Consider the following 56,413-nt stretch of genomic DNA (forward strand, 5'->3'; position numbering starts at 1 on the left):
TGCGTGGCCGGCATCGCGCTGTTCGGCACCATCGCCAACAGCCTGGCGACGGCCCTGCGCGAGGAGTCCGACCGCGAGGCGGCGCTGGTGACCTTCCTTGTCACTGCCTCGGGCCTGTCGCTGGCCGGGATCGGCTCGGCGTTCTGGGGATTGGTGGCCGGCGGCATCTGTCTGGTGGCATTGCGGCCGCGCGCTCGCGGATGAGGTCGGCTCGCGTGGAGCCGGCCAGCGGCCGGCACTACCGCGGTGGGTTGCCTTGGAGCCGGCCAGCGGCCGGCACTACCGCGGTGGGTTGCCTTGGAGCCGGCCAGCGGCCGGCACTACCGCGGTGGGTTGCCTTGGAGCCGGCCAGCGGCCGGCACTACCGCGGTCGGGTTGCCTTGGAGCCGGCCAGCGGCCGGCACTACCGCGGTCGGGTTGCCTTGGAGCCGGCCAGCGGCCGGCACTACCGCGGTGGGTTGCCTTGGAGCCGGCCAGCGGCCGGCACTACGTCATAGCGGGGTTGCTTTGAGGGTCTGCTGCAGCACATGCCGCGCGCCGGGCGCCAGGGTGACCACATCCGGCCCGGCGTTGGCCGCTTCGAGGCAGACGTAATTGCGCCACCCGGCGCCGACGTCGGCCATCTTGGCCGCGCCCGCTTCGCCCGGGTTCCACGCCACCAGGGAACGGCTGCCCTGGGTAGTGATCTCGATGCTGCGCTTCAGGCCCGGGTCCTTCAGCACGTAGCGGCCGCTGGCCTGGGTATAGATGCGGTCGCTGCGGCCGGGGTCGCGCGGATCATTGAGCGACCAGTCGCCCTGCTGGGTGCGTGGGGTGGTGTAGTTCTCGAACTTGTCGAGGTAGCTCAGGCCGTCCAGCCCGGACACGGTGACCTGCATGGCGTCACTGACCCGGAAGTAGTTGTGCAGGGCCTGGGTGAAGGTGACCGGTTGACGGCCGGTGTTCTCGGTGGTCAGGCGCTGCTCGAGGGTGCGGCCGATCCGCACCTGCATGCTCAGGCGCAGGTCCAGGTTCTCCAGGGTCGGCGGCGCCAGGGTCAGCACCACCGTGCCATCGGCCTCGCGTTGCGCGCTCTGCAGCGTCCAGGGCACGTTGCGCACGAACCCATGCGACGGCACATCCGTGCCCTGCCCCTGGCGACCGAAGTACGGCCAGCACACCGGGCTGCCGCCGCGGATGGGGGTCGGCAGCGCCTGGGCGGTGGGCGACAGCCACATCACGTCCTGGCCGCCCTTGGGGACGAACGACAACAGCTGCCCACCGAACACGGAGATGGCGGCGCTGGCCAGCGGCGTTTCCACCTTCCACGCCGGGAAGCCCTGAACATTGACGATGCTGAGCCCGTCGAGCTTGGGCAGGGCGGCGGCGGGGGCGGCCGGCGACTGCACGTAGCGGGCATGGTTGGGCGGCAGGCTGAACACGGTGCTGACAGGCATGGCGGTCGACGTGATGGGAAGTGGAGGGGCGGTGCGCAGGGCGGTGAGGATGCGTTGGCCGGCGCGGCCGTCGGGGGTGGCCCAGCCCAGGCGCTGCTGCTCGATCTGGATGGCGCGCCGGGTGGCGGTGCCGACCATGCCGTCGGCAACGCCGATGTCATGACCACGGGCGAGCAGCAGGGTCTGCAGTTCACGTCGTTCGGTGCGGCCGATGCCAGGGTCGTCGGTGGGCCAGGCCGCGACGATGCCGGGGCCACCGCGCAGGCGGTCGGCCAGGGTGGCGATGGCCAGGGCATAGCTTTCGGCAGCGTTGTAGGCGTAGATCGCGTCGTAATTGCGGAACACCAGCCAGGCCGGGCCCTTGGCGCCGGTGGGCAGCAGCAGCGCCGCGTTGGCATCGGCCGGCAGCCCGGCAGGTGCAAGCGGCCCGCCGGCAACGGGGGCAATGCCCAGCGCGCGCCAGGCGGCCAGCGGCTTGCGCTGGGTGCGTCCAGCCAGGGCGGCGTTGAACCCCGGCGGGATCTTCACCTCGATGCCCCACGGTTGGCCGGTGCGCCAGCCGGCCTGCTTGAGATAGTTCGCGGTGGAAGCCAGTGCATCGGGAATGCTGGCGACCAGGTCGCGACGGCCATCGCCGTCGCCGTCCACCGCGATGCGCGCATAGGTGGAGGGCATGAACTGGGTATGGCCGAAGGCCCCGGCCCAGGAGCCGGTGAGGCCATCGGCACTGAGATCGCCGGCATCGAGCAGCTTCAGCAGTGCCAGCAGCTCATCACGGAAGAACGGCTGGCGGCGGCCGTTGCAGGACAGGGTGGCCAGTGACTGCAGCAGCGGCCGCTTGCCGAACACGCGGCCGTAGTCACTTTCCACGCCCCAGACGGCGACGATGGTGGCGGGATCGACACCGTATTGCGCTGAAACCGTGGCCAGCAGGTCGCGGTGCTGGGTCAGGCGGGTACGTCCATCGTCGACCCGCTGCGTATCCACGAGCGCGGCCAGGTAATCCCACAGCGGCGTGGTGAACTCCGGCTGCGCATCCAGCAGCGGGAGCACGCTCAGGTCAGGGGTGAGCCCGGTCGTAAGGCGGGTGAAACCCTCGGCACTGACGCCCTGCTTGAGCGCCTGCGGCTGCAACGTGCCCAGGCAGCGCTCAAAGTCGTCCTGCGGCGCGGCGGCCAGCGGGGCGCTGACCAGGCACAGCATGCCCAGCAGCCAGCCTGTTGAAGACCTCATTGGCGGAAATCCCTGCAGCCAAGTGGACCTGCATCATAGCGGCAAGCCGCGCGTTTCAGGCCCGCTGCAGCAGGCGCAGGCCGAACGCTGGATCGGCCACGTTCCACTGCGTTCGTACCCGCAGGCCCGCTTCAGCGGCCAGCGCGGCGAAGGTCGCATCGGTGTACTTGTGGCTGTATTCGACGGTCATCGCCTCGCCTTCGGCGACATCGAAGACGCGGCCGCCGACATGCACCCGCTGTGCGCGGCGACTGACCAGTTCGGTTTCGATACGCAGGCGCGGCACGCTGTAGCGGGCGCGGTGATCGAAGCCGTCGAGGTCGAAATCGCTGCCGATCTCGCGGTTGAGGCGGCGCAGCAGGTTGAGGGTGAACGCGGCGGTGACGCCGGCGGCGTCGTTGTACGCCGCTTCGATCAGCGCCGGGTCCTTGTGCAGGTCGATGCCGATCAGCGCCAGGCCGTTGGGGCCCATGGTCTGGCGCATGGCATCAAGCAGCGCGACGGCCTCGTCGTGCGCGAAGTTGCCGAGCGTGGACCCGGGGAAGAAGATCAGTCGACGCGCCGGCTCGCGTTGCGGTTCGGGCAGATCCACCGGGCGGGTGAAGTCGGCGCAGACCGGCAGCATTTCGATCTCCGGCAGCGCCTCGGCCAGCCGTGCGACGCTGTCGAGCAGGGCCGCACGCGAGATCTCGATCGGTGTATAGGCCACCGGGTCGGCCAGCGCATGCAGCAGGTGTTCGGTTTTGCGGCCACTGCCGCTGCCCAGCTCCACCACGTGCAGGCGCGGACCCACGGCGCGCGCGATGTCGGCCGAGACGGACTGCAGCAGCTGCAGTTCGGTGCGGGTCGGGTAGTACTCGGGCTGGCGCGTGATCTGCTCGAACAGGGCCGAGCCACGCGCGTCGTAGAAATACTTGGAGGGCAGCTGTTTTGGTGACTGCGACAGGCCCTGCAGGATGTCGGCGGTGATCCGCGCGCGATCGGGCTGCAGGTCGGTCAACGCGTCCAGGGCATCACTGACAGTACTCATGCGGCGTCCCTTGCCAGGCGCAGGCCGGCGAACTGCCAGCGCGCCGACGGTGCGAAGAAATTGCGGTAACTGGGGCGGATGTGGTCGGCCGGGGTGGCGCAGCTGCCGCCACGCAGCACCCACTGGCCACACATGAACTTGCCGTTGTATTCGCCCAGGTTGCCCTCGAACGTGCGGAAGCCCGGGTAGGCGCCGTACGCACTGCTGGTCCATTCCCAGACATCGCCGAACAGCTGCACGTGCGGCCCGGGGGTACCGTCGTCGTCCGGGGCAGCCGGGTGCAGACGGTCGCTGTCGGCGAAGTTGCCGCGCGGCGCCTGCCCGGCGGCGGCGGCCTCCCACTCGAACTCGGTGGGCAGCCGCGCCCCCGCCCAACGGGCGTAGGCGTCGGCCTCGAAGTAGCTGAGGTGGCATACCGGCGCGTCCGGGTCGAGTGCGCGCCAGCCGGCCAGGGTGAACTCACGCTCAAGCGCATCGTCCCAGTACAGCGGGTGCTGCCAGTGCTCCTGCTGGCACAGGGTCCAGCCCTCGCTCATCCAGTGGCCCGGCTCGGCATAGCCGCCGTCCTCGACGAACCGGCGGAATTCGGCATTGCTGACCGGTCGATGGGCCAGGGCATGGGCAGGCACCAGCACGCGGTGCACGGGCGACTCGTTGTCGTAGGCGAACTCGGCATGGGCGGGCCATGCAGGCGCCCCGATCTCGATGATCTGCTCGGGGCTGTGCACCCACGCCAGCGGCGACGCGAGACCGGGGCTGCGCACCAGGTCGTCGCGGTACGCCGGCTGCAGGGGGTTGCTCCACAGCGCATGTTTGATGTCGGTAAGCAGCAGCTCCTGGTGTTGCTGCTCATGGTGCAGGCCGAGCAGCAGTTGCCGCCGCGCCTGCTCGTCGAGCGCATCGGCCTGCAGCGCCGCGATCACGCGCTGGTCGACGTCGCTGCGGAACTGCAGCACCTCCTGCAGCGACGGACGCGAGAGCAGGCCACGCTGCGGTCGCGCATGGGCGGGGCCGATGCTCTGGTAGTAGCTGTTGAACAGGTAGTGCCAGTCGGCATTGAACGGTGCATAGCCGGGTTGGGTGGCCAGCACGAAGCGCTCGAAGAACCAGGTGGTATGGGCCAGGTGCCATTTGGCCGGGCTGGCGTCGGGCATGCTCTGCACCATGGCATCTTCAGCGCTGAGCGGCGCGGCCAGGGCCACGCTGCGTGCGCGCACCTGGGCATAGCGGGCGGCCAGTGCAACGGTTGCAGCACTGGCGGCGGATCGGGACGGGGTAGCGACGGCGTTCATCGCGATCAGGATCGGTGACCGCTGGTGAGCGCGACGTCATGGCCCGGCTCACATCCTGTTACATCGCTCAAGTTGAATAGGCACGTTGAACAGGCACGGGCCGCGGCTGCTGACCTGTCTGGGGGTCGGCCTGGCGCGCATTCCCAAGGATTCACGCCCGGCGCAGCAGATAGAGGCCAAAGGCGGGACCGGTGGCGCACCAATCGGCACAGATGCGCAGATTGGCCATTTCGGCCATCGTGGCGAATTCCGCTTCGCTGTATTTGTGGCTGTAGAACACGTTGATTGCCTGGCCGTTGTCGAACGCGAAGCGGTGCGCGCCAATACACACGTTCTGGGCACGCAGGCTGACCAGCTCACCCTCGATGCGCCGCGTTGATGCGTGGTAGCAGGCACGATGGGCGAACCCGTGAAGATCAAAGTCGCTGCCGAGCTCGCGGTTGAGGCGACGTAGCAGGTTGAGGCTGAGGGCGGCAACAGCGCCGGCGGCGTCGTTGTACGCCGCCTCGATCATCGCCGGTTCTTTGTGCAGGTCGACACCGATCAAGGCCATGCCGTCAGGTCCCATCGCATGGTGCATCAGCCGCATCAGGGCGACCGCGTCGCCGCGCATGAAGTTGCCCAGGGTTGCACCGGGGAAGAAGAGCAGCCGGCGCTGTGGTGCGCGTTGCGGCTTGGGCAGCGCCAACGGTTGGGTGAAGTCCGCACATAGCGGCAGCATCTCGACATCCGGCAAGGCCGCGCGCAAACGTAGGATGCTGCCCTGCAAAGCCGTGCGCGATATCTCCACGGGGGTGTAGGCCACCGGGTCGTCCAGCGCATTGAGCAACAGGGCGGTCTTGCGCCCATCGCCGCTGCCCAGTTCCACCATATGCAGGCGCGGCCCCACCCACCGGGCGATACTGGCGGCATGCGCGCGCAGCAGGGCAAGCTCAGTGCGGGTCGGGTAGTACTCCGGCTGATGGGTGATGTGTTCGAACAACGCCGAGCCTCGCCCGTCGTAGAGGTACTTGGAGGGCAGCCGCCGCGGATACTGCTCAAGACCGTGCAGGACGTCGGCGCGCATCTGCGTAAAGAGGGTCGACTGGGCGTCTTCGCCGTGCCGTCGTGTGTGAGGTTTGCGCATGCGGGGTCCTGACGAAGGGGCAGGCAGTTCAGGCACCCACCTGATGGCATGTCGGCGACATTCGCTCAGGAAACTAGCATCGCGCTGCTGGCTGGAACGACGATACGTTCCGGTGCCCCACCGCAGTGGCGTTGACACGAGCCATGGACTGTCGGCATCGGTCCTACATGCGCCGGAGGGCGCAACTGCGTGCGCGCGCACGGCCAGCAGCGCGTGCTGGCGGTACGCGGCGCCGGGAGGGTTCAGGGCAACGCGTCGAGATAGAACCAGCGGTCGTGCGCGCGGACGAAGCGACTGTGCTCCTGCATCTTTACCGCGCTGCCGCCACCGATCCGGTAGCGCGCGGTGAAACGCACCTGGGCGTGGTCGGCATCGCTGCGGATGTGCTCGTGCACGGTCAGGCCCAGCCAGCGGGTGCGCTGCCCGGCCGGCTCGCCCAGCGACAGGGTTTCCGGACGGGTGTCGGGATGCCAGCTGGCCAGCAGGTAGTCCGGCAGCTGCTTGACGTAGGCGCTGTAGCGCGAGCGCATCAGGGCCTCGGCATCGGGGGCGGGGTCGCCGGCGTGGTAGCGGCCGCAGCAGGTGATGTAAGCCGATGCAAGGCCGCAGGGACAGGGGTCAACAGGGGTCATGGGCACATTGTGCCCGGACGCACCGGCTTTATGGCAGGACCGCCTACGAAGGCCCGTAGCAATGCGTAGCGCCGGGCCGTGCCCGGTGACCGCGCGCCGCGCGGCCCAACCGCCCGGAGCCTGTGTACATACGACCACCGCCGTGCTTCCGGCGTTTAGCGTTGAACGAAGCCGTGCGTGGGGTGTCATGACCCTTGAGCGGAGAGCAGCCGACTAACAGTCGGCTCTACCCCGTCGGGCCTACCCAGTCGGCACTACCCCGTCGGCTCTACCCGTTACCGGTGGCCTGGGCGTATGCTGGCGCGCTTTCCGCCACGATGCGCTGCCGTGTTCGAGCTGGTTCCCCCTGAGCTGTTGTGGTTGGTGGCGATCGCCTTCATCGCCGGGCTGGTCGATGCGGCCGTGGGGGGCGGTGGGCTGGTGCAGCTGCCCGGGCTGTTCACGGTGCTGCCGCAGCACACGCCCGCCATGCTGTTTGGCACCAACAAGTTCAGTTCGATGTTCGGCACCGCGGCGGCGGCGTTCCGCTATGCGCGCAACGTGCGCTTCCCCTGGCGACCGGTGCTGTTCGCGGCAGCCACGGCGTTCGTGTTCTCGTTTGCCGGGGCCACGGCGGTGAGCCTGCTGCCCAAGGATGCGGTGCGGCCACTGGTGCTGGTGCTGCTGGTGGCGATGCTGGGCTACACGTTGTGGAAGAAGGACTTCGGTGCCCTGCACCGCCCCCGCGAAATCGGCCGCAGGGAGCTGGCCACGGCGCTGGCGATCGGCGCGGTGATCGGCTTCTACGACGGCTTCTTCGGGCCCGGCACGGGCAGCTTCCTGATCTTCCTGTTCGTGCGCTTCTTCGGGCTGGACTTCCTGCGCGCCTCGGCCGCGTCGAAAGTGGTGAACCTGGCCACCAACGTCGCCGCGATCTCGTTCTTCGTGCCGACCGGCAACATCCTGTGGCTGTTCGCCGTACCGATGGCGACGGCCAACATCATCGGTTCGGTGGTGGGCACCCGGCTGGCGCTGCGCGGGGGCACGCCGTTCATCCGCAAGCTGTTCGTGGGCCTGGTGGTGGTGCTGATCGCGCGGATGGGCTGGGATACCTTCGCCGGATAGCAGCGCGGGCCAGCCCGAAGGCTGACCCGTCCGTGGCTCAGCGCCGGGGCTTGGCCGGTTTCTTCGCCGCCTTGGGCGCGGCCTTCTTCACGGCTTTCTTCGCCGGCGCCTTGGTCGTGGCCTTGGTTGGGCGGGATGCCGGCACTGCTGCCGGTGCCTCCACATGCTCGGCCATGACGTCGGCATCCTCGTCACCCGGGGCGGCGATCACGCCGTTGGACGTTCCCTCCGGGGCCTCGATCAGGTCAGGCGCCGCGATCACCGTCGGTGCAGGTGCCGCCGCCGTCTCGCCGGCACGCGCACGCTCGGGCAGCTTCAACCGCCTGCCCTCGTCGTCATACTCGATCAGCAGCACGCCGGAGTCATGGCGGCCGCTGATCTCCACGAAGCAGGCGCCGCCAATGAACGGCTCCAGCGTCATCACCGACTTCAGCGGGGTGGCCACGACCATCTGGAAACCGAAGTTGTCGAAGATGTTCATGGCCAGCGCGGTGAACTCGTTGTCGGCCTTGTCGAAGGCCTCGTCGAGCACCACGGCGGCGTAGCTGGGCAGCTGGCCGTCGGCGCCACCGAGCTGGTAACGCAGCGCGGCGGCCAGGCAGGTGGTGGCCAGCTTCTGGCGCTGGCCGCCGGACTTGCCCGCGCCGCTCCGATAGATCTCGACCTGCTGGCGGGTGGCGGCATCGAGCTCGACGCCGACGAACTCCACGTGCAGGCGCACGTCCAGCACCAGTTCGCGCCAGCGCTTGTCCTCGCCTTCCTGGGAGCCCAGCTTGGCGACCAGTTCACGCAGGACGGCGAACTGCGCTTCGGCCAGCTCGCGCTGGTCGGTCTGCTGCTGGGACAGCACGTCGCGCAGGCGCTGGTGGAAGTCCAGCACCTCGGGCAGGCGGCGGTCGGTGAGTTCGATGGTCAGCAGCGTGCCGCGGTTGAACGGCACCTGTTCCAGCGAGGCATTGACCTCGTCCAGGCGCTGGGCGATGGACTTGCGCGCCTCGGCGGTATGGCGCTGCAGTGCGAGCAGGTTGTTCTTGCTCTGGCTCTGCAGCAGGTCGAAGAAGCGCGCCTCGTGCTGGGGCAGGCCGTCGTTCTCCAGCCGTTGCAGCCGGGCCAGGAAATCTTCGGCACTGGACAGGCTGACGGTGAAGTCGCCGCTGTCTTCCGGCCAGGCCTGGCAGTAGCGGCGGAAGCAGCCCAGCAGCAGGTTCTCCAAGCGGTTGTGTTCGGCCTGCGAGCTGCCGAGCTGTTCGTTGAGCGCGTTGCTGATCTGGCGGAAGTGGGCCTCCAGGTTCTCCAGGCTGAGCACGCCCAGGGCGGTCAGACGCTCGCCGAGGCCCTGCTGCTGCAGCGGAGTGACCACGCGCTTGGCCAAGGGCACGCACTGCTCGTGCAGGCGATCCAGGCGCTCGCGCTCACGGCCGAGCTGGCCGCGCTCCACACGCACGTCTTCATAGGTGCGCTTGGCCTGGATCACGTCGGCACGGGTCTTTTCGATCTGCTCGCCCAGCTTGCGCAGGTCGGCGTTGCCTTCGCGCAGGTCGTGCAGGGCCTGGGCGAGGTCGTCCAGGCGCTGCAGCGGCGCGGCCACGTCGATTTCGTCCCAGCCCAGCGTGCACAGCTGGTGGCACGCCAGGCGCGCCTTGCCGTCCAGCTCGCGCTGCGCACGCAGCGCGGCCACATCGCTGTCGCACGCGGCGATGCGCTGGGCCAGCTCGATCGCCTCGCGTTCGTACAGGTCCAGCTTGTCGCGGTTGTTGAACCCGAGCAGCCAGCGACGGCGGTCGCTGATGTTGTGGCGGTCGTCTTTTTCGAAGCGCTCGCCGGGATGCTTGATCTGGCCTTCCCTGGTGATGCCGCGGTCGGTATCGCGCAGGTGGCGCGCATCCACGCATTCGTAGTCGAAGCGCTTGGCCAGCTCGCGGCGCAGCCACGACGCGTAGCCGTGTTCGCGCAGGACCAGCTTGTTGAGCAGCGAACGCGCGCCGGGCTCGCGACCGTGCAGCGCGTCGTCGTTGCGGCGCACGCGGTAGTACACCAGGCGGGTGCCAAGGTGGGTCTGGTTGATCCAGTCCGAGACCTGGGCGTGGTGGCGTTCGTCGACCAGCAGCGACTGCGCGAAACCGTGCAGCACGCGTTCGATGGCGCCCTGCCACGCGGCATCTTCGTCGCGGACCTGCAGCAGTTCGCCCACGAACGGCAGAGCCGCCTCGGGAATGCCGGTATCGCTGCTCAGGCGCGCGCGCAGCTGCTGCATCGGTGCGGGAATGCTGGACGGGGTGCGCTTGAGCGCCTCCAGCTCCGAGCGCACCTCGGCGAAGCGCCGCTCGTCGTCGCGCTTGCCCCCCATGCGTTCGGCGATGGCCTCGTCCAGTGCCGCAGCGGCACGCTGGCCGTCATCCAGGCGGGTCTGCGCGCGGGCCAGCTGCTCGGCAAAGCCGTGCGCGGTCTCGGCCAGGGTTTCGCCGAGTTCGCGGCTGGCGTGGGTGGCCTGGCTGCGCTTGGCCAGGCGGCGGTCGCGTTCCTGGGCCACACGGCCCTGCTCGCGTTCCAGCTCCTCGATACGCTCGCCGCCCTGCTGCCGGCGCTGCGCCTCGAGCTCGGCCAGATGGCTTTCATGGTTGTCCAGCGCGCTGCGGCGCTGGCCTTCCTCGCCGGACAGGCCGCGGTCGCGGGTGTCCAGTTCGAGCAGGCGTGCCTCCAGCAGGGCCAGGCGGCGCTGCTCGCGCACGCCGTCGATGCCCAGCTTCATTTCGTCCAGGTCCGCGCGTTGACGGCGCAGCGCCTGCAGGTCGGCGTAGTGGCCACGTGCCGGCAGCAGGGTCTCGACCTGTCGGCGCGCGGTGACCACAGCCTGGTGGGCGCCATCGAGCTCGGCGAAATCGTCGACCAGACGCTCGGCGGCATCGAAGGTGCGCGGTGCATCGAGCATGAAGTCGCGCAGGAAGACGTTCAGATCGCCGAGGTTCTTGGCGGACTGGGTCTTGTGCAGCAGGCGCAGCGCCATCTCGTTCTCGATCCCGAGCACGTGGCGGAAGCGTTCGGCGTAGCTGGCGAAGCTGTCGAAGTGGTGCACATCGCCCAGGCGCTGCTTGAGCTTGCGCAGGTCCAGGTCGAAGCCGCCGAGATCGCGCGCGATGTCGATGCTGCGCTCGGCCACCATGTAGTGCTTGCGCACATCGGCCGCGGCGGCGCCGTTGCCGGCGATCCAGAACAGCCGCACCAGGCTGACGATGCGGCCGTCGTTGCTGCGGTACTCCAGCACCAGCGCGGTCCAGGTGGCGCCCTTGCGCAGGTACTGCGTGGCGATCTCGCCGGTACCGCTGTCCTGCTGGTCGGCCCAGGCGCCGCGCACGTAGGAGACCAGGTTGCGGTCGCGGCCGCTGCGTTCGGCTTCACGCGCGGCGGCGTTGAAGTCGACCAGCGTTGGCGGCACCAGCAACGCGGACATCGCATCGAGCAGGGTGGACTTGCCCGAGCCGGAGCGGCCGACGAACAGGAAGCCACGCTCGGCGATCGGCACTTCGGTCAGGCCGGAGAACGTGCCCCAGTTGTGGACCTGCAGGCGGCGCATGCGGAACTGCTGCGCGCGCGGGTCGGGCTGGTCGCCGGGGAACAGGGCGGGTGCGGGAATGTGGACGGTCATGGCAGGGCTAGCAATCCAGGCAGGGCAGCGGCGCGCAGGCGCGCTCAGGCGTCGAGGTCGGCCGGCGCTTCGCGCAGGCGGCGGTACACCTGCACCAGGGCGGCGACATCTTCGGCGGAGAACATCAGTTTCAGTGCCGGTGACACTTCATGACGCGCATCGTCACCGCCGAGGCGGGTGAGGATGTGGTTGTCCTTCATCTTCTGCACCGCACTGGCGACGCGACGGTTGAAGCCGGCGCGGTCGGTGGAGAGATGGCGCTCGTAGACGGCCAGCGCTTCGGCCAGTCCGCCGTCTTCAACGACCGCGCGCACGCCGCGGGCATCGGCTTCGGCCAGCTGCTGGCGCAGGTGCAGCAGCAGCACCGAATCGATGAAGGTCAGCGGCGAGGTACGCAGCAGCACCGGTGCGTCGATGTCTTCGGTGTCGGCCTGGCGGGTGAAGGCCACGCCACTTTCGCGGTCCAGCACCAGCTCCAGGAAGAGGTCGGCGAGCGCCGAGCGGATGGCCGCTTCGCTGCGGATCAGCGCGGGCCACAGCTTGGCGTGGCGCAGCTGGTCGATGCTGGGGCCGATCAGCAGCTGGCACAGCGCGCGGCGCCCATCCAGCGGGAGCCGCCCGGTGTCGCCCATGTAGAACACGTCATTGCTGCGCCGCGGCAGCGGCGTGACCACGACCGGCTCATCGTCATGCGCGTTCGCGCTGCCGTCGACCGCGGCGTCATTGGATTGTTCATGCCAGCTCATGGCGTTTCTCCTCGGTGAACCAGATCAGCGGAATGCGGGCGCGACGCCATTGGCCGTCGCCGCCGCGCCATTGCGCGATCTCCTGTTGATCGGTGGCGACCTCGCCGTGGCGGGTGCCGAGGGAGAGATAGCCGATGATGCTGCCCAGCCCCTGCGGGGCCTCGCGGTGTTCGAGCACCTGCGCGATCGACAGCCGCGGCTGCGCGCCGAGCAGGTCGTGCAGGTCGCGGCGCAGGGTGCGGAAGTCGATTTCCGAGGCGGCCACCAGGTCGCCGACGCTCTCCAGCGAGATCGCGGCGGTCTCGTTGCGCTGCACGCTGCCGTCGACGTGCGCCTGGCGCGGATCGTGCAGTTTCCATTGCGACAGCGAGCGCAGGCGGCTGGTGCTGAGCTGCAGGTCGTGGCCGATGGCACGCTGCGCCGGCACATGGTCGCGCAGCGACAGCGCCTCGCCCTGGGCCTGCTTGAGCAGCTGGTTGAGCCGGCGCTGCTCCAGGTAGCCACGGCTCTGCACGAAGCCGCGCAGGCTGCGGGCGAAATGCTGCAGCACGTCGTGGACCTGGCCACCGCGCTCGAGCATGGTGGTGGTGAAGCCGCGCAGGAAAGTGCGCTCGGTACGGTCGAGCTTGCGCGCGAAGCCACGGGCCAGCACGGTCTCCAGCGCGGCATCGAGCTGGGCGCTCTGCTCGGCGTCGTTGAGCAGCCGCCAGAACGCCTCGAAACTGCGCCCGGCGTCGCTGTCGCCGATCACGTCCACGCCTTCGAACAGCTTGGACAGCACGTCGCCGCGCTCGCCCTCGTCGTCGATGATGCGTTCGCGGAACTCGCGGTTGAGGCGTTCGAAGTCGTCGCGCACGCGGCGGAAGTCTTCGGTGAGCTCGTCGGCCAGTCCGATGATCTGGCGGGTCCGCTCCAGCGCGCGCTTGCCATCCAGCGACGACACCTTGCCGCCGCTGACGCGGGCGATCTCGGCATCGATGCGGTCGCGCTCGTCGCGCAACGCGGACAGGCGTGCATCCGGATTGGACTCGGTCAGCGCGGCCAGCTGCGAGAGCTGCTCGATCACCAGTGCCAGGCGGCTTTCGGTGGCGGCCGCGCGCGCCTGCTCCAGACTGTCGGCGAAGCGGATCGCCTGCGCGGCCTGGGTGGACAGTTCGTACTGCTCCTGGTCGGCGCCTTCCGGCAGGCGGCGTTCCAGCCAGCCCTGGGCCAGCCAGTGTGCGATGTACGCCTGCGCGGTGCGCGGCAGATCCCGCGCGAGCTCGTCGGCCTTGAGGTCATCCAGCGCGCGCTGCAGGCGTTCGTGCAGCACCCCGGTGGACAGGGTGCGCTCGTCCTGCATCAGCAGGCTCTGCAGCAGGCCGATGATCTCCGGCGCGTGGTCGGCCGCCAGCAGCTTCCACTGTGACTGCTCGCGCAGGTGGCGATAACGGGTAATGCGCTCGCGATGTTTCATGGTGCCCGGGGGTTCAGCGCTTGCCGCCCACTTCGATGAAGCGCAGGAACTCGGCACGGGTGCGGGCGTCTTCGCGGAAGCTGCCCAGCATCTTGGAGGTCACCATGCTCACGCCACGCTTGTGGATGCCGCGGGTGGTCATGCACTCATGCGCGCCTTCGACCACCACGCCCACGCCGACCGGCTGCAGCACGTCCTGGATGCACTGCGCGATCTGTGCGGTCATCTTTTCCTGGACCTGGAAGCGGCGGGCATAGGCTTCGACCACGCGGGCCAGCTTGCTGATGCCCACCACCTTGCCGGCCGGCAGGTAGCCGACGTGGACGCGGCCGATGATCGGCGCCATGTGGTGTTCGCAGTGGCTTTCGTACTCGATGTCGCGCAGCACGATCAGTTCGTCGTAGCCGGCCACTTCCTCGAAGGTGCGCTCCATGTAGGCGCGCGGATCATCGCGGTAGCCGCTGAACCAGTCGCCGTACGCTTCGGCAACGCGCCGCGGGGTGTCCAGCAGGCCTTCACGGGTGGGATCTTCACCGGCCCAGCGCAGCAGGGTGCGCACGGCCGATTCGGCATCGGCCTGGGTGACCGGGGTCGCGTCGTTGTCTTTCTTGCTCATTACATACAGCACCCGAAGGGGGGCAAGCATCGTACCCGACAGACCCCTCGGGCGTCCTCCGCCATCGGTGTCGGGCCCCGCCCGGTGCGGGTCCGTTGGGCCGCCGTTGGGCTGGGGGTATTGATAGGGTCGTAATTAGTAGTATCCTATCTATCTGCCATGAAACGCTCCCTCGACGAACACACCCAGCTGCAGATGCAGCTCAGCTCCGGCCTGCTCCACTCAGGGCGGCAATGGCAGCGCCTGGCCGACCAGGCCCTGGGCAGCTATGGCATTTCAGCCGCGTGCACCATGCCGCTGCTGCTGATCGGCCGCGCCGGCGGGGGCATCCGCCAGGTCACGCTGGCCCAGCAGCTGGGCATGGAAGGCCCTTCGCTGGTGCGCCTGCTGGACAAGCTGTCGGCCAGCGACCTGGTCCGCCGCGAATGCGACGCCAGCGACCGCCGTGCCAACCTGCTGTGGCTCACCGACAAGGGGGAGGCGCTGGTCAGCGAACTGGAAACCGCGCTGATCGCCCTGCGCCAGGACGTGTTCGGGGCGCTGAGCACCGATGAACTGCGCACCGTGCTGAAACTCTGGACGCTGCTGGCCGACGCGTCCGAACGCGTGACGTAAGCCCCTGCCCTGCCCGCCCTCCCGGTGTTGTCCTGCGACGCCGTGGCACCCCCCTTTCCGCTTCCCTGCGAACTTCCTGCCCGATGTACGGTGAATTCAGTCTCTATGGTGTGTTCGTCCCGACCCTGCTCGGGCTGATGCTGCTGGCCTACCTGCTCAACAGCGGGTTGCGCCTGGTCCTGCAGCGCACCGGCGCCTACCGCCACATCTGGCACCCCGCCCTGTTCAACCTGGCCACGTACGTGATCGTGCTTGGCGGGTTGTTTTCCCTGATGCGTTGGATGCAATCGTGAACAAGATCCTCAAGCACACCGTCCCGGTCGTCCTGACCGTGGTCGCCGTCATCGCCGCCCTGCTGGTGCTGCGCCACCTGTGGTCGTACTACATGGACGAGCCGTGGACGCGCGACGCGCACGTCAGCGCCGACGTGGTCCAGGTCGCCCCGGACGTGTCCGGGCTGGTCGAGGCGGTAAAGGTGGCCGACAACCAGCCGGTGACGCGCGGCGAAGTGTTGTTCGTGGTCGACCGCGCGCGTTACCAGATCGCGCTGCAGCAGGCCCAGGCCGCACTGGGCGAGCGCCGCGCCACGCTGGAGCAGCTGCGCCGCGAGATCGCGCGCGACCGCAGCCTGCAGGACCTGGTGGCCGCCGAAGATGCCGAAGTGCGCCGCGCCAAGCTGCAGGCCGCCCAGGCCTCGATGGCCACCGCGCAGGCGGCGGTGGACCTGGCCAAGCTCAACCTGGCCCGTACGGAGGTGCGCAGCCCCAGCGACGGCCACGTCAACGACCGCACCGTGCGCGCCGGCGACTACGTCACGGCCGGGCGCCCCGTGATGGCGGTGCTGGACACCGGCTCGTTCCGCGTCGATGGCTACTTCGAAGAGACCCGCCTGCGTGGCGTGCACGCCGGGCAGAAGGTGGACATCCGCCTGATGGGCGAAGCGCAGCCGCTGCAGGGCCATGTGCAGAGCATCGCCGCCGGCATCGAGGACCGTTACCGCAGTGAAGGCTCCAGCCTGCTGCCGAACGTGACCCCGGCGTTCGACTGGGTGCGGCTGGCCCAGCGCATCCCGGTGCGCATCCACATCGACACCGTCCCCAAGGGCGTGAACCTGATCGCCGGGCGTACCGCCACGGTCACCATCGAGCCGGACGCCGCCGCCCCCACGCCGGCGCAACCGGCACGGGCGGCGCTGTGAACCGCCCGGCGCTGCACCGCATCGGCGCCGCCCTGGCCCTGGCCGGCAGCCTGGCGGCGTGCCGCACGGTCGGTCCGGACTACGCGGTACCGGCCGGCGCGGCCTTCCAGCGCCCCGCCGCCAATGCCGCCTTCATCGACACCGCCAACCCGCAGGTGGCGCCCGGCGCCGAACTGCCGGCGCGCTGGTGGGAGCTGTACCAGGACGCCACGCTCAACGGGCTGGTGGAACAGGCGCTGCGCGACAACGTGGAACTGAAGGTGGCCGATGCCAACCTGCGCCGCGCCGCCGCCGTCTACGAGCAGGCGCTGGATGCCGGCGGGTTCGAGTACGAGGCCGAGGCCGGGGTGAGCCGCGCGCAGCTGTCGGCCGAGTCGTTCCTGCTGGATCACGAACTGCCGCCGATCAACCTGGCCGACGGCACGTTCGCGGTGTCCTACCAGTTCGACCTGTTCGGCAAGCTCAAGCGCGCCTCCGAGGCCGCACGCGCCGACGAGCAGGCGGTGGCTGCCGCCATGGACCTGGCGCGGGTTTCGCTGGTGGCCCAGGTGGCCGGCAGCTACGTGGAGATCTGCCACGCCAACCACGAACTGCACGTGGCCGAACATTCCCTGCAGCTGCAGCAGCGCAGCCGCGAAGTGACCCAGCGCCTGATCAATGCCGGGCGCGGCACGCCGCCGGAGCTGGCCCGCGCCAATGCCCAGGTGGCGATGCTGGAGGCGGCGCTGCCGCCACTGCGCGCGCAGCGCCAGGCCTCGGAATACCAGCTGGCCGCCCTGCTCGGCCGCACGCCGGGCCAGCTGCCCGACGGCGTGGATGCCTGCAGCCAGGCGCCGACCCTGGCCCAACCGCTGCCGGTGGGCGATGGCCGCGCGCTGCTGCAGCGCCGCCCCGACATCCGCCAGGCCGAACGCAGGCTGGCCGCCGCCACGGCCCGGATCGGCGTGGCGACCGCCGAGCTGTACCCGGACATCCGCCTGGGCGCTTCGCTCGGCGCGGCGGGCCTGCTCGCCGACATCGGCGAACCGCTGACCCAGCAATGGTCGTTCGGCCCGCTGATCTCCTGGACGCTGCCCTCCTCGGGCACCCATGCCCGCATCCACGCCACCGAGGCCGGGGCCGATGCCGCACTGGCCGAATTCGACCACAGCGTGCTGCAGGCCCTGCGCGAGACCCAGACCGCGCTGAGCCGCTACGCGCACGACCTGCAACGGCTGCAGTCGCTGCAGGAGGCGCAGGCGCAGGCCGCACTTGCCGCCGCGCAGAACCGCCGGCTGTACCAGGGTGGGCGCACTCCGTACCTGTCGAGCCTGGACGCGGACCGCACCCTGGTCTCGGCCGATGCCACCCTGGCCCAGCAGCAGGCGCAGGTCTCACGCGACCAGATCCAGCTGTTCCTGGTGCTCGGCGGGGGCTGGAACGCCGACGCGGTGGCCCAGGCGCCCGCTGTTGGTCGGCAGGACTGACCCATGCTGCTGCTCGACCGCCAGGCGTGGCTGTTCTCGGTGAAGACCTTCCTGGCCGCGCTCGCCGCGCTGTACATCGGACTGGCCGGCAACCTGTCGCGCCCGTACTGGGCGATGGCCACGGTCTACATCGTCACCCAGCCGATGCTGGGCCCGACCCGCGCCAAGGGCGTGTACCGCATCGTCGGCACGCTCATTGCGGGGGCGGCCACGCTGTGGATGCTGCCGCACCTGGTGGAGACCCCGCTGCTGTTGAGCGCGGCGATGTCGCTGTGGCTTTCGGCCTGTCTGTTCATTGCGCTGCTCAACCGTGGCCCGCGCGGCTATGCGTTCCTGCTGGCCGGCTACACCACCGCGTTCATCGGCTTCCCGGCGGTGACCTCGCCGGACACCATCTTCGACACGGTGGTGGCGCGCAGCGAGGAGATCATCCTCGGCACGGTGGTGGCGGTGCTGTTCGCCTCGCTGTTTTTCCCGACCTCGGCGCGGCCGATGCTCAATGCGCGGATCAGCAGCTGGATGGGCGATGCGGCGCAGTGGTGCCGGCAGATCCTGCTGCGCGGCCGCGCGCATGGCCCGCGCAACCGGCTGGCCGCCGACCTGGTGCAGTTCGAGGCACTGATCGAATTCCTGCGCCGCGACGATCCGCGCCATGCCGGCGCGGCGGTGTCGATGGAGCGGCTGCGCGAGCGCATGCTGCTGATGCTGCCGGTGCTGTCGTCCATTGCCGACCGGCTGGGTGCGCTGCGTGCCGGTGGCCGTGCGCTGCCGCCCGGGCTGGAAGCGCTGGTCGAGGACATCGCCGAGTGGCTGGAACGGCCGGGCCGCTCCACCGCCAGCGAGTACGCCACGCTGCGTGCACGCATCCTGGCCTTGAAGCCGGTCGTGGATGGCGAGCTGGATCACCTGCTGCTGGTCACCCTGCTGCTGCGGCTGGAGGAGCTGGTGGACCTGTGGCAGGACTGCGCCACCCTGCATGAGGCCATCGAACACGGCAGCGCGCCGCGCGACACCGCGCACTACCGGATCAACGCCAAGCGCCTGGGCGCTGCCCGCCACGTGGATTACGGCATGGCGCTGTTCTCCGCGGCCAGTGCCGGGGTGGCGTTGATGACCTACTGCGCGCTGTGGATCGGGCTGGGCTGGGAGGGCGGTGGCAACGGCGCGATGATGGCCGCGGTGGCCGCGGCGTTCTTCGCCGCGCAGGACGACCCGGCGCCGAGCATGCTGCAGTTCCTGCTGTGGGCGATCGTGGCCAGCCTGGTGGCGGCGGTGTACCTGTTCGGCGTATTCCCGGCGGTGCACGACTTCGGCAGCCTGGCTCTGGTACTGGCGGTGATCTTCCTGCCGCTGGGCCTGCTGCTGCACCGGCCGAAGACCGCGCTGATCGGGCTGCCGCTGACGGTCAACCTGGTGGCGCTGCTCAACGTGCAGAACACCTACAGCGCCAACATCCAGAGTTTCATCAACTCCTCGGTGGCGATGTTCATCGGGATCGGGTTTGCGGTGGTGATGACCCGGCTGTTCCGCTCGGTCGGTGCCGAGTGGACCGCCCGCCGGCTGGTACGCCAGGGCTGGACCACGCTGGCCGACGCCGCCGAGGGCCGTGGCCAGCAGGACCGCCAGCAGTTCGCCGCGCGCATGCTGGACCTGCTGGGCCTGCTGGCCCCGCGCCTGGCCGCCACCCCCGAGGGCAGCGACATCGCCTCGGTGGACATGCTCACTGAAGCGCGTATCGGTCTGAACATCCTGCAGCTGCGCCGGGCGCGGCATGGACTGCCGCCCGCCAGTTCGCAGGCCATCGACGCGATCCTGGCCGACGTGGCCACGCATTACCGCGCCCAGGTGGCCCAGCGCCGTCCGCTGCCCGCGCCGCCGGCATTGCAGGCGAAGCTGGATGCCTCGCTCACGCGCGTGCAGACGGTGGATGCCGGCAAGGCCCGCGACGAGGCATTGATGGGCGTGCTGGGGCTGCGCTACGGCCTGTTCCCCGAACGCGCGCCGGCCGGCGACGCGTTGGCGCCGGCCTCCCTGCCCGCCGCACCGTGAGCGACGGCGGCTAGCCGCCGCGTTGATTGATCGCGACAAGCGCGTGCAACCGCACGCGCGATGACAGGGAGGCGCCGTGGCTATACAGCAGGTGCACCCGGCACCGATGCGGTCCGTGGTGTTTTCCCACGGAGAACGCACATGCACGCCCCCGCCGTTCCGGTTGCCGCCGCTTCCCCCGCCAACGATCCGCTGCCGCCCCTGCACCCGGTGCACTGCCTGGGGCTTGCACTGCCGCGCATGCCGCAGCGACGCTGCGCACCGCGCCTGTTCCGGATGGAGCAGCTTGGCCTGCCGCCGGCCTTCCTCGACGTGCTGGCCGCGCAGGCCGACTCCCTGCCGTGGGATACCTGGGATGTGGCGCGACGGCGCCGGCAGATGCTGGAGCGCTACCGCAGCATCCTCGACGGCGGCCAGCGTCGCCTGCTGGATGCCTGCGCCGGCGACGCCACCGACCCGTCGTGGACAGCGCTGCTGGCGGCCCTGCCCTGCGTGCTGCGCGAGGCGCTGCTGCGGATCCGCCCGCACCGGCGGCGCAGCCTGCGCAAGTACCGGCTCCGCCGCCAGGCCACCCGCTGCTGGCAGCTGCAGCCCCTGGCCGATACCCGTTTCGAGCAGCCGGCCGTTGCCGGGCGCACCGCCGTGCGCCACTTCGCCGCGATCCCGACGGCACTGACCTACCACCCGGACATGCTGCGCTTTGTCGCCGGCATTGCCGAAACCATCCACGCCCAGTGCGGTGCCACCGCGCTGGAGATGGCGGTGCACCAGATGCTGACCCTGGCCGACGGTGACACGGCGGCCGATCCGGCACCGGAGGGACTGCACCAGGACGGCGCGGATTACATCGTGTCGGCGCTGGTGGTGCGACGCCGTGGCATCCAGGGCGGGCTGTCGCGGGTGCGTCGCGGTAGTGCCGGCGCCGTGCTGCTGGAGCACGCGCTGGAGGAAGGCGAAGGCATCTTCCAGCCCGATGCCGGATCGCCGCTGTGGCATGAGGTGTCACCGATCCGCGCGACCACCGCGGGCCAGTCCGGCCAGCGCATGATCCTGGGCATCGACGCCCACGTGCTGGCGGACGCGCCGGCATGAAGGCCCGTGTCACGCGGCCTGCAGCGGGCGGGGCAGGCGCACGGCGGCCCGCCCCATCGCCGTGGCGCGGGCGGATGCTGAAGCTGCTGCACCTGGTGGCCGAGCAGGCCCTGCCGCTGACCATTGCCGGGGTGTCGTTCGTGATCGCGCTCGACGCCTGGATGTCGGCACGCCCGGTGCTGTGGGAGCAGCAGCGCGCGCTGGCCTCGGTGTCGATCGCCACCGAACTGGAGCACCGCGCCGACGGCGGCGTGGACAGCCGCAGCACCATCACCATCACCAACGTCGGCGAGCTCAGTTTCGCGGTGCTGGATGTACAGATCGGCATGGCCGCCGAAGACGGCGTGCAGGCCGCGTGGCTGCAGAACTCGCTGCTGCGCGAGGCGACGGTGCCACTGCCCATCGGGCTGCGCCCGTTTAACCTGGAGCCCGCCCGCGACGGGGCCAGCGCGCGCTTCGCGTTCGACGACAGCCGCTCGGGCTGGCATGCGGTGGACCCCGGTCGCACCGTGGAGCTGGTCTTCGTGCAGCCGCTGCGCGGCCAGGGGCATCTGGATATCGGTGTGGAGGTCTTCGCCCAGCCGCTGCGGATGGCCGCACTCGCCGAGCAGATCACCACTGAACGGGTGATCGCCGGGCATCGCCGCCATGTGTTTCCCGAATCCGGCGAAGGCGAGGTGTCGGACCTGGGCGTCTTCCCGTACACCGCCTCCAGCGTGGTGGTGGTGCCCGCCGAACCGGCGCATGCACCGCGTCCGGCGCCGGCGGCGCGCCTGCGGGCGAAACGCCGGAACGAGCCGGCAACTCCCTGAAACACCGCGCCGCATCGCATCTTCGCCGCCGCCCTATACCTGTGCTGCGCAGCGCTGCCGCTGCGCGTTGCCACGGAGGCTGCATGCACACCCCTGATTCCCGTTCTCCGCCGCCCACCGACCCGGACGAGCGCGCTCGCGCTTACCGGCAACACTGCATCGCCGCCCTGCTGCGCGGCCTGGCGGTGCTGGTGGCCATGCTGCTGTCACTGCTGCTGGCCCTGTTCGCGCCCGCGCCGGCGGCACACGCCGGCGAGGCACCGCCGCGGGTGGTCGCGCTGCACGGCCACCTCGAGCTGGACTACACGCTGACCGTGCAGGTGGACCAGCTGGCGCAGTGGGCGATGGAGGGTGATCCCCGGGAGCTGGTGCCCTTCATCGACGGCCGTGCGATCACCGGCAACACGCCCGAGGCCATCGACCTGGTGCACGGGCGGCTCATGTTCCACCTGCGCATCAGCGACGACAACCGCGCGGTCTGGACGGACCTGCTCGGTGCGCCGGAAGGCCTGCGCCGCCCGGTGACCTTCAGTGTCGGGCCGGCCGATGGCTCGCCGTTCGATACCGCACTGACCGGTGGCCAGCGCGTGCAGCTGACGGTGATCTCGCCGGTGTACGGCGGCATCGCGCTGGCGCTGGTGGTGGTGACGCTGGTGGTGTTCGTGCAGCTGGCGCGCACCACCAGCATCATCCGCAAGCCCGGCCCCGGAGCGACCCAGCCGTACGACCTGGGCCGCTTCCAGATGGCGGTCTGGTTCTTCCTCATCTACCTGTCCTACACCGCGATCTGGCTGGTCACCGACGCCACCGACACCATCCACCCCTCGCTGCTGGCCCTGCTCGGCATCAGCGCGGGCACGGCGCTGAGCGAAGCGGTGATCGACGCCGGCGCGGCACCCGCGCAGGACGCGCGCGAAGGCGGCCTGCTGGCCGAACGCGAGCAGCTGGTGCCGCAGCTCGGCGCGCGGAGCCGGTGGCAGGACGCCGATGCCGACGTCGACGCACGCACCCGCCAGCAGGCGGCACGGCAGCGCGTGGCGCAGATCGACCAGCAGCTGCGCACGCTGCATGCGCAGGCACCGGAAGCGATATCGCAGGGCCTGCTGCATGACCTGTTGTCGGATGCACAGGGCTACCGCTTCGATCGCTTCCAGATCTTCGCCTTCACCCTGATCCTCGGCGTGATCTTCCTGTCCGATGTCTACAACAACCTCAGCATGCCCGAGCTCAGCCCGACCCTGCTCGGCCTGATGGGCCTCAGTTCCGGCACCTACATCGGCTTCAAGCTGCCCGACCGCCGCTGAACACCCCGCGCCGCGACGCGGCGTGGCGACCTCTCCTGGATGCGCCAGACCAACGAGGATCCGCAATGAACGCAATGACACTGAGCCCGCAGGGCGTGGAATGGCTCAAACATGTGGAGGGACAGCGGCTGCAGCCGTATGACGACCAGACCGGACGGCCGATCACCGCCTGGGTGCCCGGCGCCACCGTCGGCTATGGGCACCTGATTGGTCGCGGCGAGTGGGACCGGCTGGCGGGCGGCGTGAGCCTGGAACAGGCCGAACAGCTGCTGCGCCAGGACCTGGTGCCGTTCGAGCAGTCCGTCGCGCGCGGCATCACCGCCGCGGTGTCGCAATGCCAGTTCGATGCACTGGTCATCCTCTGCTACAACATCGGCGGCGGCAATTTCGCGCGGTCGTCGGTGGTCAAGATGATCAACAACCCGCGTGCGGTCACCACCTTCGCCAGCCTGGAGGCGGCGTGGATGGCGTGGACGCGTTCGCAGGGCAAGGTCATGAGGGGACTGGTGAACCGGCGTGCGGCAGAGTGGCGCATGTACAGCACCGGCGCCTACACGCATTGGTAAAACGAACGGCCCGCGCGTCCAGGACGGACGCGCGGGCCGCGGTTGCCGCGTGCTGCCTAGTGCTTCGCGCGCGCCAGCAGGCAGCCGGGTGCGCACTCGCCGTTGGCCGGATCGATGCGGACGGCGATGCCCTCACCGCGGGCCTGCACCACCAGCCAGCGGCCCACCAGGCGGTCGCAGATCGCGCCGCCATTGCCGGGCAGTACCGCGAACCACGCGCCATCGGCGGCGTTGCCTTCAAAGCGCAGCGGCAGGCGGCAGTTGCGCGGACTGGCGTAGACCAGGCTGCTGCCGGTGTCGCCGGGGTCACGACCGACCAGCTGCACCGCCATGTCCACGTCCGCGCCGTCGCTGGCCTGCACCGTGGTGATCCAGCGGCCTGCCAGCGTGGGGTTCAGCGTATCGGTGGCCAGCCCCTGCCCCACGCTCCACAGCGGCACGGTCACCTCGCGCCCACCGCTACGCAGCAGCAGGCGGGCCGGGGATGCAGCGGTGTCGAGCGTCATCCGCCCGGGGACCCACTGGTTGCAGTAGCGGCCACCGCTGCTGCCGGTGACGTCATAGCGGAGCGGGGCCGCCTCACTGTCGGTGGGGCGCGCCTCCAGCCGGCAGTGGCGCGGCTGGCCGAAGGCGATCTGCACGGTATCGCTGCCGGGCTGCGGCTGCAGGCGTACCGACGACGGACGCGCGTCAACGATGTCGGCGCCGGCCCATGGGGTGGGCGTGGCGGCATCGGGGTGGGCCTGGGCCTGCGCCAGCAGCGGCGCGAACAGGGCCAGCAGGCCCCAGCGGGAGGAAACGGGGTGGGTGCTCATGGCGTACTCCTGGGTGGAAAGGACACGCACGCCGGCCCTCGGCCGGGCGGACGCTCAGAAATAGCGGGTCATCAGGCCGATGGCCAACGCCACCAGCCACAGGCAGGCCAGCAGGCGCTGCCGGCGACGGCGACGGCGGGCGGCCGCCTGCGCACGGCGGCGGGCCAGCAGCGGCGCCATCCACTCCTGCACCTGGCGGGCATCGTCGCTGGACAGCAGCAGGCGCAGGCGCTCGGGTCGGGCCATGTCATCTCTCCTCGATCGCGTGGGGTTCCACGCTGAAGTGGCGCAGCAGCTGCCCGTCGAGCAGCAGCTCGCCGTGGACCGGCGTGCCGCCACGCAGGCAGATGGTGAGCAGGTGATCGGCCGGCTCCGTGCACGGGCACAGCGCCAGCGTTGGCGGCGCGCCGTCGGGACCGTCAAGTTCTTCCAGGCGGCAGTCGATCTGTACTTCAAGGCAGGTCGCCAGCACCCCGCGCGGGATGACCAGCTCGGCCAGCGGTACCGGGTGCGAGTGCCAGCACCCATCCACCAGCGTGCTTACCGCCAGTGTCTGGCCGCTGCCCAGCCGCGCCTGCAGCCGGGCCAGGTGCGCGCGCGCACCCTGTGTGCGGCCATGCACCAGCGCCGAGGCCAGGGTGTGGATGAGATCGTCAAGCCGGTGGTCGGCCATGGGCCCTGCTCCTGGGAGGCGTGCGCCTGGCCATGTCAGTCGGCCATCCAGACCGGGCGTCGCGGGAAGCCCACGTGGTAGGCCAGCCACTGCAGCACCACCTGGTGCTCACCGATCTGCAGGATGGTGAAACTGCGCTCGATGCCGAGGATGGAGCCCTTCGGCGTGTCGCTCAGGCAGCGGTTCAAGAGGTCCTGGGCCTGGGCCAGGTCGGCGTCGGTCAACATCTGGGTCGGGTTGTTGCTGCCGACGACGATGCGCTTCACGTACTTCACGTCATTGAGATCGAACATGCGGGTCTTCCCTGCGCTGGACATGCCGGAACCGCCGCGCCCGAGGGACGCGACGGGTCATTCCGCGGTGGTGCTGGACGGCACCCGTGTACCTGCCGATCAGGCCGGCACCGGCACCGGCGGCCCGATCTTCCGCGGCGCGGCGGCGGTCTGGAGGATGTCCAGCACGCGTGCCAGGCCTTCAGGCATGCCCTTGTCCTCGGCGTGCACGGCCACCGTGTACTTGGCCGAGTTGTCCGAGGTGCGGGTGTTCTCCTTGTGCGAGGCCACCGAACCCTGGATGTTCACCTTCGCCGAGAAGATGCCCCAGCCCACTTTCATTTCCGCCTGCATGCCGGCCGAGTAGTCCTGGCTTTCCTTGGCCGAGAACGACGACTTCACTTCCATCTCGAAGTTGATGTCCACGGTGTAGATGCTCAGGTTGGGCACCTTGACGATGGCCAGCAACGGCACCTCGAGTTCGACTTCTTCCTCGGAGAACGGTTGCGCGGCCTTGGTGGCCGGATCCAGGTTGTCGACCGGACGCTTGAAGCGGAACAACGCGGTGCGCGTACCGCCGACCGCATTCGGATCGGTGTTGGCCGGGTCGGTGGGCGGCAGGAAGCCGACCGAGCGGATGAAGCTGGCGGTGGCCTGGGCCAGTTTGATCTGCGAATCGCAGGCGGCAGTCAGTGGGCCGCCGATGAGGTCGCTCATCGGCAGTCCCTTGAACTGACTGGAGATGTTGACCAGTTCGTTGGACATTGCAGTTCACTCCAGAAGAGAGGTGGACAACGCCGGCCGCATCACGCGACCGGGTCGTTGCATGTGCTGCTGGATCACGTTGCTTTGATGGTCTTGAACACCCCCTGGCTCTGCGCCAGGTGGTTCATCAGCCGCGCCGCACCATCGGTCGGCTCGGTTCCTTCCACGCGCAGCTGCACGTGTACGTTGCCCACGCCCTTGCCGCGGCCGGTATCCAGTCCTACATGTCGCGCCGCCGGCCGCGGCGACTCCCAGGCGTCCGTCGCACCCGGCGCAGGTGGGTACGGATCCTCGGCGCCCAGTTCCGCCAGGTCCGCGTTGAAGCTGATCTCCACCTCCCGGATGCGCAGGTTGTTGGTGGAGACCAGCGGCAACAGCGGCGCGCGGTAGAGGTCCTCATCGCCGTCCTCGGCCTGCGGGTGCAGGGAGGGCATGCGGATGGTGACGCTCCTGGGTCGGTTGTCTTCGTCGAAGTAATCGCGCAGGTGGGAAATCTGGTGCATCTCGATGCTGTCCTGGGCCTCGATGACGGCCCCGGCCAGCGCTTCGATCAACGTGTGGAATGACATGGTTCCGCTCATCTCGCCCTCGCTCCGGTTCGTGGATACCTGCGATGCGCGAGAGGCGCAGATCGTTGGTCGTGGTCCACGTGTTCATTGATAGCCGCCGCCCCGTACCGGCGTACGGCGGGGTGTTGCGCGGTGTTATCCGCGCGTTGCACGGGGGGTGCGCGGCGGCGTGATCGCGGCGCACGCACCGCGCATGCTCGAGGGCGGCTCGCCGTAGTGGTGCCGGTAGGCGCGGCTGAAGCCGGACAGGCTGACAAACCCCACCGCATACGCCACCTCCGACACATTGCCCTCGCCTTCGCGCAGCAGGCGCTGCGCCAGCTGCAGGCGCACGGTGCGGATCAGTTCGCCCGGTGGATGGCCGATGCTGGCCACCAGCTTGCGGTGCAGGCTGGTGCGCGACATGTTCAATGCCGACGCCAACCGGTCCACCGAGAGGTCTTCGTCGTCGGCGTGATGTTCGATCCAGTCGCGCGCACGTTCCACCAGCCGCGTCGCCGCCGTGCCATGCGGACGGATCCGTGTGCGTGCCAGCAACGCGTCCCATGCCGTGTCCGCATCGACCTCCACGCATCCCTGACAACTGCAGTGGCCCATGCGCGAGAGCAGCGCCAGGCTCCATGCAAGCAACCGACCGTCGCCATCGTCTGTGCTTCCCGGTCCTCCCGCCACCTCATGCCGGTGACGGGCGGACAGCTCCAAACCGCGTTCCAGTACGTCCATAGCCGTGCCGCCTCCTTCTGCTGAAATGCCGCGCCGATGCACCCGCTTGCTCCCCGCCGACGCGCGACGGCGTTCAATCCCCGGTGAAGGGCGACAGCGTGGATTCCCCTACGGCGGAAAGGGTGGATAGCGTCGCCGCAGTGCTACGCGTACCGGTGTAACCGGAGCGGTGCGTGCAGATGTGGCGCCGCGTTGCAGATCCTTGTCGGATCGTTGCAGGGCGCTTTCGTATCGGCAGCGTGAGGGTGATACTGGATCGGCTGTGGCGCGCGGTGTACAGCGCCAGCCCATTAAGTGTGATGAATCTCACTCGAGAAGCGAGATGTAGCACACATCATGCCCGATACAGCCGCGTGAGCGGTATCCTGCCGCATGCATTTGCGCATGGGACAAGGTGATCCAAGATGAGTTACGACCTGATGGTGTTCGACCCCGCCGTGGCACCGCGCGATGCTGCCGCGTTCCTGGAGTGGTACGACGCGCAGACCGAATGGAACGAGACGCACGAGTACGACGATCCGGCCGTGTCCGGCCCGGCCCTGCAGGCGTGGTTCAGCGCGATCATCGAGCACTTCCCGCCGTTGAGCGGCCCGCTCGCCGATGACGAGGATGACCGGCCGCAGGTCACCGACTACAGCGTGGGCAACCACGTGATCTATGCGTCCTTCGCCGATGACGTGGCCGAGGAAGCGCATGGCCTGGTGCAGGTGCTCGCCAATGCCCACCAGCTGGGCTTCTTCGATGTCAGCGGTGACGGTGCGATCGTCTTCCCCGACGGCACCGTGCTGATTCCCGAGTAAGCCGCAGCCGACGCTAGAACAGCTGGCCCTGCGCAGGGGCCGGCTCTGCGGCTGCGTCCTCCGCGGCCGTATGGGGCGCCACCGCACTGCCGGCCAGGCGCACCGCCAGCCCGGACAACCGGCTGGCATGCCGCGCCAGCGCGGCCTGCAACACATCCGCACTGCCCAGCACATGCAGCGACTGCCGCGCGCGGGTCATGCCGGTGTAGATCAACTCACGCGAGAGCACGCGGTTGTCGCGACGCGGCAACTGCAGCCATACCGTATCGAACTCCGAACCCTGCGCCTTGTGCACGGTCATGGCGAACGCACTTTCATGTGCGGGCAAGGCACCGGGGTGGAAGCCGCGTGGTTGATCGGGCGTGTCACCGGCGAACCATGCCGTCACCGCCCCATTGCGGTCGGCCAGGCAGATGCCGATATCGCCGTTGAACAGGCGATGCCGGTAGCTGTTCTCCGTGACCAGCAGCAGCCGGCCATGGAAGTAGCCGGGTGCCATGCCCGGCCGCGGCACGCCGGCAAGCATCGCTTCGATGCGGGCGTTCAGGCCGCGCGCACCCTGCGGGCCCTCGCGCACGGCCGTGAGCAGGCGTACCCGGCCGGCCTCGGCCAGCGCCTGCGCGGGGTCCGACGCCGCGCCCAGCCCACGCCAGTGCGCCAGCAGCGGGTCGCGGTGCTGCTGCAGCGGATCACTCTGGTCTTCATGGAAATGCACACCGGCCAGGCGTCCGCCACGCAGCAGGGCCAGCGCGCTGTCGCCGTCACCGGCCCGCACGGCCTGCGCCAGCGGGGCCAGGTCGAGCGCGTCGGTCTGCCGATAGCCGCGCTGCAGCTGCACCCGCCGGCCGGCGAAGGCGCGCGCGGACGCACGGGGTTGCAGCACCGCAGGCGCCAACAGCGCCTGCAGGGCATGCGCATCGTCGGCCTGGGTGCCCAGGCCATCGCCACTGGCGCGCAGGATCGCACTGAGCACGTCGCCGGCTTCCACCGACGGCAGCTGGTCGGGATCGCCCAGCAGCACCAGCCGGGTACCAGCGGCCACCGCGTCGACCAGCTTGGTCATCAGCGGCAGGTCGATCATCGAGGCTTCGTCCACCACCACCACGTCGAAGGGCAGCGGGTTGTCGGCGTGGTGGCGGAAGCGGGGTGAATCGGGAATCACCCCGAGCAGGCGATGCAGGGTGGTGCCGGTGCTGGGCATGGCGTCGCACAGTGCCGGGGCGATGCCCAACAGGCGCAGCCGCTGCACGGCCAGGCGCAGACTCTCGGCCATGCGCTCGGCGGCCCGTCCGGTTGGCGCGGCCAGGGCCACCCGCGGCAGCGGCTGTTCGGCCTGTACCGCCTGCGCCGCGAGCAGCACCAGCAACCGCGCGATGGTGGTGGTCTTGCCGGTGCCCGGCCCGCCGGTCACCAGCACCAGCGGATGGCGCAGGGCGACGGCGGCGGCGCGCGCCTGGTGGTCGATGCCCTCGTGCGCCTGTGGGAACAACTGGGCGAACAAGGCCTGCAGCATCGCCGGATCGGGCTGGGCCAGCGCGTGCGTGGCGATGCGCTGCAGGCCCTCGGCCAGGCGGCGCTCGTACTCGCGGTAGCGGCGCAGGTAGAGCAGCCCGTTCTCGAGGACCAGCGGCGCATCGGCGGCCACGTCGGTCACTGCGTCCGGGCACGCCACCCACGGCGAGGCCTGCAGCTGCACCTGCCAGGCGTCGGCGGGCGGCCACTCGACCGGCATCTCGACCAGGCGCTGGGGCTGGGCCGGGTCCAGTCCTGCATGGCCCTGCGAGACGGCCAGCGAAGCCAGCGCCGCCGCGACCAGCACCGCATCGGGTGTGTCCGGTCGCAGCCGGCGCAGGCTCTGCGCCAGGGCATGGTCGAGGGTACGCAGCGCGCCGCTGCGGTGAAGGGTGGTGAGCAGACTCATGCGTGACCCCATGCCCGCGCGGCCATGCGCGCCTGCGCCACTTCGCCACCGGCGAACAGCGCATCCAGCGCGTCCACCAGCGCGGGGTCGAAGCGATGCGCGTACACGCCCGGGCTGTCGTCGCGTCGCGCATCCAGGCCACGGCAGAACAGGTAGCGGATACCGCCCATGTCGCGGGTGTAGTCGTAGACCGGGCCCAGCCGGAAGCGCAGCCAGCGGTGCAGCGCCACGGTGTAGATGAGCGCCTGCAGGTCGTATTCGCTGTGCTGCATGGCGCTGGCCAGCTGCGCCGCGTCGTAGCCGGGCAGGCGGTTGGATTTGTAGTCGAGCACGAACCAGCGATCGCCACGCACGTAGGTCAGATCGATCTTGCCGGTCATCAGCCCCTCGAGCCGGCGGCGGGTGCCGAAGCCACGGCGATCGCGGACCAGACCGTGTGCATGCAGCAGGTCGAGCAGTGCGGGCACCGCGGTGGGCTGCATCGCGAAGTGGAACTCGATTTCAGCGCGGCGTGCCGTGGCCGCCAGCGTGTACAGCGCGCCGCCTTCCGGCAACGGCACGGTGAGTGTCTGCCCGACCAGCGCGGTCAGCACCGCCACGCCGTCGTCCAGGTCCTCGTCGGCATAGCCTTCATCGCCCAACGCGGTGCGCAGGACCTGGGCCTGCTCGCCCGGTGCCGGTTGTCCAGCCTGCCAACCGGCCCACTGCGCGAAGTCGGTGTTTTCCAGCGCATCGTGCAGGACGTTGCCGAAGCGGCTGCCCATGAAGCGCGGATCGATCACCGCGTCGCCCGCCTGTGCCGCCGGCTCCAGTTCCGCGCCGGGCTCGGTGCCCACCGGCTCATCGGCGGCGGGCGCGGGCACCTCGGTCGCGGCAGCGTCGGTGTCGTGGCCCGCATCGGCGTGGGCCAGCTGGGTGAAGCTGTATACCCACCAGTCGTGCGGGACGCGGCGGGTCAGCGCGCGCACCGGCGGCAGTTCGCCTTCCTGCTCCAGCGCCAGCTGCGCGGGGCGCGGCGCCAGCGGACCGTCGACCACGGCGATGTCGGCATGCGCGCGCAGCGCCTCCAGGTCCGACAGCATCGGGGCCAACCGGGTCTTGGCCAGTCCGGCCAGGTCGCCGACAGCGATCCACACCGCGTGCTCGGCACGGGTCAGCCCGACATACAGCAGGCGCGCGTCTTCGGCACGCTGCTCCTGCGCGCTGCGCTCGCTGGCCGCGCTCCAGGCCTCGTCCTTGTCGAGTCGCCAATGCAGCTCGCGGCGCCCATTGGCGTACACGGTGCAGTGCGCGTCGCCGCTGCCGCCCCCGCTGTCGATCCCCACGAACGGCAGGAACACCAGCGGATATTCCAGGCCCTTGCTCTTGTGCAGGGTGATGATCTGCACCCGGCGTGCATCCGATTCCAGCCGCAGCAGCTGCTGTTCGTCATCCTGGTCGGCATGCGCCATCTGCACCTGCAGCCAGTCCAGCAGGCCGTGCATGCCCAGGGTATGCGCGGAGGCCTGTTGCAGCAGCTCGCCCAGCTGCAGGTAATTGGTCAGCCGGCGCTCGCCGTCGAGCAGGCCAAGCAGGCGTTCGGCATGCTCGGCGCACAGGTCGGCGATCACCGCGAACGGCCCGCCGCGCTGCCAGCGCTCGCGCCAGAGCAGCAGGCGCACCTGGAACCCGCGCTGTGCGTCACCCTCGCGCTCCATCGCATCGATGCCGTGTGCATCCTCGCCAAGCAGCACGGTGGACAGCGCGGCGCGCAGCCGTCCTTCGTCGGCCGGCTGCAGCAGCGCCAGCAGCAGCAGGCGCAGGTCATGCGCCTCGACGGTGGCGTACAGGCTCTGCTTGCCGGCGGCCACGGCCGGAATGCCGACCGCACCCAGCGCCTGCTGGATCCGCGTGGCTTCCCGGTGCGAGCGCACCAGCACGGCGATGTCGCCGGGCTGCACCGGCACGCCACGCAGCAGCGCGCGGCCGTCGCGGGCCTCGGCAAGCACCTGGTGGATCGCGGCCACGCAGGCATCGCTGGCCTGCTGCCGCGACGGGTCCACTTTGAAGGCGCCCCCGTCGGGGTTGTGCAGCACGCGCACGGTCAGCCCGGGAGCGGGCTGGCCATCGCGCAGGAAATCGGCATCCACCCGGGTGTTGCCGGGATGGACCGGTTCGAAGGCGATGTCCGCTTCGAGGAAGGCGGCCTCGCCCGCGTTGGCGTACAGCGCTTCGATGGCGTGAAGGACCGCGGGTCGGGAACGGAAGTTGCGGTCCAGCGCCGGTGCCACGTCCGCCTGCCGCTTGGCCTTCAGATAGGTATGGATGTCACCGCCGCGGAACCCGTAGATGGCCTGCTTGGGGTCGCCGATCAGGAACAGCGCCGGTGCCAGGCCGGCCTCCCGGGTCTGCTCCGAATCGCCGAAGACACGCTGGAAGATGCTCCACTGGCGGTCGTCGGTATCCTGGAATTCATCGACCAGCGCGATCCGGTACTGGGCGCGCAGCTGCTGCACCAGGGCCGCGCGGTGCGGGCCGTCGAGCGCATCGGCCACGCCGTCGATCAGATCGTCGTAGGTCTGGACGCGGCCGATCCGCTTGAGTTCGGCCAATCGCGCACGCGCCTGTTCGCGCAGCCCGTGCAGGAAGGCGATGGCCTGCGCGCGCTGCCACTGGGCTACCGTATCGGCCGTGGCCAGGTACACCGCCAGCGCATGCTGCACGGGCGACTGCGGGGTCTTGCCGGCATGCGCCTTGTTGGTGCGCGCGGTGAGCGGCTCCACGCCCAGCCGGCGCAACCGCTCCAGCTCCGGCACCAGCGCGTCGGCCGGCGCGTCGCCGGCGGCCCAGCGATGCAGCAGCACGGCAAGCGGCTCCAGCCAGGCCAGCTTGTAACTGTTGCCGTTGAGCACCTTGTTCTCCACGGCGGCGCAGACCTGCCCCAGGAAGGCCTCGCCGTGCTCGCGGTAATCACGGGCGAACTGGCGTGCCGCCGCCTCATGCGCCGGGCGCGGATCATCCTCCTGGCCGCGCGGCACGTCGGGCAGCAGCGGCAGCGGTTTCACCAGCGTGGCGAGGTCGGCGGCCAGCGCCTCGGGGCTGGACCACAGCAGGGTGAGTGCGTCGACCGTTGCGGCGTCGCTGGCATGCACCCGCCACAGGTCGGCGGCCAGCGCGTCCAGCAGTTCGCGTTCGCTGGGCAGCAGGGTGGGCGGATCGAAGGTATGCCCGCTCTCCAGAGCATGTTCGCGCAGCACCCGGGTGCAGAAGCCATGGATGGTGAAGATCGAGGCCAGGTCGATTTCATCGGCGGCGGTCTGCAGCCGGCGGGCGAGGGCCGCGGGCCGTTCAAGGCCACGCGCAAGCTCGCGCTGCAGGATGGCCAGGGTCAGCGTCACCTCGGGGGCGTCGTCGTCGGTTGGCGCGCGCTCGACCAGCCGCGCCGCCAGCGCGAGCCGCTCGCGGATGCGCTTGCGCAGTTCCTGTGTGGCGGCGTCGGTGAAGGTCACCGCCAGGATCTGCCCGATGCGCCAGCCCTTCTCTACCACCAGGCGGGTGAACAGCGTGGCCAGGGTGAAGGTCTTGCCGGTGCCGGCGCTGGCCTCGATCAGGCGTACGCCGTCCAGCGGCAGGTCAAGGTACGGGTCTGCGGGCAGGGGAAGGCCGTTCATTGCATGTCTCCTTCCTTGGGGAAGCCCGCGAACACCCGGCCTTCGCGCACCGCGGTGAATACCACGAAGCTGTTGTGCAGCAGCTGCCGGTAGCTGTCGGCGTTGGCGAACGGATCGCGGCCGCGCAGTGCGAGCTGGTAGCCGGCACCACTGGATTCACCCCAGCGTCGGTCGCTGCCATGCCACTGCGCCCAGCCCTCGGTTTCGCGTTTGGCCTCGGCGCTGGTGTACAGCACCCAGCCGGTGGATGGCCCGTACAGCAGTGGCGCGCGCAGCCCTTCGCCGCGCAGCTGCAGCAGACGCCGCAGGACCTGCCGGGCCTGGCCGGGATCCAGCGGCGGCAGCACGTGCGGGCCCAGCCCGTCATCGCCCGCCTCGTGGAACTGCACCAGCGGCAGCCCGTCGCCGGCCGCGCTGGCCAGCAGCCAGTCCAGCCCCTGGCGGATCGCCGCGCGGCCGTTGAGCGGACCGGGGCGCAATCGCACCAGGCCGTGTGGGTGCACACCGTCTACGCGGCCATGCAGGCGCACGCCATCGATCTCCACCTCATAGCGGCGGCTGTCGGCCACGCTGCCGGCCTGCCAGCCCGCCAGCGCCTGCGCATAGGGCTGGGTCTGCGCCTGCAGGACCTCGAACTGGCGCTCGCCGAGCGCACCGGACGGCAGCAGCGCGCGTGCGCGCAGGCGCGGGTACAGCGGTGCGTCGTCCTCGCCCAGCGTGGCCTCGATCACCGCCTGCTGGAGCAGCAGCTTGTCGCCGCCGCGGGCGGCCATCACCAGCGGTTCGACGTCCTCGGCGCTGTCCAGCTCATCGGGCAGGCGCAGGCCGAGCCGCTGCGACAGGAACTGGCTGGCCGGATCGGTCAGGAAGCGACGCAGCGCATCCAGGCTCAGCTCGGTGTCGGCGGTGACGGTGTCGGGGGCCGGCAGGGGCTGGGCAAACCACGGTGCGAGCGCGCGCCGCGCCGCGCCCATCGAACCGGCGGCCGGGTGCCATTGCTGGCGGTAGCTGAAGCGGCGCGGCTCATCGCCGCCGCCGAACGCCGCCGGAGCAAACGGCTGCAGGGGATGCCGCACCGTCATCTGCCGCGCCACGTCTGCGGGGGACAGGTGGTACTCCGCGGCGGCATCGATCAGCTCGCTGACCAGCACCGACGGTTCGCGCACGCTGCCATCGCGTGGGTCGGCACCGAGGTAGCTCAGGTAGAACACATCCTGCGCCGACGCGAACAGCTGCAGGAACAGGAAGCGGTCGTCCTCGCGCAGGGAACGGTCGCCGTGGCGGCGTTTGTCGGTGCCCAGTTCGGCGGTGAGCTGGTTGAGTCCGGCAGCCGGGTCGCGGCGCGGGAAGTCACCATCGTTCAGGCCCAGCACGCAGATCACCCGGAACGGCAGCAGCCGCATCGGCACCATGCGCCCGAAGCTGACGCCGCCGGTCAGCAACGGCGCGCGGGTGTCGGCCTCGGCCAGCACGCCGGCGAAGTGCGCGCGCACGACCTCCGGCGGCACCACGCCGGTGAACGCGGCCTGGGCGGCATCGCGGGCAAATTCAGTGATCAGTTTGCGCAGGCGCTCCAACGCGCGCTGGGCGTTGGCCGCCTGCGGCGGCTCGGGCAGCAGCGCATCCAGCAGCGCCAGCAACCGCTGCCGCCAGTGCGCCGGTGCCAGGTGTTCGCCCAGCAGGGTCTGGTAACGAGCCAACACGCGCAGCAGGGCCAGCAGGCGGTCCAGCGCTTCCAGCGCACTGCCCTCCAGTTCCGGCCAGGGCGCGACGCCGGCGATCTCGCCGTCGCTGCCGCTGGCATGGCCCAGCAGCAACCGGTCCAGTGCGAACTGCCAGGTGAAGGCATCGTCCACCGGTGCCTGGTGCTGTGCACGGTGCTGGGCGTCCAGTCCCCAGCGCGCGCCTGCCGCCTGCAGCCAGGTGTGCAGACGGTCGAACGCATCGCCTTCCAGCCCGGCCGCTTCGGCCAATGGTTCGCTGGCCAGCAGGTCCAGCACCTCGTTCAAGCCGAAGCGCGACACCGGCAGGCCGAGCAGGTGCACGAACACATCGGCCAGCGGTTCGCCGGCCAACGGGCTGGTATCGGCCAGCGCATAGGGAATGTGGTCTTCACCGCCGCTGCGGCCGCCGAACACCGCTTCCAGGTACGGCACGTAGGGGTCGATGTCCGGGGCCAGCACGGCGATGTCGCGCGCCTGCAGCGGCGGATCGAAGCGCGGGTCCTGCAGCAGGCCGCGCAACTGGTCATGCAGGACCTGCAGTTCGCGCAGCCGGGTGTGGCAGGCATGCACCTGCAGGCTGGGGTCGTCGTAGCGCAGCGCGGGACGAAGCGGGCCGGCCGGCTGCGCGCGGCGGTGGAACAGATCGCGCTGCAGGCGGTGCAGCAGGCTGTCGGACAAACCGCCAGACGCCATGTCCGCCCGCGCGTCATCCTCAGGATCGTCGTAGGCGGCAATCTCGCCGGACGGATGCACCACCTCGTAGCTGCCCAGCACCGCCATGAAGTCGCGCCCCGCCGCTCCCCACGCCTGCAGCAGGCGGTTCTCGCCGGTGGCGTCGCCGAACGGATCGAGCGCGCCGCTGCGCAGCTTTCCGCCCAGTGTCTGCAGGTCACCCCAGTACGACTGGGTCGGCGTGGGCAGGTAGAAATGCAGCGTGCCCACCCGTGCCTGGGTGGCCACCACGCGCAGCACGTCGGGCGACACGTTCAAGGTGGCGAAGGCGAACAGGCGCGGCGGCAGGCCGGCGGGCAGCGGGCGGGCGGCGCCTTCGAACCGCTCCAGATAGGCGTGGATGCGGCGCGCGCGGTAGTGGTGGCCGCTGCCGATGTGTCGCCACAGGATTGCCTGCGGATCGAGCGGGTCGGCCCCGGCCTCCCAACGCAGCAGCCAGTCGCGCCGCCAGGCCTGGTACTTCTCGAACACCGACGCGAGCTCGGCGGCCAGCGCCCACGGTTTGAGCGGATCGGGCTGCGCCAGATAGCCCTGCAGCGCGCGCAGGGGCGCCTGCGCCATCAGCTGCGGGTCGGTCAGCGCCGCGTACAGCTTCCAGTGCAGGGCGGCGGCCGTCAGGTCGTCATGCTCACCCGGTACGTTGGCATTCAACGCGCGGGCGACGAACTCGCCCGGGGTCAGGAACGCCAGGTTGGCCGCGATGCCGTACTCTGCGGCCAGGGTGGACTGCAGCCAGCGCCGCATCGCCACCTGGGGAATCAGCACGACATCCGGCTCCAGGATCGACTGCCCCGCCACCGGCTCGCGCAGCGTCCGGGCCAGCAGGGCGGCCAGTACGTCGAGTGAGTTGGAGTGGTACAGGCGGAAGTCTGAAGCGGGGTCTGTCATCGCGGCAGTGTGCCGCAGCGCGCCCAAAGCAGGTAGAGCGGGGATCCACCGCCGCGCAGCGCCCGGCCTGTGTACGGGTGGGCGGACGCTGTGTTGCAGGCGTCTGCGACAGGGCGCGCCGAGGCCCCCGCTGCGACATGCGACAATACTGCACGGTCCAGTTCGGTTTTGTTCAGCCGCTCACCACGATCTTACGACTGTTGGAATTTTGTTAATGGCACCCATGACGGCTTCCGAAGCACCGCTGGTCCAGTTGAGCAACGTGCGTATCGATCGCGGCGGTCGGGCGATCCTGCGCGACGTTTCGCTGTCGGTTCCACGCGGCAGCATCACCGCTGTGCTCGGGCCCTCCGGCAGTGGCAAGTCGACGCTGCTGGCAGCGCTGACCGGCGAACTGCGCCCGGTGGCCGGTGAGGTCACCCTGTTCGGGCAGCCCATTCCCACCGGCAGCAGCGCATTGCGCGCGATGCGCCGCAGCGTGGGCGTGCTGCTGCAGGGCAACGGCCTGCTCACCGACCTGACCGTGGCCGAGAACGTGGCGCTGCCGCTGCGCACGCATACCAAGCTGCCGGCCGCGGTGCTGCGCCGGCTGGTGGACATGAAACTGCACGCGGTGGGCCTGCTGGCCGCGGCCGATGCCTGGCCGCGCGAGCTGTCGGGCGGCATGGCGCGGCGCGTGGCGCTGGCCCGCGCGCTGGCGCTGGACCCGCCGCTGATGATCTACGACGAGCCGCTGACCGGCCTGGACCCGATCGCCAGTGGCGTGATCATGAGCCTGATCCAGCGCCTCAACCACAGCCTGGGGTTGACCAGCATCATCGTCAGCCACCATGTGCACGAGACCCTGCCCATCTGCGACCAGGTGATCGCCATTGCCAATGGCGGCGTGGTGTTCCAGGGCACCCCGGCGGCGCTCGAGTCCAGCCCGGACCCGTTGCTGCGCCAGTTCCTGCACGGGCAGCCGGACGGCCCGATCCCGTTCGATGCCGCGCCCCGCGCGAAGGTGGCCTGATGCCGTTTGTTGAAGCCACCCGCTCGCTCGGTCGCGCCGGCCTGTTCTCGCTGACGGTGCTGCGCGGCTCGTTGCCCACCGCCGACTTCCTGGCCGAGCTGACCCGCGAGATCTACAAGATCGGCGCGCGTTCGCTGCCGATCATTGCCGTGGGCGGCGCGTTTGTCGGCCTGGTGCTGACCCTGCAGGGCTACCGCACGCTGACCACGTTCGGCGCCGCCGATGCGTTGTCCACGCTGCTGGGCCTGTCGCTGTACCGCGAGCTGGCACCGGTATTGACCGCGCTGCTGTTCATCGGCCGCGCCGGCAGCTCGATCGCCGCCGAACTGGGGCTGATGCGGGCCACCGACCAGATCAAGGCGCTGGAGCTGATGGCGATCGACCCGGTGGCCAAGGTGGTGGCGCCGCGCTTCTGGGCGGCGGTGCTGACCGTGCCGCTGCTGACCGGCATCTTCTGTTCGCTGGCGATCAGCGCCAGCTACTTCGAGGCCGTGCACGTGCTGGGCCTGGACAACGGCGTGTTCTGGTCGGCACTGAGCAACAGCGTCGACTTCTGGGACGACTTCGGCGTGGCGATGCTGAAGTCGGCGATCTTCGGCGGCACGGCTGCCCTGGTCGCTTCGTATGTCGGGTTCCATGCCGAACCGACCATCGAAGGCACCTCGGTGGCCACCACGCGCGCGGTGGTGAATGCCTCGCTGCTGGTGCTGATGTTCAACTTCGTGCTGTCGGCAATGATGTTCCAGTAGGTGTCGACCGTAGGTCGGTACGCATCCCAGTAAAGAATCCCGCCTGGATACCTGTCCAGGCACCTGACAAAGAACGGTGAGACAACCATGGCCATCCGCGGTCCCAGACTCGAATTTTCCGTCGGCGCCTTCCTGTTGCTGGCGCTGGCCTCGCTGCTGGTGCTTGCCGTGGCGTCCACCAACCAACGCTGGGGCTTCGGCAGCGACGGTTACGAACTCAAGGCACGCTTCACCCAGATCGGCCAGCTGCGCAAGCAGGCGCCGGTCAAGATCGGCGGCGTGGTGGTCGGCCAGGTCGGCGCGATCGAACTGGACCCGACTCGCTTCGACTCCATCGTGACGCTGAAGCTGGACCCGAAGTTCAAGGATCTGCCGGGCGACACGTCCGCCGGCATCTTCACCAGCGGTCTGCTCGGCGAAAGCTATATCGGACTGCAGCCGGGCGGTGACCCGGAGGTGCTCAAATCCGGCGACGAGATCGTCTTCACCCAGCCGGCCGTGGACCTGATCCAGATGGTCGGCAAGTACATGTTCAGCGGTCCGGGCAACACCGGTGCCGCTTCCCAGGAAGCTCCCGGCGCAGCCGCGCCGGCAACGGAACCGCAGAAATGAAAAAGACCCTGATCCCGGCCCTGCTCGCCTCGGCCCTGCTTGCCTCCCTGCCCTCGCTGTCGTTTGCCCAGGCAGCACCCGCCGCTCCGGCCGCCGCCGCGCAGGGCCAGGCCGGCAAGGTCGTGCTCGACGCCAGCACCCGCATCCTGAACACCCTGCAGCAGCGCCGGGCGGAATTCGGCAAGAACCCGACCGCACTGCGCAGCTACATCGACAGCGAGCTCAACCGCACCTTCGACCGCGACTATGCGGCGCGCCTGGTGCTGGGCGCCAATGCGCGCGGCGCCTCCGACGCCGACGTGAAGCTGTTTGCCGACGCCATGGCCGACAACCTGATGCAGCGGTATGGCTCGGCCCTGCTCACCATCCAGGGCAAGCCCAGCTTCCGCCTCAAGGGCGAGCAGCCGCTGCCGGGCAACCGCGGCGTCAAGGTGTCCACCGAGCTGCTGCGCGCCGGCAGTGAGTCCACCCCCGTCGACTACATGATGCGAAACGTCAACGGCCAGTGGAAGATCTTCGACGTGAACATCGAAGGCATTTCCTACGTGCAGACCTTCCGTACCCAGTTCGATGCCCCGCTTCGCCAGAAGGGCATCCAGGAAGTGGCCAAGGAACTGCGTGGCGGTACCCTGCAGGCCGGGCCGGGCGGCAATGGCAAGTAACGCCACCGTGCAGATCGACGGTCCGCGCGCCTGCTTCACCGGCGTGCTCGACCGCGAGGCGGTGGTGGCGCTGTGGCCGCAGCTGAAGGCGCTGCCACGCACCGTGACGGCGCTGGAGCTGGGCGCGGTGACGCGGCTGGACAGCGCCGGCCTGGCGTTGCTGGCCGAACTGGCCGCGCTCGCCCGCACGGACGGGCGTACGCTGGTGCTCAACGGCTCGCCTGCCGGTTTCAACGAACTCAGCGCCGCCTATCGGCTGGCGCCGTCCCTGGATTTCACTGCCCCTACTGCCGCGAGCTGACATGAACGTCATACGCACCGCCTCCTTCCTCCTGCTGGCCCTGGCGCTGAGCGCCTGTGCGGCCAAGCCGGCCCGCGACAGCGCGCCCGCCAGCGTCGCCGTGGCAGCCGAGGCCGCACCGCCCGCCGACCCCACGGCAACCGCTGCCACGCCCGCTGACACCGCCACGCCCGTGGCCGGCGCAGAGGCCGCGCAGGGTGCCACTGCGGCACCGACCGCCGGCAATGGCGTCGCACCGACCGGTGCGGAGGATGACTTCGCCGCGTTGTACGGCGGTCCGGCACCGACCGCCGAGGGCGCCGAACCGGGCCGCTCGCCGTACGATCCGTGGGAAGGCTTCAACCGCCGCGTGCACGCGTTCAACGACGTGGTCGACCGCGCCGTGGCACGACCGCTGGCGACGGCCTACACCAAGGTGGTGCCGCGCGTGGCACGTACCGGCGTGACCAACTTCTTCAGCAACCTGCGTGCACCGGTCACCATCACCAACCAGCTGCTGCAGGGTCGCCCCGGCGATGCCTGGGACAGCCTGGGCCGGTTCGTCATGAACTCCACGCTGGGCGTGGGCGGTCTGTTCGATCCGGCCAGCCGCGCGCTGGTGCCGCGCCGCAGTGAGGACTTCGGCCAGACCCTGGGTGCCTGGGGCTGGCGCAGCTCGCGTTACGTGGAACTGCCGTTCTTCGGCCCGCGTACCGTGCGTGATGTGTTCGGCCTGGCCGGCGACATCCCGCTGTCGCCGATCCGCACGATCGAGGAAGACAAGATCCGCATCACCCTGCAGGGCCTGCAGCTGGTGGACATGCGCTCGCAGCTGATGGCACTGGACGATATCCGCGACAACGCCGTGGACGAGTACGCGCTGACCCGCGACGCCTGGCTGCAGCGCCGCAACTACCAGATCCAGAACGACCTGCGCGGCAAGCGCGAACGCGGTCGGAACGACGACGATGACGCACCGATCCCGGTCGATGCGATGCCGATGCCGAACTGGGGCAATTGAGCCCCCTCGGCAGGACCAACAAAAAACCCCGCCTCGGCGGGGTTTTTTGTTGCCCGGCATCGCGCCACCACCAGGCGGTGGCGCGTGCCCCCTTACAGCTGCTTGTCCAGGCTGAGCTGCACCCCGTGGTCGCGGTCGTCGCCGCTGCCGACCAGCCCGCGGTAGTCCACGCGCAGGCCCCAATCGCGCCCGAAGTCGAACATCACCCCGGCACCCAGCATCCAGCGGTTGCGGTCGAAGCCATCCAGCGTGGTGCGGTAGAACGGCAGCCCGACGAGATCGGCGTACTGCATCGTGGCGGTGCCACTGCCGCTGAAGTCGTGCTGGTACTCCACCCGCAGCTGCGGCGTCCAGGCACCCCACGCGGCGCTGTTGCGCGTCTCGATGCGCAGGCCCGCATTGCCGGTGCTGGTGTCCACGTCCTGGTCGCCGTAGCGCAGGGCGAACAGGTCGCTGCCCTGCTCGACATACCGGTCGAGCGTGCCGCGCGACGCGTCCAGTCGCGCGTACGGCGTGAACTGCCAGCTGCCACGGGCCAGGTCCGCGCCCACCGAGAGCGAACCGAACCACTGGCTGCCATCCCGGCGGGCATGCACGAAGCTGCCGTCGCTGGTCACATAGCGGCGCAGGTCGTAGTCCAGCAGCTGGTGACCCAGCAGCGCATCCACGAACAGATGCTGGCCGGGGCTGTAGCTGCCGTACAAGGCCAGCGTGAAGGCCTGGCCATCACTGCGGCTGCCGTTCTCGCCCACGTCGGTGCGGTCGCGGCCATAGCCCACGCCGACGCCGAGGGCGAGGTCTTCACCCACCTGCAGGTCGCTGCCGAGGGTGACGCCATCGGTGTTGAAGTCACCGCCGGCGCTCGAACGCCCGTTGGTCCGGCCGCTGCGGATCGTGCCGCCTACCCAGAACCCGAGCGGTGCCTGCGAGCCCGCGCCTGCCGCGGCCGGTGCATCCAGCCCCGGTTCCCGGTCGAACGGTTGGCGACGCTGCGCATCGCAATCGCTGCCGGGCAGGCTGCCCACCGCCGGATCGCAGCGCTGCGGCCCATAGGCCAGGCCCAGGTTGTTGCTGAAGCCGTTGTTGCGGCTGGCGCCATGCAGGCGCTGCATGCGCTGCTGGACGTTCTCGATCTGCGAGCTGGCGAAGCGCCGCGCGGCGTCGGCCTGCGCCGACAGCAGCCCACGCACTTCCGGGTCGCGGGTCGGATCGGGTCGCTGGGTGACCTGCACCGTGTAGTCGTGCGTGCCGGTGAAGCCCAGTGCATCGGTGGCGGTGACGGTGAAGGCGAACCCACCGGCTGCGCTGGGCGTGCCGGTAAGCGCGCCGGATGCGGCCAGCACCAGGCCGCCGGGCAGCGCGCCGGTGGTCACCGCGTAGGTGTACGGCGCGGTGCCACCACTGGTGGAGAGCTGCTGCTGGTAGGCATTGGCGAACACACCGGCCGGCAGGGTCGCCGGCGTCAGCGTCAGCACCGGGGCGGCCACGCTGAGGGTGTAGGCCTGGGTCACGCTGGCCGGGGTGCCGGTGGTGCTGTCGGTGGCGGTCACGCTGAAGGCAACCGTGCCCACAGCAGTGGGCGTCCCCGACAGGCGACCGGTGGTGGCATCCAGTGCCAGGCCCGCCGGCAGGGTGCCGGTGGTGAGGGCGAAGGCATACGGCGCCACGCCGCCGCCGGCAGCGAAGGCCACCTGGTAGGCACTGCCCGCCGTGGTCGGGGTCAGGGTGCCGGCGGCCGGGGTCAGGCTCAGGGTCGGCGTGGCCACCTGCAGGGTGTAGTTCTGTACCACGCTGGCCGCCGTACCGGTCGTGCTGTCGGTGACGGTGACGGTCAACGCGAAGCTGCCCGCCTGGGTCGGAATGCCGGACACCACGCCGGTGGTTGTGTCGAAGGCCACACCGCTCGGCAGCGTGCCGGTCAACGCGTAGCTGTAAGGCGCGATGCCCCCGCTGGTGCTGATCGCCTGCTGGTAGGCCGTGCCGGCCGTGGCCGCCGGCAGGGTCGCCGGGGTCACCACGAGGGTCGGGCTGGTCACGCTGAGCGCGAAGCCCTGGCTGGTAGTGAACGGACCGGTGCCGGTACTGCTGTCGGTCGCCGAGGCCTGCAGGTTGAAGCTGCCTGCCTGGGTCGGGGTACCGCTGACGGTGATGCTGTCGGCGGTGCTGGCGGTGATCGACAGGCCGGCCGGCAGGTTGGTCACCTGGTAGCCGCTGTAAGGGGCTGCGCCACCGGACCAGCTGAAGGTCTGGCTGTAGGTCGCCCCGGCCACGGCAGAGAGCACGCCGGCAGCGCTGACGGTGATGGCCGGGCTGCCCACCGCCACGGTGACCGTGGCCGGCGCGGACGTACCGGTGCCGTTGCTGGCGGTGTAAGTGAAGCTGTCGCTGCCGGCGAAGCCTGCCGTCGGCTGGTAACTGATCGACGTCGGGCCGGTCACCGTCGCGGTGCCGTGCAACGGGGCGGTGCCAATGGCAACCGCACTGGCCGCCCCGCCCGACAGCGCCAGCGTCACCGGCCCGGCCGGCGCACCGTAGGCCACCGACGTGCTGACGTTGCCGGCCACCGGCAGGCCGTCGGCCACGGTGATCGCCATCGCGCTGCTGACCGAGTACGGCGCGCCGACGCCGGTGCTGCTGTCGGTGGCGGTGACCGTGAAGTTGAACGTGCCCAGCGTGGTCGGTGTGCCGCTGATCGTCCCGCTGGCAGCCAGCGACAGGCCCGGCGGCACCGCGCCGCCGGTGACGGCATAGCTGTACGGCGCGGTGCCGCCGCTCGCGGGCTCCACGGTGGCGGTGTAGGCCTGCGCAAGGGTGGCGCCGGGCAGCGGCGGTGCGGGCAGCAGCAGCGTGGGGGCCCCCACCGCCAATACGTAGGTCTGGGAAGCGGTGTACGGACCTGGTGCTGCGCTGGTGTCGATGGCGGTGATGGTGAAGGCGTAGGAACCCGTTGCCGTGGGCACGCCGCTCAACGTGCCACCCGTGCTCAGGTACAAGCCGCTGGGCAATGCGCCGGCCGTAATCGTATAGATGTAGCTGCCGCTGCCACCGGTCGAGGTGATGGTCTGGATGTAGGGCACGCCAATGCCCGGCGCCGGCAGCGTCGTGGGTGCCACGGTGACCGGCTGGTCATCGTTGAGCACGGTCACGATGCCTTGGGCGTCGGCAAGGGTGGCGTTGACCGGCCCGCTCAGATTGACCGCGAAGGTCTCGTCGGCCTCCGGCGTGGTGTCGCCGTTGACGGTCACCGAGAGGGTCTGCGTGGTCGTGCCCGGCGCGAAGGTCAGCGTGCCGCTGGCGGCGAGATAGTCGGTGGGAGCGACGGCGCTGGCATTGGCAGTGGCGTAGTTGACCGTCACCGTCTGCCCACTGGCCGCCGACAGCGTCACCGTCAGCGTGGCGGTGACCGCGCCGGTGTTGCCTTCGGTCACCGAGGTGTCATTGATCGACAGCGACGGCAGTGCATCGTCGTTGACGATCGTTCCGACGCCCTGCGCGTCGGCGACCGTCGCGCCGGTCACGCTGCTGACGTTGACGACGAAGGTTTCGTTGGGCTCGTTGAACGTATCGCCGTTGACCTGCACGGTAAAGGTCGCGCTGCTGCTGCCGGCCGGAATGGTCTGCCCGCTCAGCGCCTGGGCGACATAGTCGCTGCCGGCGGTGGCGGTGCCATTGGCCGTGGCGATGTTGAAGCTGACGCCGGCCGGGCCCGCCGGCGCGTTGAGCGACACAGTGAAGGTGAACGCCGTGGTGCCGCTGTCGCCTTCATTGAGGCTGACGTCATTGATGCTCAACGCCGGCTGGTCGTCATCCAGGATCGTGCCGGTCGCACTTGCCGGTGCACCGACGGCATAGCCGGCGCCTGCAGCAAGCGTCAGCACTACGGTCTCATTGGCTTCCACGGTGCTGTCGGCCGTGGGCGTGACGGTGATCGTACCGGTGGTGGCCCCCGCCGCGATCGACAGCGGCGAGGTCACGGCCGCGTAATCGGTGCCGTTGGTGGCGGTACCGCCCACGGTATAGGCGACCGACAGCGGCACCAGGCTCGCCTGGTCCAGGGTGACGGTGAAGACCAGCGGGGTGCCGCTGTCTTCGTTGACCGAGGGCGGGGACACCGAGATCGACGCGCTGGGCACGTCATCGTTGAGGATCGTGCCGGTGGCGCTCGCCGGCGCACCCACCGTGTAGCCCGTGCCGGCAGCGACGGTGAGGATGACCGTCTCATTGGCTTCCACGGTGGCATCCGCGGTCGGGTTGATGGTGACCGTGGCGGTGGTGGCGCCCGAGGGAATGCTCACCGTCGCGACCCCACCGGTGTAATCCACGCCGCTGGTCGCGGTGCCGGCGGTGGTCAGGGTGACGACGGTCGGCGAAGACAGGTTGAGGCTGCGGGTGACGGTGTAGACCAGGTTGGTCGCCCCGTCCTCGCTGACGCTGGCCGGCGCCACGGCGATGCTGACGGTGGGTGCCGCACTGACGGTGAGGGTGAAGGGCTCCACCTCGAAATACGTGCCGGTGCCGGTGCTGCTGTCGGTCACGCGGAAGTTGACCGGGTAGCTGCCGGGGGCAACCGAAGTGGTCCCGCTGATCACAGCGCCGCTCAGGGTCAGGCCGGCCGGAAGCGTGCTGGCTTCCAACGCGTAGAGGTAGGGTGCAACGCCGCCGGTCGCGGTCAGTGTGTGCGAGAACGCCACGCCCTGGATGGCCGTGGCAGCGGCCGGGGACAGGCTCAGGCTGGGGTTTTGCACGGAGCCGCTGTAGGTCTTGTCGGCCGTGGCGCTGGTACTGTCGGTCGCGCGAACGGTGAAGCTGAAGCTGCCACGCTGCGTGGGCGTGCCACCGATGACGCCCGCATTGAGGGTGAGGCCCGGCGGGAGGGTGCCGGCAAACAACGCGAAACTGTACGGCCCGATGCCGCCGCTGGCGCTGAGCGTCTGCGACACCGGGGTGCCGGCGGTCAATGCCAGGCTGGCCGGGGCGACCACGATCGAGGAATTGGCCGGGGTGATGGTCACCGTGACCCGGACGGTGTCGCCGTCGGTGTCGGAAAATTCGAAGACATCGCTGGTGTCCGCGCCGGCGTCGTGACCGTAGTCGACGAACCAGCTGGTGCCGGCGATGCGCAGGTTCGCGCTGCCGTGCGCCGGGACCAGCGGACCGTCGACCGGACCGCCGCCCGCCAACGCGATGTCGGCAGCGCAGTCGGTGACGTCGATGGCGACCGTGCCGCCGTTGCCGACGGTGCCGCTCTGCGCTGGGCAGAGGACCGAGGTGTGTGCGGCCCAGGCGGCGGCCGGCCAGCACAGCGCGGCAAACAGCAGGACGAACACAGTGGCGAGAAGACGCGCGGTACGCGCGTGCCGGGTACGGAATGCCATGACCTTTCCCCCTTGGAAAGAATCCACCTGATGCAGAACACCATCGAGGTGCGCGTCCCGTGCCGGCTGCCCCGGAGGCATGGTGCCCCCGTCGTTCCCTGACGTCGCCAGCGGCAGGCATTCCACGCCTCCCCCCCTTTTCCGGCCATTGGAACAGAGTCGGCGAGGCGAAGGAAGGGGCGTGCCGGGGGCAGGACTTGTGAACAGCCTGAATGCCGTTCAGAGTAGGTACGCGTCAGTCCGGCGCCGCGCTCAGCATCCAAGGAGGATCAGATGAGCGAATACTTTGTCGGCCAGATCATGATGGCCGGGTTCAATTTTGCGCCGAAGTCGTTCGCGCAATGCAACGGGCAGGTGCTGCCTGTCAGCCAGAACCAGGCCCTGTTTTCGCTGTTGGGCGTGCAGTACGGCGGCAATGGCGTGACCACCTTCAATCTTCCTGACCTGCGCGGGCGCACGCCTGTCGCATATGGCCCATCCGTCGATGCGTCCTGGCAGCCGCCACAGGTACAGATTGGCCAGCCTGGCGGTACCGAGAACGTGACCCTGTTGCCCACGCAGCTGCCTTCACACGGGCACCAGGTGGTTGGCGTCTCCGCTGCCGGCGACAACCGCAATCCCACCGGACGCACCTTCGCCGGCGGCGGGGCCACCAAGCTGTACGCCAACCAGGGTGGAACGCTGGTGGCACAGGCGCCGCAGTCGGTCGCCCCGGCGGGGAACACATTGCCGCATCCGAACATGCAGCCCTACACCACGCTCAACTTCTGCATCGCGCTGCAGGGCGTTTTCCCCAGCCGCGGTTGACTCACAAGGAGCACGACCAGATGAGCACACCTTTCGTCGGCGAAATCCGCATGTTCGGGTTCAGCCGGGTTCCCAATGGATGGCTTCCCTGCAACGGGGCATTGGCCTCGATCGCCGAATACGACGTGCTGTACACGCTGCTCGGCACGACCTTTGGCGGTGATGGGCAGAGTACCTTCGGCGTGCCGGACCTGCGGGGCCGCGTGCCACTGCACACGGGCCAGGGTCCTGGGCTCAGCAATCGCGTGATGGGGATGGTGTCCGGAACCGAATCGGTCACGTTGACCCTGCCGCAGATGCCTGCCCACACCCACGCGCTGGCGGTGACCACGGCGGCAGCGACGCTGGAAACGCCGACCGCGACCGCCCTGCCCGGCGCCGTCAGCGGCGAGACCTTCTACGTCACCGACATCAACGGAGCCAGCCCCCTGGCGATGGAAGACTCGGCCGTGACCGTCACCGGTGGTAACCAGGCGCATGAGAACTGCATGCCCACGCTGACGGTGCAGTACTGCATTGCCGCATTCGGCGTCTATCCGTCGCAGAGCTGATCCTTCCTTCGTTTCGCGCAGAGAACCGACATGACCGAACCTTTCATCGGACAGATTCAACCGTTCGGCTTCAACTTCGCCCCGGTCAACTGGGCGTTCTGCAATGGCGCCACGCTGGGCATCCAGCAGTACACGGCGTTGTTTTCGCTGCTCGGCATCCAGTACGGCGGCAACGGCAGCACCACCTTCCAGCTGCCCAACTTCAGCGCGCGCGCTGCCGGCGGGCCGGGCACCGGCGTCGGGCTGAGCCCGCGTGCGGTCGGTGAGACGTTCGGCGTTGCCCAGGTCACCGTGACGTCCGCGGAGATGCCGGCCCATCGGCACACGCTCACCGCGTTCGCCCAGACCGACACCACCAAGCGCAGTGGTGCACCCGTCGCCGGCGGGGGTCTGTCACTGCCCGGGTCCAATGCCGTCAAGCCGTTCAGCAACGCGCCGCCGAATGCACCGCTATCGCCGACCATGCTGCTGCCCAGCAGCGGCAGCAACCAGCCACATTCCAACCAGCAGCCGTACCTGGCGGTGAACTTCTGCATTGCCCTGCAAGGCGAATTCCCGTCCTTCAGTTGATGTTGCCCGACGCGCTGCCGCCGTTCCCCGTTGAACGGCGTCCGGCGCTGGCCGCAGTTGCCGCCAGTGCCGGGTGGCAATGGCGCGCGCTGCATCAAGGTGATCTGCCGTGGCTGGCAGCGTTGTATGCCAGCACCCGCGAAGAAGAGCTTCGCCAGGTACCCTGGCCCGAGGCGAACAAGCAGCAGTTCCTGATGCAGCAGTTCATCGCGCAGCACCGGCACTACCTTGCCAGGCACGCTGGCGCCCACTACCTGGCCATTGTGCGGGACGGGCAGCCGGTGGGGCGCTTCTACATCGACGAGGACGGCACCGATGATCTGATCGTGGACATCAGCCTGATGCCGTCATGGCGTGGCCGCGGCATCGGCGCGGCGGTGATTGGCTGCCAACAGCAGGCCTCGGCAGCGCGCGGCCGTGGGTTGACGCTGCACGTGATGCAGCACAACCACGCTGCGTTCCGGCTGTACCAGCGGATGGGCTTTGTCGCTACCGCGGCCGCTGCAGGTGAGCTGTACCTGCCCATGCGCTGGCAGGCGGCATCGGTTCCTGTCAGTTGAATACGGCCTGGTAGAGGAAGCCGGCACGTTCCTGCGCGATCGGTACCAGGAAGATGCCCACCTCCCCCACCCGTGCATGGCGCATCGGAAAGATCTGCTGCGGGAACACGATGGCGGCGGCATTGCGGAACAGCAGCGAGAAGGGCGCGCGCGCCGCGTCCGGGTGGGCCGCCAGCGGCCGCGCCTCGACCAGCACGAACTCCATCTGCATGCCATCGAACTCGGCAGCGAACGTCTCGTTCACGCAGCCAGCGAAGTGTTCAAGCGTCAACAGTTCCATGTCCCGTTCCCCGGTCGCGCACCGCGGGCGTTGCGGCAGTGGACATCCTCGCTGCATCGCGCGGCGCGCACAAGCGCCACGCAATGCAACGCACCGGAATCAGGCCGCCAGTGCGGCGTCGATCGCGGCGATCACGCGGGCGTCGTCGGCCGGCACGTCCGGGGCGAAGCGGGCGATGACCTGGCCGTCGCGGCCGATCAGGAACTTCTCGAAGTTCCACAGGACCGCCGGGGCCGGGTTGACGGCCAGGTCGGGGTACTTGGCTTCCAGACCGTGCAGCTTCTCGCGCATCGGGCCTTCGCCGGTGGCGGCCGGCTGGGCCTGGGTGAGCTGCTGGTACAGCGGGTGAATGTCATCGCCCGCCACGCTGATCTTGGCGAACATCGGGAAGCTGACGTTGTATTCCAGCTGGCAGAACTGCTGGATCTCCGCTTCGCTGCCCGGCTCCTGCGCCAGGAAGTTGTTGGCCGGGAAACCCAGCACTTCCAGGCCGGCGGCCTGCTTGTCGGCGTACAGCGCCTGCAGGCCTTCGTACTGCTTGGTCAGGCCGCACTTGGAGGCAACGTTGACCACCAGCAGGACCTTGCCGCGGTAATCGGCCAGCGAACTGCCCTGGCCTTCAATGGTGGAAACGGGAATGTCGTAGACGGTCTGGCTCACGGGTGATCCTGTGTGGTTGAAGAAGGGAAAATCAATCGACGCAGATCGTGCCCTGCACCACGCCGTTGTCGATGCGCTGGCGGCAACCGAAGTTCTGGCTGACATCGCGCTGGCAGACGCCGCTGGCCTTGGCACCCACCACGCGCTCAGCGTCGCCCTGCGCCAGGCACTGCCCGCTGCAGTCGGCCTTCGCGCTGCAGGTCTTGCCGGCGTCGGCATAGGGGACCACGCACTGCACGCGCTGCAGCCGGCCCAGCGGCTTCAGTTCGCCACCGGCGGCGGTGCAGGTGGCCGCGTCGGTCGGCGTCTGCGCCGTTGCGGTGGGGGTCGCGGCATCGGTGCCGGAGGGAGTGCTGGTGCAGCCCGCGAGGGCCAGCAGCAGCGACAGCGTCAACATCAGGCGCATCGGTTCAATCCTGGTTTGAAGGGGGGACAGCAGCGTAGCGGCTGCCGGCACAGCATCGGTGATCGCCTGCATGCAGTGTGTCTGCACGACGTTTCACTCCGGCGCGGTCGTGGTGTCTTCCGCGGCCGGTTCGTCGTCGTCGCCGGCCGCGTCGCCCAGCAGCAGATCGGTCTGCTCGCTGCCCAGCGTTTCCACGCCACGCAGCCGGCGCTCGATGGTGCGCGTCTTGCGGCTGGCCTCACCCAGGCTGCGGCCAACCGTGCTGATCTGCTTTTCGGCCTTCTCCAGGATGCCGGCGAACTTGCCGAACTCGCTCTTCACCGCGCCCAGCAGGCTCCACACTTCGCTGGAGCGCTGCTCGATGGCCAGCGTGCGGAAGCCCATCTGCAGGCTGTTGAGCAGCGCGGTGACGGTGGTCGGTCCGGCCACCACCACGCGGTGCTCGCGCTGCAGCACATCGACCAGGCCGGGGCGCCGGATCACTTCGGCATACAGGCCCTCGGTAGGCAGGAACATCACCGCGAAATCGGTGGTATGTGGCGGCGCGATGTACTTGTCGCTGATCGACCTGGCCTGGATCCGGATCGCGCGCTCCAGCTGCGCGCCCTGCACGCGAACGCCGTCCGCATCACCCTGCTCCTGCGCGTCGAGCAGGCGCTCGTAATCTTCGCGCGGGAACTTGGAGTCGATCGGCAACCACACCGGGGTGTCCTCATGACCGCGACCCGGCAGACGCACTGCGATATCGACCATCTCGCCGCTGTCGGGCCGCACCTTCACCCCACGCGCGTACTGCTCCTGGGTGAGGGTCTGTTCGAGAATGTTGTCCAGCTGCACTTCGCCCCAGCTGCCGCGGTTCTTGACGTTGGTCAGCACGCGCTTGAGGTCGCCCACGCCGGTGGCCAGCTGCTGCATTTCGCCGAGGCCGCGCTGCACCTGTTCCAGGCGGTCGGAGACCAGCTGGAACGACGCACCCAGGCGCGCTTCCAGGGTGGTCTGCAGCTTTTCGTCCACGGTGACCCGCATCTGGTCGAGCTTCTGGGCGTTGTCGGCCTGCAGGTTCTGCAGCTGCTGCTCGAGCGTTGCGCGCATCTCGCCGATGCGCTGTTCGTTGCGCTGGGTCAGCTCCTGCAGGCGCAGGCCCAGCGATTCGCCGAGGCGCTGCTGCGATTGGCCGGTTTCCTCGCGGCCCAGGCGTGCGTCCTCGGCCAACGCCTGGCGCAGTGCGGCCATGTGCGCGTCGGTGCGGGTAGCGAGGTCCTGCTGCTGCTGGCCGAAGGCGTCGAGCTGCGCGCGCATATCGTGCAGGCGCTGCCCAAGCAGCTCGCCGGTGCGCTGTTGGGCCAGTGCGCTTTCCTCGCGCGACTTGCGCGCGTCTTCGCCCAGCGCATCGCGCAGCAGGTCCAGGCGCTGGTCGGTGCGCGTAGAGAGATCGGTCAGCGCGCGCGCGAAGGTCTCCAGCCGCGCGTCCTGCTGGCGGCCGAGTCCTTCGAGCTGTTCGCGCAGTTCGCTGCGCCCCACGCGCGCTTCCTCGCGCAGGGTCTGTTCAAGGCCGCCATGGCCGGAACGCCGCAGCAGGGCGACCAGCTGCAGGACAAGGACGGCCAGCAGCAGGCCGCCGAAGATCAGGAATTCGGTTTGCATGGTGCAAGTGTAGGCCGCCCGGGTCTCATTGGCTGCGTCCCGGTGTGACCCTGCATGCAGAACCGCGCGCCCTCAGAAGCCTTCCAGCACCACCTTGCCCATCGCGCGGTGGCTTTCGATGTGCGCGTGCGCGCGACGCAGATTGGCCGCGTCGATGCGGCCATGGTTCTCGCCCAGCGTGGTGCGCAGCACGCCGCCGTCGACCAGCTCGGCCACCCGGTTGAGCAGCACGTGCTGCTGCTGCAGGTCCGGCGTGCCGAAGCTGGAGCGGGTGAACATCGATTCCCAGTGCAGCGACAGGCTCTTGCGCTTGAGCGCCATCACATCGAGCTGGCCCGGGTCGTCGATCAGCGCGAGCTGGCCCTGCGGCGCCAGCGCGGCAACGATCTGCGTGTAGTGCTGGTCGGTGTGGGTGAGGCTGGCCACGTGGTCCACGCTCCCGATCCCGATCCGGGCCAGGCCCTCGGTCAGCGGCTGGCTGTGGTCGATGACGTGGTGGGCGCCCAACGCATACACCCAGTCCTGGGTATCCGGTCGCGAGGCGGTGCCGATTACGGTCAGTCGGGTCAGCTGGCGCGCCAGCTGCACCAGGATCGAACCCACCCCGCCGGCGGCCCCGATCACCAGCAGGGTCTGGCCTTCGCCACCGCCCTCGGCGATGCGCAGGCGGTCGAACAGCAGTTCCCACGCGGTGATGGCGGTCAGCGGCAGCGCCGCGGCCGCAGCATCGTCCAGGCTGGCCGGTTTGCGCCCGACGATGCGCTCGTCCACCAGCTGGTACTCGGCATTGCTGCCCGGGCGGTTGATGTCGCCGGCGTAGAAGACCGCGTCGCCGGGCTGGAACAGGCTCACGTCGCTGCCCACCGCGTCGACAATGCCCACCGCGTCCCAGCCCAGCACGCGCGGGGCGTCGACGGCCACGCCACGGCGCACCTTGGTATCGACCGGATTGACCGAGATCGCCCGCACCTGCACCCGCAGGTCGCGGGGGCCCGGGGTGGGCACCGGCAGGGTGATGTCGACCAGAGCGGTCGGATCGGTGATCGGCAGGCCGTGCTGGGTATAGGCGATGGCTTTCATGGCGAAATCCTTGAGGGAGGCGCTCAGGGTCGCCTGCCCGCTCCCTGCCGGAAAGGCGCAGAATGCAGCAGCACTTTCACTCCGGGAATGAAGATGGTCCGCTTCGAGGATCTGGCCCTGTTCGTCCGCACGGCCGCGCTGGGCAGCTTCTCCAGTGCCGCGCGCGAAGCCGACCTGCTGCCCGGCCAGGTGGCGGCGGCGGTGGCCCGGTTGGAACGCGAGCTGGACCTGCGCCTGTTCGTGCGCTCCACCCGCAGCCTGCGCCTGACCGCCGAGGGCGTGCTCTACCTGCCTTACGCGCGGGACATGCTGGCCACCCTGCACGAAGGCGAGGCGCGCGTCCGCGGCGAAGACGCCGAGCTGCGCGGGGTGCTGCAGGTGGCGGCGCCGTCGGACCTGGGCCGCAACGTGCTGCTGCCGTGGCTGACGGAGTTCCGCGCCGCCCATCCCAGGCTGCAGCTGCGCCTGCTGCTGTCTGACCAGGTGGCCGATGTGTTCCGCGACCCGGTGGACGTCGCCTTCCGGCTGGGCCGCTTCGACACCGCCAGCTATGTGGCCCTGCCGCTGCTGCCGGGCAACCGCCGGGTGCTGGTGGCCGCACCGTCGTACCTGGCCCGGCATGGCGCCCCTGACCACCTGGAGGCGCTGAAGGACCACCCGTGCCTGCTCTACCAGCTGGCCGGGCGGCCCTACGACCGCTGGAGCTTCGAGCAGGACGGCCGGCGCGTGGTGGTGCCGGTGCGCGGCCCGCTGGTCTGCGATGACGCCGACGTGGTGCGGCGCTGGGCGGTGGCGGGCGAAGGCATCGTGTTCAAGTCGTGGCTGGACGTCTGCGAGGACGTGCGCGACGGCCGCCTGCAGGTGCTGCTGGATGGCGCCGGCGACAGCCTGCCGTTGAACCTGGTGTGCCCGCACCGCAAGCAGTTCTCGCCGGCGATCCGCCAGCTGCATGCGCTGTGCGTCCAGCGCCTGCACCCCATGCTGGCCGATCTGCCGGGACGTGCGCTGTAGCGCTGTCGGCACCGGGCCGGGTAGCCGACAATGGCGGCCCCCCGTATTCGAGTGACCGCCATGCCGTGGATGGGCATCCAGGACCTGTGGACCTTTGTCGCTGCCGTGCTGGTGTTCCTGGCGCTGCCGGGTCCCGGCACGTTCACCCTGCTCACCGCGACGGGACGCGGCGGGGTACGCGGCGGCTATACCGCTCTGTTCGGGCTGCTGCTCGGCGACCAGATCCTGATGTGGCTGGCGGTGGCCGGCGTGGCCGCCCTGCTCAAGGCCAACCCGCTGGTCTTCCACGCGGTGCAGTACCTGGGTGCGGCCTACCTGGTCTGGGTGGGCATCGGCCTGTTGCGCCCGCCGCGCGCTCCGGGCGAGGAAGGCGGCATCCGCCTCGCGCCGGGGCACTACTTCCGACAGGCCGTGCTGATCAGCCTGCTCAATCCCAAGGCCATCATCTTCTACATGGCCTTCCTGCCGCTGTTCATCGACCCGGCGCGCCACCAGGGCGTGGTGACCTTCGCGACCATGGCGGTGCTGATCTTCGTGCTGAGCCTGGCCTACTGCTCGATGCTGATCGGGGCGGGCAACCTGCTGCGCCGCCGGATCATCCAGCATCCGCGTGTCGGCCTCTGGCTGAAGCGCGTGGCGGGCGTCTTCCTGATCGGTTTCGGGGTGAGGCTGGGACTGAGCGGCTGACGTCGCGCAGCCACGCAGGGCGTGGCTCTACGCGGGGGACGGCGCGGGTGCGCGTGGCATTCAACCGGATGGAACGCATCGGCGGTAGAGCCACGCCCTGCGTGGCTGAACAACCGGTGCGGTCAATGTGTGCCGGATTCGTCAAACCCGATTGTTTGAAATGATCTTCAGGGGATTCACGACGCCCGGCAGTAGTAATGCTGCGCCGCGTTCGGTCACACTCCGGACCTTGTCGATACCAGTCATCACGTGAGGTCCCATGTCATCGTTGCTACGGCGCAAGTCGCTGGATTCCGTCACTGTCCATGAAGCCGGCAGGCAGCTGGTACGCACGCTGAGCTGGCCGCACCTGATCGCCCTGGGCATCGGTGCCATCGTCGGTACCGGCATCTACACGCTGATCGGCGTGGGCGCGAACCTGGCCGGTCCGGCGGTGCTGATCTCCTTCGCCATCGCCGGCGCGGTGTGTGCCTGCGCGGCGCTGTCCTATGCCGAACTGGCCACGATGATGCCGGCCGCCGGCAGTGCCTACACCTACAGTTACGCCGCACTCGGCGAGATGGTGGCCTGGGTGGTGGGCTGGAGCCTGATCCTGGAGTACTCGCTGGTGGTCAGCACGGTGGCGGTGGGGTGGTCCGGCTACGCGGTCGGCTTCCTGCAGGGCTGGGGCGTGGAGCTGCCGTTGATGCTGACCGCCGGGCCGCACGTGGCCGGCGGCTTCATCAACCTGCCCGCCGTGATCATCACCTTCGTGGTTGCCGCCATGCTGATGGCCGGCACCAAGGAAAGCGCGACCCTCAACGCGGTACTGGTGATAGTCAAGATCGTCGCCCTGACCGTGTTCGTGGTCATCGCCCTGCCCCACTTCGATACCGCGCACATGGACCCGTTCATGCCGTTCGGCTTCGCCAAGACACTGGGCGCCGATGGCGTTGAACGCGGCGTCATGGCTGCGGCGGCGATCATCTTCTTCGCGTTCTACGGCTTCGATGCGATCTCCACCGCGGCCGAGGAAACCAAGAAGCCGGACCGCGACCTGGCGATCGGCATCATCGGTTCGATGGTGGGCTGCACCATCATCTATGTGCTGGTGGCGCTGGCCGCTGTCGGCGCGATGAGCTACACCATCTTCGGCCAGAGCGCCGAGCCGCTGGCGCTGATCCTGCGCGAGCTGGGCAGCCCCGGCGCGGCCAAGTGGATCGGTGCGGCGGCGGTGATCGCCCTGCCGACCGTGCTGCTGGCCTTCCTGTACGGGCAGAGCCGCATCTTCTTCGTCATGTCGCGCGACGGCCTGTTGCCGCGTGGCCTGTCCAAGGTCAGCGCGCGTACCGGTACCCCGGTGGTCACCACCCTGTTCACCGCCGTGCTGGTGGCCGCACTCGCCGGCGTGGCACGCCTGGACGAGATTGCAGCCCTGGCCAACGCCGGCACGCTGGCCGCGTTCACGGCCGTGGGCCTGTGCCTGGTGGTGCTGCGCAAGCGCGAGCCGAACCGGGTG

The 56,413-nt window shown here is 69.6% G+C and carries 50 protein-coding genes (2 of these 50 only partly in view); 25 read left to right on the forward strand and 25 right to left on the reverse strand.

Features of this window, described 5'->3' with window-relative positions:
* Positions 1-204, forward strand: partial view of a benzoate/H(+) symporter BenE family transporter gene (locus AC3ITN_RS19415; protein WP_489391583.1) — the final stretch only. 984 nt of this gene lie to the left of the window's left edge; 204 of the gene's 1,188 nt are visible here — the last part of the coding sequence; the start codon falls outside the window, past its left edge; it ends in the stop codon at positions 202-204.
* 287 nt (positions 205-491) lie between these two features.
* On the opposite strand, the gene AC3ITN_RS19420 is transcribed toward AC3ITN_RS19415, so the two are convergent.
* The 5 genes from AC3ITN_RS19420 to AC3ITN_RS19440 form a co-directional block, all read right to left on the reverse strand.
* Entirely contained in the window at positions 492-2,669 is a 2,178-nt protein-coding gene (locus AC3ITN_RS19420; RefSeq protein WP_489391584.1) for a lytic murein transglycosylase, read from the reverse strand.
* Positions 2,670-2,724: 55 nt separating this feature from the next.
* A complete protein-coding gene (gene egtD, locus AC3ITN_RS19425) occupies positions 2,725-3,699 on the reverse strand; it encodes an L-histidine N(alpha)-methyltransferase (RefSeq protein ID WP_489391585.1) in 975 nt (324 codons plus the stop codon).
* A complete protein-coding gene (gene egtB, locus AC3ITN_RS19430; RefSeq protein WP_489392970.1) occupies positions 3,696-4,997 on the reverse strand; it encodes an ergothioneine biosynthesis protein EgtB in 1,302 nt (433 codons plus the stop codon). The genes egtD (AC3ITN_RS19425) and egtB overlap by 4 nt, the downstream gene beginning before the upstream one ends.
* A 145-nt stretch (positions 4,998-5,142) precedes the next feature.
* Positions 5,143-6,057 carry an L-histidine N(alpha)-methyltransferase gene (gene egtD, locus AC3ITN_RS19435; protein WP_489391586.1) on the reverse strand — a complete coding sequence of 305 codons (915 nt, stop codon included), beginning with the start codon at positions 6,055-6,057 and terminating at the stop codon, positions 5,143-5,145.
* A 302-nt stretch (positions 6,058-6,359) separates the two neighbouring features.
* Positions 6,360-6,749, reverse strand: coding sequence for a YchJ family metal-binding protein (locus AC3ITN_RS19440; RefSeq protein WP_489391587.1), 390 nt, complete (start codon positions 6,747-6,749; stop codon positions 6,360-6,362).
* A gap of 327 nt (positions 6,750-7,076) precedes the next feature.
* Between AC3ITN_RS19440 and AC3ITN_RS19445 the strand changes: the two genes are divergently transcribed.
* On the forward strand, positions 7,077-7,853 hold the full coding sequence (locus AC3ITN_RS19445) for a sulfite exporter TauE/SafE family protein (protein ID WP_313344932.1): 777 nt from the start codon (positions 7,077-7,079) through the stop codon (positions 7,851-7,853).
* A 37-nt stretch (positions 7,854-7,890) separates the two neighbouring features.
* On the opposite strand, the gene AC3ITN_RS19450 is transcribed toward AC3ITN_RS19445, so the two are convergent.
* From AC3ITN_RS19450 to folE, 4 genes are read right to left on the reverse strand one after another with little or no spacing between them, the layout of a single operon-like run.
* A complete protein-coding gene (locus AC3ITN_RS19450; protein ID WP_489391588.1) occupies positions 7,891-11,496 on the reverse strand; it encodes an ATP-binding protein in 3,606 nt (1,201 codons plus the stop codon).
* A 44-nt stretch (positions 11,497-11,540) separates the two neighbouring features.
* Complete coding sequence (locus AC3ITN_RS19455; RefSeq protein ID WP_489391589.1) at positions 11,541-12,242, reverse strand: DUF4194 domain-containing protein; 702 nt, start codon at positions 12,240-12,242, stop codon at positions 11,541-11,543.
* Positions 12,229-13,698: a DUF3375 domain-containing protein gene (locus tag AC3ITN_RS19460; RefSeq protein WP_313344939.1), complete on the reverse strand. Its 1,470-nt coding sequence runs from the start codon at positions 13,696-13,698 to the stop codon at positions 12,229-12,231. The genes AC3ITN_RS19455 and AC3ITN_RS19460 overlap by 14 nt, the downstream gene beginning before the upstream one ends.
* 13 nt (positions 13,699-13,711) lie before the next feature.
* Positions 13,712-14,314 carry a GTP cyclohydrolase I FolE gene (gene folE / locus AC3ITN_RS19465; RefSeq protein ID WP_038691614.1) on the reverse strand — a complete coding sequence of 201 codons (603 nt, stop codon included), beginning with the start codon at positions 14,312-14,314 and terminating at the stop codon, positions 13,712-13,714.
* 159 nt (positions 14,315-14,473) lie between these two features.
* Here folE and AC3ITN_RS19470 point away from each other — a divergent pair, with 159 nt between their 5' ends.
* From AC3ITN_RS19470 to AC3ITN_RS19510, 9 genes are all read left to right on the forward strand, one after another.
* Complete coding sequence (locus AC3ITN_RS19470) at positions 14,474-14,929, forward strand: MarR family winged helix-turn-helix transcriptional regulator (RefSeq protein WP_313344942.1); 456 nt, start codon at positions 14,474-14,476, stop codon at positions 14,927-14,929.
* A gap of 83 nt (positions 14,930-15,012) precedes the next feature.
* A complete protein-coding gene (locus AC3ITN_RS19475) occupies positions 15,013-15,222 on the forward strand; it encodes a DUF1656 domain-containing protein (protein WP_313344944.1) in 210 nt (69 codons plus the stop codon).
* Positions 15,219-16,127 carry an efflux RND transporter periplasmic adaptor subunit gene (locus AC3ITN_RS19480; RefSeq protein WP_489391590.1) on the forward strand — a complete coding sequence of 303 codons (909 nt, stop codon included), beginning with the start codon at positions 15,219-15,221 and terminating at the stop codon, positions 16,125-16,127. The genes AC3ITN_RS19475 and AC3ITN_RS19480 overlap by 4 nt, the downstream gene beginning before the upstream one ends.
* Positions 16,124-17,593 (forward strand): efflux transporter outer membrane subunit, encoded by a 1,470-nt coding sequence (locus AC3ITN_RS19485; protein ID WP_489391591.1) that lies wholly within the window; start codon positions 16,124-16,126, stop codon positions 17,591-17,593. The genes AC3ITN_RS19480 and AC3ITN_RS19485 overlap by 4 nt, the downstream gene beginning before the upstream one ends.
* A gap of 3 nt (positions 17,594-17,596) precedes the next feature.
* On the forward strand, positions 17,597-19,642 hold the full coding sequence (locus AC3ITN_RS19490; RefSeq protein ID WP_489391592.1) for an FUSC family protein: 2,046 nt from the start codon (positions 17,597-17,599) through the stop codon (positions 19,640-19,642).
* Positions 19,643-19,783: 141 nt separating this feature from the next.
* Positions 19,784-20,734 carry a 2OG-Fe dioxygenase family protein gene (locus AC3ITN_RS19495; RefSeq protein ID WP_489391593.1) on the forward strand — a complete coding sequence of 317 codons (951 nt, stop codon included), beginning with the start codon at positions 19,784-19,786 and terminating at the stop codon, positions 20,732-20,734.
* A gap of 74 nt (positions 20,735-20,808) precedes the next feature.
* The gene (locus AC3ITN_RS19500; protein ID WP_489391594.1) at positions 20,809-21,546 is read left to right on the forward strand and encodes a hypothetical protein; all 738 of its coding nucleotides are present in this window, start codon (positions 20,809-20,811) and stop codon (positions 21,544-21,546) included.
* Between the two features lie 83 nt (positions 21,547-21,629).
* Complete coding sequence (locus AC3ITN_RS19505) at positions 21,630-22,850, forward strand: hypothetical protein (RefSeq protein ID WP_489391595.1); 1,221 nt, start codon at positions 21,630-21,632, stop codon at positions 22,848-22,850.
* Between the two features lie 65 nt (positions 22,851-22,915).
* Positions 22,916-23,416 (forward strand): lysozyme, encoded by a 501-nt coding sequence (locus tag AC3ITN_RS19510; RefSeq protein ID WP_313344961.1) that lies wholly within the window; start codon positions 22,916-22,918, stop codon positions 23,414-23,416.
* A gap of 56 nt (positions 23,417-23,472) precedes the next feature.
* On the opposite strand, the gene AC3ITN_RS19515 is transcribed toward AC3ITN_RS19510, so the two are convergent.
* From AC3ITN_RS19515 to AC3ITN_RS19545, 7 genes are all read right to left on the reverse strand, one after another.
* A complete protein-coding gene (locus tag AC3ITN_RS19515; RefSeq protein ID WP_489391596.1) occupies positions 23,473-24,231 on the reverse strand; it encodes a hypothetical protein in 759 nt (252 codons plus the stop codon).
* Positions 24,232-24,285: 54 nt separating this feature from the next.
* On the reverse strand, positions 24,286-24,477 hold the full coding sequence (locus AC3ITN_RS19520) for a hypothetical protein (protein WP_489391597.1): 192 nt from the start codon (positions 24,475-24,477) through the stop codon (positions 24,286-24,288).
* A gap of 1 nt (position 24,478) precedes the next feature.
* The gene (locus tag AC3ITN_RS19525; RefSeq protein ID WP_489391598.1) at positions 24,479-24,904 is read right to left on the reverse strand and encodes a hypothetical protein; all 426 of its coding nucleotides are present in this window, start codon (positions 24,902-24,904) and stop codon (positions 24,479-24,481) included.
* Between the two features lie 35 nt (positions 24,905-24,939).
* A complete protein-coding gene (locus AC3ITN_RS19530) occupies positions 24,940-25,197 on the reverse strand; it encodes a hypothetical protein (RefSeq protein ID WP_313345251.1) in 258 nt (85 codons plus the stop codon).
* Between the two features lie 99 nt (positions 25,198-25,296).
* Positions 25,297-25,941, reverse strand: a complete 645-nt coding sequence (locus tag AC3ITN_RS19535) for a DUF2589 domain-containing protein (RefSeq protein WP_313344971.1) — start codon at positions 25,939-25,941, stop codon at positions 25,297-25,299.
* A gap of 74 nt (positions 25,942-26,015) precedes the next feature.
* Complete coding sequence (locus AC3ITN_RS19540; protein WP_313344973.1) at positions 26,016-26,510, reverse strand: DUF2589 domain-containing protein; 495 nt, start codon at positions 26,508-26,510, stop codon at positions 26,016-26,018.
* Positions 26,511-26,645: 135 nt separating this feature from the next.
* Positions 26,646-27,233, reverse strand: a complete 588-nt coding sequence (locus AC3ITN_RS19545; protein WP_313344976.1) for a helix-turn-helix transcriptional regulator — start codon at positions 27,231-27,233, stop codon at positions 26,646-26,648.
* Between the two features lie 404 nt (positions 27,234-27,637).
* On the opposite strand from AC3ITN_RS19545, the gene AC3ITN_RS19550 reads away from it, so the two are divergent.
* On the forward strand, positions 27,638-28,033 hold the full coding sequence (locus tag AC3ITN_RS19550; protein ID WP_489391599.1) for a hypothetical protein: 396 nt from the start codon (positions 27,638-27,640) through the stop codon (positions 28,031-28,033).
* Between the two features lie 13 nt (positions 28,034-28,046).
* Here the strand turns inward: AC3ITN_RS19550 and recD are convergent, their stop codons facing one another.
* The 3 genes from recD to recC are packed head-to-tail and all read right to left on the reverse strand — an operon-like array spanning position 28,047 to position 36,948.
* Positions 28,047-29,954 (reverse strand): exodeoxyribonuclease V subunit alpha, encoded by a 1,908-nt coding sequence (gene recD, locus AC3ITN_RS19555; protein WP_489391600.1) that lies wholly within the window; start codon positions 29,952-29,954, stop codon positions 28,047-28,049.
* Positions 29,951-33,604, reverse strand: coding sequence for a UvrD-helicase domain-containing protein (locus AC3ITN_RS19560; RefSeq protein WP_489391601.1), 3,654 nt, complete (start codon positions 33,602-33,604; stop codon positions 29,951-29,953). The genes recD and AC3ITN_RS19560 overlap by 4 nt, the downstream gene beginning before the upstream one ends.
* Positions 33,601-36,948 carry an exodeoxyribonuclease V subunit gamma gene (gene recC, locus AC3ITN_RS19565; protein ID WP_489391602.1) on the reverse strand — a complete coding sequence of 1,116 codons (3,348 nt, stop codon included), beginning with the start codon at positions 36,946-36,948 and terminating at the stop codon, positions 33,601-33,603. The genes AC3ITN_RS19560 and recC overlap by 4 nt, the downstream gene beginning before the upstream one ends.
* A 223-nt stretch (positions 36,949-37,171) precedes the next feature.
* Between recC and AC3ITN_RS19570 the strand changes: the two genes are divergently transcribed.
* From AC3ITN_RS19570 to AC3ITN_RS19595, 6 genes are all read left to right on the forward strand, one after another.
* Positions 37,172-37,960 carry an ABC transporter ATP-binding protein gene (locus AC3ITN_RS19570; RefSeq protein WP_489391603.1) on the forward strand — a complete coding sequence of 263 codons (789 nt, stop codon included), beginning with the start codon at positions 37,172-37,174 and terminating at the stop codon, positions 37,958-37,960.
* On the forward strand, positions 37,960-38,709 hold the full coding sequence (locus tag AC3ITN_RS19575; protein WP_313344990.1) for an MlaE family lipid ABC transporter permease subunit: 750 nt from the start codon (positions 37,960-37,962) through the stop codon (positions 38,707-38,709). The genes AC3ITN_RS19570 and AC3ITN_RS19575 overlap by 1 nt, the downstream gene beginning before the upstream one ends.
* A gap of 87 nt (positions 38,710-38,796) precedes the next feature.
* A complete protein-coding gene (mlaD, locus tag AC3ITN_RS19580; RefSeq protein ID WP_313344993.1) occupies positions 38,797-39,321 on the forward strand; it encodes an outer membrane lipid asymmetry maintenance protein MlaD in 525 nt (174 codons plus the stop codon).
* Entirely contained in the window at positions 39,318-39,983 is a 666-nt protein-coding gene (locus AC3ITN_RS19585) for an MlaC/ttg2D family ABC transporter substrate-binding protein (RefSeq protein ID WP_489391604.1), read from the forward strand. Before mlaD ends, AC3ITN_RS19585 begins: the two co-directional genes overlap by 4 nt.
* Positions 39,973-40,284, forward strand: a complete 312-nt coding sequence (locus AC3ITN_RS19590) for an STAS domain-containing protein (protein ID WP_489391605.1) — start codon at positions 39,973-39,975, stop codon at positions 40,282-40,284. The genes AC3ITN_RS19585 and AC3ITN_RS19590 overlap by 11 nt, the downstream gene beginning before the upstream one ends.
* 1 nt (position 40,285) lies before the next feature.
* Positions 40,286-41,284 carry an MlaA family lipoprotein gene (locus tag AC3ITN_RS19595; protein WP_489391606.1) on the forward strand — a complete coding sequence of 333 codons (999 nt, stop codon included), beginning with the start codon at positions 40,286-40,288 and terminating at the stop codon, positions 41,282-41,284.
* Between the two features lie 92 nt (positions 41,285-41,376).
* On the opposite strand, the gene AC3ITN_RS19600 is transcribed toward AC3ITN_RS19595, so the two are convergent.
* Positions 41,377-46,659 (reverse strand): putative Ig domain-containing protein, encoded by a 5,283-nt coding sequence (locus tag AC3ITN_RS19600; RefSeq protein ID WP_489391607.1) that lies wholly within the window; start codon positions 46,657-46,659, stop codon positions 41,377-41,379.
* Positions 46,660-46,932: 273 nt separating this feature from the next.
* Here AC3ITN_RS19600 and AC3ITN_RS19605 point away from each other — a divergent pair, with 273 nt between their 5' ends.
* From AC3ITN_RS19605 to AC3ITN_RS19620, 4 genes are read left to right on the forward strand one after another with little or no spacing between them, the layout of a single operon-like run.
* On the forward strand, positions 46,933-47,466 hold the full coding sequence (locus AC3ITN_RS19605) for a phage tail protein (RefSeq protein ID WP_489391608.1): 534 nt from the start codon (positions 46,933-46,935) through the stop codon (positions 47,464-47,466).
* 20 nt (positions 47,467-47,486) lie between these two features.
* A complete protein-coding gene (locus AC3ITN_RS19610) occupies positions 47,487-48,017 on the forward strand; it encodes a phage tail protein (RefSeq protein ID WP_489391609.1) in 531 nt (176 codons plus the stop codon).
* Between the two features lie 30 nt (positions 48,018-48,047).
* The gene (locus tag AC3ITN_RS19615) at positions 48,048-48,587 is read left to right on the forward strand and encodes a phage tail protein (RefSeq protein ID WP_489391610.1); all 540 of its coding nucleotides are present in this window, start codon (positions 48,048-48,050) and stop codon (positions 48,585-48,587) included.
* The gene (locus AC3ITN_RS19620; RefSeq protein WP_489391611.1) at positions 48,587-49,147 is read left to right on the forward strand and encodes a GNAT family N-acetyltransferase; all 561 of its coding nucleotides are present in this window, start codon (positions 48,587-48,589) and stop codon (positions 49,145-49,147) included. The genes AC3ITN_RS19615 and AC3ITN_RS19620 overlap by 1 nt, the downstream gene beginning before the upstream one ends.
* On the opposite strand, the gene AC3ITN_RS19625 is transcribed toward AC3ITN_RS19620, so the two are convergent.
* The 5 genes from AC3ITN_RS19625 to AC3ITN_RS19645 form a co-directional block, all read right to left on the reverse strand.
* Complete coding sequence (locus AC3ITN_RS19625) at positions 49,140-49,427, reverse strand: DUF6916 family protein (protein ID WP_489391612.1); 288 nt, start codon at positions 49,425-49,427, stop codon at positions 49,140-49,142. The two genes, AC3ITN_RS19620 and AC3ITN_RS19625, sit on opposite strands and share 8 nt — an antisense overlap.
* A 99-nt stretch (positions 49,428-49,526) precedes the next feature.
* The gene (locus AC3ITN_RS19630) at positions 49,527-50,087 is read right to left on the reverse strand and encodes a glutathione peroxidase (RefSeq protein ID WP_489391613.1); all 561 of its coding nucleotides are present in this window, start codon (positions 50,085-50,087) and stop codon (positions 49,527-49,529) included.
* 31 nt (positions 50,088-50,118) lie between these two features.
* Positions 50,119-50,493 carry a hypothetical protein gene (locus AC3ITN_RS19635; RefSeq protein WP_489391614.1) on the reverse strand — a complete coding sequence of 125 codons (375 nt, stop codon included), beginning with the start codon at positions 50,491-50,493 and terminating at the stop codon, positions 50,119-50,121.
* Positions 50,494-50,586: 93 nt separating this feature from the next.
* Positions 50,587-52,137, reverse strand: coding sequence for a DNA recombination protein RmuC (locus AC3ITN_RS19640; protein ID WP_489391615.1), 1,551 nt, complete (start codon positions 52,135-52,137; stop codon positions 50,587-50,589).
* A gap of 72 nt (positions 52,138-52,209) precedes the next feature.
* Positions 52,210-53,217, reverse strand: coding sequence for a zinc-binding alcohol dehydrogenase family protein (locus AC3ITN_RS19645; RefSeq protein WP_489391616.1), 1,008 nt, complete (start codon positions 53,215-53,217; stop codon positions 52,210-52,212).
* A gap of 87 nt (positions 53,218-53,304) precedes the next feature.
* Between AC3ITN_RS19645 and AC3ITN_RS19650 the strand changes: the two genes are divergently transcribed.
* The 3 genes from AC3ITN_RS19650 to AC3ITN_RS19660 form a co-directional block, all read left to right on the forward strand.
* Positions 53,305-54,228 carry a LysR family transcriptional regulator gene (locus tag AC3ITN_RS19650; RefSeq protein ID WP_489391617.1) on the forward strand — a complete coding sequence of 308 codons (924 nt, stop codon included), beginning with the start codon at positions 53,305-53,307 and terminating at the stop codon, positions 54,226-54,228.
* Positions 54,229-54,288: 60 nt separating this feature from the next.
* On the forward strand, positions 54,289-54,915 hold the full coding sequence (gene leuE / locus AC3ITN_RS19655; RefSeq protein ID WP_313345254.1) for a leucine efflux protein LeuE: 627 nt from the start codon (positions 54,289-54,291) through the stop codon (positions 54,913-54,915).
* Between the two features lie 259 nt (positions 54,916-55,174).
* Positions 55,175-56,413, forward strand: partial view of an amino acid permease gene (locus tag AC3ITN_RS19660; protein WP_313345020.1) — the 5' portion only. 174 nt of this gene lie beyond the right edge of the window; only the first 1,239 of its 1,413 coding nucleotides appear in the window; it begins with the start codon at positions 55,175-55,177; the stop codon falls past the right edge of the window.

This window comes from Stenotrophomonas sp. KH_036_B (assembly GCF_057839485.1).

Coding starts and splice junctions, on each gene's coding strand:
- AC3ITN_RS19640 (WP_489391615.1), bottom strand. CDS start 52,137: ATGCAAACCGAATTCCTGATCTTCGGCGGCCTGCTGCTGGCCGTCCTT.
- AC3ITN_RS19585 (WP_489391604.1), top strand. CDS start 39,318: ATGAAAAAGACCCTGATCCCGGCCCTGCTCGCCTCGGCCCTGCTTGCC.
- AC3ITN_RS19620 (WP_489391611.1), top strand. CDS start 48,587: ATGTTGCCCGACGCGCTGCCGCCGTTCCCCGTTGAACGGCGTCCGGCG.
- AC3ITN_RS19495 (WP_489391593.1), top strand. CDS start 19,784: ATGCACGCCCCCGCCGTTCCGGTTGCCGCCGCTTCCCCCGCCAACGAT.
- egtD (WP_489391586.1), bottom strand. CDS start 6,057: ATGCGCGCCGACGTCCTGCACGGTCTTGAGCAGTATCCGCGGCGGCTG.
- AC3ITN_RS19520 (WP_489391597.1), bottom strand. CDS start 24,477: ATGGCCCGACCCGAGCGCCTGCGCCTGCTGCTGTCCAGCGACGATGCC.
- AC3ITN_RS19550 (WP_489391599.1), top strand. CDS start 27,638: ATGAGTTACGACCTGATGGTGTTCGACCCCGCCGTGGCACCGCGCGAT.
- egtD (WP_489391585.1), bottom strand. CDS start 3,699: ATGAGTACTGTCAGTGATGCCCTGGACGCGTTGACCGACCTGCAGCCC.
- AC3ITN_RS19600 (WP_489391607.1), bottom strand. CDS start 46,659: ATGGCATTCCGTACCCGGCACGCGCGTACCGCGCGTCTTCTCGCCACT.
- AC3ITN_RS19560 (WP_489391601.1), bottom strand. CDS start 33,604: ATGAACGGCCTTCCCCTGCCCGCAGACCCGTACCTTGACCTGCCGCTG.
- AC3ITN_RS19500 (WP_489391594.1), top strand. CDS start 20,809: ATGCTGAAGCTGCTGCACCTGGTGGCCGAGCAGGCCCTGCCGCTGACC.
- recC (WP_489391602.1), bottom strand. CDS start 36,948: ATGACAGACCCCGCTTCAGACTTCCGCCTGTACCACTCCAACTCACTC.
- AC3ITN_RS19530 (WP_313345251.1), bottom strand. CDS start 25,197: ATGTTCGATCTCAATGACGTGAAGTACGTGAAGCGCATCGTCGTCGGC.
- AC3ITN_RS19470 (WP_313344942.1), top strand. CDS start 14,474: ATGAAACGCTCCCTCGACGAACACACCCAGCTGCAGATGCAGCTCAGC.
- AC3ITN_RS19515 (WP_489391596.1), bottom strand. CDS start 24,231: ATGAGCACCCACCCCGTTTCCTCCCGCTGGGGCCTGCTGGCCCTGTTC.
- AC3ITN_RS19590 (WP_489391605.1), top strand. CDS start 39,973: ATGGCAAGTAACGCCACCGTGCAGATCGACGGTCCGCGCGCCTGCTTC.
- AC3ITN_RS19490 (WP_489391592.1), top strand. CDS start 17,597: ATGCTGCTGCTCGACCGCCAGGCGTGGCTGTTCTCGGTGAAGACCTTC.
- AC3ITN_RS19570 (WP_489391603.1), top strand. CDS start 37,172: ATGACGGCTTCCGAAGCACCGCTGGTCCAGTTGAGCAACGTGCGTATC.
- AC3ITN_RS19420 (WP_489391584.1), bottom strand. CDS start 2,669: ATGAGGTCTTCAACAGGCTGGCTGCTGGGCATGCTGTGCCTGGTCAGC.
- mlaD (WP_313344993.1), top strand. CDS start 38,797: ATGGCCATCCGCGGTCCCAGACTCGAATTTTCCGTCGGCGCCTTCCTG.
- AC3ITN_RS19510 (WP_313344961.1), top strand. CDS start 22,916: ATGAACGCAATGACACTGAGCCCGCAGGGCGTGGAATGGCTCAAACAT.
- AC3ITN_RS19475 (WP_313344944.1), top strand. CDS start 15,013: ATGTACGGTGAATTCAGTCTCTATGGTGTGTTCGTCCCGACCCTGCTC.
- AC3ITN_RS19505 (WP_489391595.1), top strand. CDS start 21,630: ATGCACACCCCTGATTCCCGTTCTCCGCCGCCCACCGACCCGGACGAG.
- AC3ITN_RS19595 (WP_489391606.1), top strand. CDS start 40,286: ATGAACGTCATACGCACCGCCTCCTTCCTCCTGCTGGCCCTGGCGCTG.
- AC3ITN_RS19455 (WP_489391589.1), bottom strand. CDS start 12,242: ATGAGCTGGCATGAACAATCCAATGACGCCGCGGTCGACGGCAGCGCG.
- AC3ITN_RS19460 (WP_313344939.1), bottom strand. CDS start 13,698: ATGAAACATCGCGAGCGCATTACCCGTTATCGCCACCTGCGCGAGCAG.
- AC3ITN_RS19610 (WP_489391609.1), top strand. CDS start 47,487: ATGAGCACACCTTTCGTCGGCGAAATCCGCATGTTCGGGTTCAGCCGG.
- recD (WP_489391600.1), bottom strand. CDS start 29,954: ATGAGTCTGCTCACCACCCTTCACCGCAGCGGCGCGCTGCGTACCCTC.
- AC3ITN_RS19545 (WP_313344976.1), bottom strand. CDS start 27,233: ATGGACGTACTGGAACGCGGTTTGGAGCTGTCCGCCCGTCACCGGCAT.
- AC3ITN_RS19605 (WP_489391608.1), top strand. CDS start 46,933: ATGAGCGAATACTTTGTCGGCCAGATCATGATGGCCGGGTTCAATTTT.
- AC3ITN_RS19535 (WP_313344971.1), bottom strand. CDS start 25,941: ATGTCCAACGAACTGGTCAACATCTCCAGTCAGTTCAAGGGACTGCCG.
- AC3ITN_RS19615 (WP_489391610.1), top strand. CDS start 48,048: ATGACCGAACCTTTCATCGGACAGATTCAACCGTTCGGCTTCAACTTC.
- folE (WP_038691614.1), bottom strand. CDS start 14,314: ATGAGCAAGAAAGACAACGACGCGACCCCGGTCACCCAGGCCGATGCC.
- AC3ITN_RS19645 (WP_489391616.1), bottom strand. CDS start 53,217: ATGAAAGCCATCGCCTATACCCAGCACGGCCTGCCGATCACCGATCCG.
- AC3ITN_RS19450 (WP_489391588.1), bottom strand. CDS start 11,496: ATGACCGTCCACATTCCCGCACCCGCCCTGTTCCCCGGCGACCAGCCC.
- AC3ITN_RS19625 (WP_489391612.1), bottom strand. CDS start 49,427: ATGGAACTGTTGACGCTTGAACACTTCGCTGGCTGCGTGAACGAGACG.
- AC3ITN_RS19650 (WP_489391617.1), top strand. CDS start 53,305: ATGAAGATGGTCCGCTTCGAGGATCTGGCCCTGTTCGTCCGCACGGCC.
- AC3ITN_RS19575 (WP_313344990.1), top strand. CDS start 37,960: ATGCCGTTTGTTGAAGCCACCCGCTCGCTCGGTCGCGCCGGCCTGTTC.
- AC3ITN_RS19635 (WP_489391614.1), bottom strand. CDS start 50,493: ATGCGCCTGATGTTGACGCTGTCGCTGCTGCTGGCCCTCGCGGGCTGC.
- AC3ITN_RS19440 (WP_489391587.1), bottom strand. CDS start 6,749: ATGACCCCTGTTGACCCCTGTCCCTGCGGCCTTGCATCGGCTTACATC.
- AC3ITN_RS19540 (WP_313344973.1), bottom strand. CDS start 26,510: ATGTCATTCCACACGTTGATCGAAGCGCTGGCCGGGGCCGTCATCGAG.
- leuE (WP_313345254.1), top strand. CDS start 54,289: ATGCCGTGGATGGGCATCCAGGACCTGTGGACCTTTGTCGCTGCCGTG.
- AC3ITN_RS19525 (WP_489391598.1), bottom strand. CDS start 24,904: ATGGCCGACCACCGGCTTGACGATCTCATCCACACCCTGGCCTCGGCG.